The sequence below is a fragment of the Rhizorhabdus wittichii genome (assembly GCF_017607425.1).
GTDB lineage: Bacteria > Pseudomonadota > Alphaproteobacteria > Sphingomonadales > Sphingomonadaceae > Rhizorhabdus > Rhizorhabdus wittichii.
This window is the reverse complement of the sequence record NZ_CP059319.1, coordinates 108,143-165,813: the sequence shown is the minus strand read 5'-3', so window position 1 is coordinate 165,813 and position 57,671 is coordinate 108,143. Positions and strand designations below refer to the sequence as shown.

The window sequence follows — 57,671 nt, the reverse complement described above, 5'->3', positions numbered from 1 at the left end:
GCCCCGCCTTGTGGAACAGGCGGACGGCGCGCGCCGCGACCAGCGGGGTCTGTTCGGCCGGCTTGGCGAGCACCGCGTTGCCCGCCGCCAGCGCCGCCGCGATCTGGCCGGTGAAGATGGCGAGCGGGAAGTTCCACGGGCTGATGCAGGCGAAGACGCCGCGCCCGGCCAGTTCGAGCTGGTTGGTCTCCCCCACCGGCCCCGGCAACACCGCCGGCGCGCCGAACTGCCGCTCGGCCAGGTCCGCATAATAGCGGCAGAAGTCGACCGCCTCGCGGACCTCGGCGACGCCGTCGTTGAGCGTCTTGCCCGCCTCCAGCGAGAGCAGCGCGATCAGCGGGTCCATCTCCGCCTCCAGCGCGTCGCCCATCGCCCGCAGCACGGCGGCGCGACCGGCGCCGCCCAGCCGGTTCCAGCCGGGCTGCGCGGCGCGCGCGGCCGCGATCGCGCGGTCGATGTCGGCGGGGGTCGCGGTCGACGCATAGCCGATCACCCGGCCGCGATCGGCGGGGCTGGTCACCGGATCGGAGGCGGCGGCAATCAGCCGGCCCCGGATGATCGCGCCCGAGGTCTCGCGCTCGCCCGCGGTCAGCACGGCCGTCTTCGCCGCCAGCCCCCGCGCCTCGACCAGCGAATAGTCGCGGCCGGGCGGGTTGCGGCGCGACGGGCCGTAGATGTCGGCCGGCAGCGCGATCCGCGCGTGGCGCCGGGGATGCGCCTCGACCGCCGCGATCGGATCGGCGACCACCAGCTCGGCGGGCACCCGCTCGTCGAGCAGCGCGTGGACGAAGCTGGTGTTGGCGCCGTTCTCCAGCAGGCGGCGGACCAGATAGGGGAGCAGCTCCTCATGCCCGCCGACCGGCGCATAGGCGCGCAGGCGCAGCTCGCCGTACCGCTTCCCGGCGGCGGCGTAGAGCGCCTCGCCCATGCCGTGGAGGCGCTGATGCTCGATCGTCACGCCCGCGCCGTCGGCCATGCCGCGCACCGCCGCCAGGGTGTGGGCGTTGTGGCTGGCGAACTGCGGATAGAGCGCCGGGCTCGCGTCGATCAGCGCCTTGGCGCAGACCAGATAGGAGAGGTCGGTCGCCGCCTTGGTGGTGAAGACCGAATAGTCGGGCCGGCCCGCGACCTGCGCCTTCTTGATCTCGCTGTCCCAATAGGCGCCCTTGACGAGCCGGACCATGATCCGCCGCCCGCTGCCCTCTGCCAGCGCCCGCAGCGCGCCGATCACCGCCAGGCCGCGCTTCTGATAGGCCTGGACGACGACGCCGAGGCCCTTCCACTCGCCCAGCTCGGGCTCCTTCACCAACCGCTCGATCATCTTCAGCGAGATGACGAGCCGGTCGGCCTCCTCGGCGTCGATCGCGAAGTTGAGGTCGTGGCGCGCGGCGATCAGCGCGAGCCGCCTGACGCGCGGATAGAGCTCCTCCCAGACGCGCGCCTCCTGCACCGCCTCATAGCGGGGGGACAGCGCCGACAGCTTGACCGAGACGCCATGGCCGAGTTCGGGGCCGGCGCCATCCGCCGCCTTGCCGACCGCCTCGATCGCATCGGCATAGATCTTCTCGTAGCGCGCGGCGTCGGCGGCGGTGCGGGCCCCCTCGCCCAGCATGTCGAACGAGCAGAGATAGCCTTCGCGCCTGGCGCGGGCGAGCGCGTCGCCGATGGTGCGGCCGAGCACGAACTGCTCGCCCATCATCTTGACCGCGGCGCCGACCGCCTGGCGGATCACCGGCTCGCCGAGCCGGGCGGTGATGCGCTTGAGGAAGCCGCCCAGGTCGTTCTTCGCCTCCTCGTCGACGTCGACGAGCCGGCCGGTCAGCATCAGCCCCCAGGTCGAGGCGTTGACGAACAGGCTGTCCGACTGGCCGAGATGGCTGGCCCAGTCGGCCGATCCGATCTTCTCGGCGATCAGCCGGTCGCGGGTGTCGGCGTCGGGGGTGCGCAGCAGCGCCTCGGCCAGGCACATCAGCGCCAGCCCCTCGCGCGTGCCAAGCGAGAATTGCTGGAGGAAGCTCTCGACCACGCCCTGCTTCTTCGTCGCGCCGCGCGCGCCCTCGACCAGCGCGGTCGCCTCGGCGACGACGTCGGCGCGGTCCCGCGGGCCGAGCGGCTGGCGCTCGAGCAGGGTGCGCACCACCTCGCCCTCATCGGCATATTTGCCGGCGTCGATCATGTCCCAATTCGAAAGCAGGCTGGCCATCACATCCTCCGGCGATCGGCGATGATTCCCGATACATCTCCATGATATTGCCAATCTTGCCGAAGGTGCTTCATATTATGATGGCACACTCCGAATGGATAACCGGATTATGGCGGCCGAACCGAAGCATGTTCCGATCGACGAGACCGACCGCCGCCTGCTGAGGGCGTTGCAGGAGGACGGCCGAATCACCAACCAGGCGCTGGCGCAGCGCTGCGGCCTGTCGCCGGCGGCCTGCTTCGACCGGGTGAAGCGGCTGCGCGAGCGCGGCGTGATCACCGGCTATACCGCGCTGCTCGACCCCGAGAAGCTCGATCAGGCATTGATGATCTTCATCGAGGTGTTGCTCGACCGCACCACCGACGACGTGTTCAGCGCCTTTTCCGACCATGTCCGCCGCGTACCGCAGGTGATGGAATGCCATATGGTGGCGGGCGGCTTCGACTATCTGCTCAAGGTCCGCGTGTCGGACATGTCGGCCTATCGCAGCTTCCTGGGCGACATCCTGACGGCGATGCCGGGGGTGCGCGAGACGCGCACCTATGCGGTGCTGGAAGAGGTCAAGCTGACCACCCGACTGGCGGTGTGAGGCCCCCATCCGCCGCCGCCGCAGACGGGGTGGCCCAGCGCCGGAACCAGCCCGCCGATTCGCCCGGCATCATTTCGGATTCGTAATCTTATTCGCAGTGCAGCGCGGAATTCCGCCACTATCCTGACATTGTTGAAAGTATGAACCCAGGTTGAACCGACCGCCACAGAACGGTAATGAATGGGGCATAACAGCACAGGCGAGGGGCACGAAAAAGTGGCGATGACGGTGTCATCGACCAGTCTTTCTGGTGCGCCGCACAAACCGAATGTCCATCGCCCGGTGCGAAAAAGGGGACCTACAATGCGGAACTTCAATCTCGGCTGCGCCGCGGGCGCAATCGCTGTCGCCATCGTCGCGAGCGCTCCGGCCCTCGCCCAGGAAACCACCTCGTCGATCCAGGGCAACGTCACCGCGAACGGCGCGCCCGTCGCCGGTGCGACCGTCACCATCACCCATGTGCCGTCGGGCACCCGGTCGACGCTGACCACCGACGGCTCGGGCAGCTTCAACGCCAACGGCCTGCGCATCGGCGGCCCCTTCACCGTCGTCGTCAACGCGCCGGGCTATCCGACCTCGCAGGTCACCGACATCCACACCGTGATCGGCCAGCCCTATTCGCTGCCGATCGAGCTCGCCGAACAGGGCGGGCAGGAGATCATCGTCACCGCGAGCAGCATCAAGAACGCCCGCACCGTCTCGCAGGGGCCGGCGACGGTCCTCACCACCAGCGACATCGCGCAGGTCGCCACGATCAACCGCGACATCCGCGACCTGATGCGCCGCGACCCGTTCGCCCGGCTCGACGACACCCCCTCGGGCGGCCGCGCGGTCTCCTTCGCGGGCCAGAACGCCCGCTTCAACCGCTTCACCGTCGACGGCGTGCCGATCACCGACAATTTCGGCCTCAACCCGGACGGCCTTCCCAGCCGCCGCTCGCCGATCCCGCTCGACGCGGTCGGCCAGTTCCAGACCAAGGTCGCGCCCTATGACGTCCGCGAGGGCAATTTCCAGGGCGGCGTGATCAACATCGTGCTCCGGTCGGGCACCAACGACTTCCAGGGCACCGGCTTCTACGCCTATTCGTCGGACGAGCTGAGCGGCAAGAAGACCAAGAAGGGGCCCGGCGTCCCGACCGGCAAGGTCACCCTGCCGAACTTCACCTACAAGAATTACGGCGCCGAGCTGTCGGGCCCGATCATCAAGGACAAGCTGTTCTTCATGGTCGCCGGCGAGAGCATCCGCGCGCCGCGCCCGATCTCGGAGGGCCCCGGCGACAACAATGCCGGCACCGCGATCCCCAACCTGACCCAGGCGATGGTCGACAACGTCGTCGACATCGCCAAGAGCCGCTACAATTACGACGCGGGCGAGGTGCTCAACACCAACGGCGACAAGGACGACCGCCTGGTCGCCAAGCTCGACGCCAACCTGTCGGAAACGCAGCGCCTCTCGCTGACCTACGCCTATGCGAAGGATCAGATCTACCTGACGAACAACGTCAACACCGGCACCTCGGCCCCCGGCCTCGGCCTCTCGTCGAACGCCTATGTCCAGGGCAACAAGCTGCACACCGGCGTGCTCCAGCTCAACTCCGACTGGTCGGACGACTTCTCGACCGAGGCGCGCGGCTTCTACAAGAAATATGTCCGCCTGCAGGACCCGCTGATGGGCCGCGGCTTCGCCCAGTTCCGGGTCTGCACCGCGCCGACCTCCGACCGCGGCTCGGGCACGCCGACCAGCAACACCGAGGCGACGAGCTGCCCGTCGGGCGTGCCGATCGTGTCGATCGGCCCGGACAATTCGCGCCAGACCAACGCGCTCAACACGGAGACCTTCGGCGGCTCGTTCCAGGCGCGCCTGACCCGGGGCGACCATGACATCCGCGCCTTCACCGAATATTCGCATGTGAAGGTGTTCAACGCCTTCCTGCAGAACACGGCCGGCAACTATTATTTCGACTCGATCGCCGACTTCCAGGCCGGCAACGCGCAGAGCCTGCAATATCAGAACGCGATCCCGTCGCTCGATCCCGACGACGCGGCCGCCAAGTTCAGCTACCAGACCTACACCTTCGGCCTCCAGGACACCTGGCGTCCCGATCCGACCTTCACCCTGTCCTACGGCCTGCGCTACGACCTGTACGGCGGCGAGAGCCGGCCGGCGTTCAACCCGAACTTCCTGAACCGCTACGGCTTCAACAACATCTCCTACCTCAACGGCCGCGGCCTGCTGCAGCCGCGCCTCGGCTTCGACTGGAAGCCCACCTCGCGCCTCGCGGTGCGCGGCGGCGGCGGCATCTTCGGCGGCGGCGCGCCCGACGTCTATGTGTCGAACAGCTTCTCGAACACCGGCATCCTGACCAACACCCAGACGATCCGGATGAACAACGACGGCAGCTTCAACGTGCCGGGGCTGACCGGCGCCGGGGCGGCCACGGTCGGCGGCGCGGCGCTGGTCGGCGTCGACGGCACCGTGATCCGCGACGCGGTGAACCAGTATATCGCCAACGGCTCGATCATCGCGGCCTCGACCACCAACGCGCTGGATCCGAACTTCAAGATCCCGTCGCAGTGGCGCGCCACCATGTCGTTCGACTATCGCGCGAACCTCGGCTTCCTCGGCGACGACTGGCAGTTCGGCCTCGACCTGCTCTACTCGAAGGTCCGCAACCAGGTGTTCTTCACCGACATCCGCTCGGTGCCGATCGCCGGATCGCTGACCCCCGACGGCCGCCAGCGCTATACCGGCCTGCTCGGCTTCAACGACAGCAATGCCGACTATTTCCTGACCAACACCAAGAAGGGCCGCAGCTACATCGCCGTCGCCCGCCTGGACAAGGCGTGGGATTTCGGCCTGTCGGCCGGCATCCGCTTCACCTATCAGGACATCAAGGACCAGGCGCCGGCGACCTCGTCGACCGCGTCGTCCAACTATGGCAACGGCGCCTTCCTGGACGCCAACGGCGCCGCCTACGGCATCTCGAACGACCAGGTGAAGTACAACATCAAGTACAACCTGTCGTTCGAGCGTGAGTTCTTCGGCGACAACAAGACGACGATCTCGCTGTTCGGCGAGACCCGCATCGGCCGTCCGTACAGCTACACCATGTTCGACCCGTCGTCGGGCCGCAGCCCGGTGTTCGGCACGGTCGGCAGCGGTTCGCGCTACCTGCTCTACGTGCCGAAGATCGGCGGCGATCCGCTGGTCTCCTACGACTCGGACGCCACCCAGGCGGCGTTCGAGAACTTCGTCCGGACCTCGGGCCTGGAGAAGTATCAGGGCAAGATCGCGCCGCGCAACAAGTTCAACTCCAAGTGGTTCACCCGTTTCGACCTGCACCTGTCGCAGGAAGTGCCGACGGGCCTGGGCGACTCGAAGGTGACCTTCTTCGCGGACATCGAGAACTTCACCAACCTGATCAACAAGAAGTGGGGCCAGATCCGCGAATACGCCTTCCCCTACACCTCCGCGCCGATTCGCGTCGCCTGCCTCACCACGGCCGGCAACGCCAATGGCAAGGGGACCAAGGCGACCAACTCGTCGCAGACCTGCGCCCAGTATCAATATTCGCAGTTCACCCAGCCGACCGACACGATCTATTCGAGCCAGTCGCTCTATGCGATCCGCGTCGGCGTGCGCTTCTCCTTCTGATCCGAAGGACCGCACCGGAAAATGGGGGCTCCGCCACGGCGGGGCCCCTTTTTCGTTCCGGAACCCCCTGTTCCGGGTTGTTTCGGGACTGGCCAGCCGCCCCGATTTGCGCCACCTAGGCGGCGATGGGTCTGGTAAGGTCGTTCGCTGCATTCTGTCTGTCGCTGATCGGCGCCACCGCCGCCCATGCGGCATCGCCGATCACCCTGTGCGAGGGGGTGTGGCTCGACGCCACGCGCGGCCGGCCGGTGCCGGTGCGGATACGCATGCCCGCCGGGCGCGAGAAGGTCGGCGTCATCCTGTTCAGCCACGGCCTCGGCGGCTCGCTCGACGCGGGGACGATCTGGGCGCATGCCTGGGCGGAGGGCGGCTTCGCGGTCGTCAACATCCAGCATGAGGGCAGCGACAGCGCGATCTTCGGCAAGCCGGGCTTCAAGTCGGCGCTCAACGGCGAGCAGCTCGCCGCCCGCGCGCGCGACATCCAGTTCGTGATCGGCGAGCTCGGCCGGCGCCTGCTCGAAGGGCCGTGCGACCTCCAGCGGATCGACCTCAACCGGATCGGCGTCGCCGGCCACAGCTTCGGCGCCCAGACCATCCAGGCGATCGCGGGGCAGAGCTTCCCGGTCAAGATCGAGCCGCCGCTGAGCGATCCCAGGGTGCGGGCGGCGGTCGGCCTCAGCCCCTCGCCCCCGCTCACCGGATCGCCCGAGAGCGCCTTCGCGACGATCCGCATCCCGTTCCTGTCGATCACCGGCACCGCCGACGCGGTGCCCTTCGTCACGCCGATCACCGCGCTCCAGCGGCAGCAGCCCTTCCGGCTGATGCCGCCGGGCGAGAAATATCTGCTGGTGCTGAAGGACGGCACCCACGAGATGTTCGCGGGCCAGCTGTTCCGCACCACGCTGAACGGCGAGCCGACCCCGCACATCCGCAACACGGTGATCGCGACGACGCTGGCCTTCTGGTACGCGACGCTCGGCCATGACAAGCGGGCGCTGCAATGGCTGCAGAGCCCGACCGGCCTGCGCGCCGGCCTGCCACCCGGCGACGTCTTCGAGAGCAAATAGGGATCGCGCGCGCCATGGCCCGAGCGGATCAGACCGACATCGCCCTGCGGATCGTCATCGAGCGGCCGGTGATCGGCGTGCTCCACAGCCTGCAAGGCAAGGACGACCTTCCGCTGGACCCGAAAAGCTCGCTCGGCGGCGAAGCCCTGGTCTTCGACGTCCCGATCCGCGTGGCCCCCGGCCCCAAATTCTTCGGGGAGCAGGTGCGCCGCGAAGGTCCGGTCCGGCGGTTCGTCTATATCCGGGTGGGCCAGCTGGCCGGCGATCCGGCGTCTCCCTGGTCGCGCAGGATCAAGATCGACATCCACGACATCGGGGATGCGCTGCTGGATCGTGCGATGCAGGGCGATGCCGTGATCGAAACGACGATCGACGGAACCGGCGCGGACGGTACGCCGGCCTGCGCCACGGTGCGGCCCATGGCCCGGCGCATCGCTCCGCGCTGAGACGGGGGCATTCCCTGGAACGTCGCGCCTTGAATATGACCCGCTCCGCCTGAGGAGCCACCGAGCTTGGCGAAGTGGCGTCTCGAAGGCCCTTCGAGACGGGCTTCGACTTCGCTCAGCCCTCCTCAGGGTGAGCGGATAGGGCGGCCGCGATGCTCTAGGAATCACTCAATGGAAATCGCGCGACTTCGGCAGGATGCGGACGTTGCGCGGGTGGCTGCCGCGCGGGACATGGTCGCGGGGTGGCTGGGGATGCTCGAACACGTCGGCGGGCAGCAACTCGATCGTCGCGCGGTGATCCTCCGACAGCCGGTCGAGCTCGGCGGTGCGGTCGTCGACGATCGCGCCCATCAGGTGGACGACGCCTTCGGGGCTCTTCTGGATCTCGCCCTCCACCACCATCAGCCGCGACGCCATCACCTGCCGGCGCTGCACCTCGAAGGTCCGCGCCCAGAGCAGGACGTTGGTGATCCCGGTCTCGTCCTCCAGGGTGATGAAGATCGCCTTGCCCTCGCCCGGCCGCTGGCGGACCAGCACCACCCCCGCCACCTTGGCGCGGCGGCCATTCTTCGCCTGGGCGACCTCGGCGCAGCTCAGCACGCCCTCGCGGCGGAAGACGTCGCGCAGGAACTGCATCGGATGGCCTTTGAGCGACAGCCGGGTCATCTGGTAATCGGCGGCGACATGCTCGGACAGCGGCATCGCCGGCAGCATCGCATCGGGCTCCTCGCCCAGTTCGCGCGCCTTGGCCGCGGCGAACAGCGGCAGCTCGCCGTCGGGGGTGCGCCGCGCCTCCCACAGGGCCGCGCGCCGGTCGAGCCCGAGCGAGCGGAAGGCGTCGGTGTCGGCGAGCAGGCGCAGCGCGCGGCGCGGCAGCTTCGCCCGGCGGGCGAGTTCCTCGATGCTGGCGAAGGTCCCCTGTCCCCGCGCCTCGGCGATCGCCTCGGCCCAGGCCTCGCGAAAGCCCTCGACCTGGCGCAGCCCGATCCGCAGCGCGAGTCGGCCGGGCGACCCTTCGAGGCTGTTGTCCCAGCCGCTGCGATTGACGTCGGCCGCGCGCACCTCGACCCCATGCTCGCGCGCGTCGCGGACGATCTGCGCCGGGGCGTAGAAGCCCATCGGCTGCGAATTGAGCAGCGCGCAGGCGAACACCGCCGGATAGCGGCACTTGATGTAGGAAGAGGCGTAGACGAGCAGCGCGAAGGACTGGGCATGGCTTTCGGGAAAGCCGTAGCTGCCGAAACCCTTGATCTGGGCGAAGCAGCGCTCGGCGAAGTCGCGCGGATAGCCGCGCGCGACCATCCCCTCGACCATCTTGCCCTCGAACTCCGGCATGGTGCCGACATGGCGGAAGGTCGCCATCGCGCGGCGGAGCTGGTTGGCCTCGCCATCGGTGAATTTGGCGGCGACGATCGCCAGCTTCATCGCCTGTTCCTGGAACAGCGGGACGCCGAGGGTCTTGCTCAGCACGTCTTCGAGCTCGGGCGCGCCATCCGGTCCTTTCGGGCCCGGATAGTCGATGACGAGCCTCCCCTCGCGCTCCTCCTTGCGGCGCTTGAGATAGGGATGGACCATGCCGCCCTGGATCGGCCCCGGCCGGACGATCGCGACCTGCACGACCAGATCGTAGAGCGTTCGCGGCCGCAGCCGCGGCAGCATGTTGATCTGGGCGCGGCTCTCGACCTGGAAGACGCCGATGCTGTCGCCCTTGCACAGCATGTCATAGATGTCCTCCTGCTCCTTCGGGATCGTCGCGAGCGCATATTCCTTGCCGGTATGCGCCTGGATCAGCGCGAACGCCTTGCGGATGCAGGTGAGCATGCCGAGCGCCAGCACGTCGACCTTCATCAGCCCGAGCGCGTCGATGTCGTCCTTGTCCCATTCGATGAAGGTGCGATCGTCCATCGCGGCGTTGTGGATCGGCACCGTCTCGTCGAGCCGATCCTCGGTCAGCACGAAGCCGCCGACATGCTGCGACAGATGGCGCGGGAAGGTCAGCAGCTGCTCGACGAGCATGTTGAGCCGGGCGATCTCGACATTGCCGGGGTCGAAGCCGGTCTCGTGGAAGCGCTTGTTCTCCATCGTCGCGGCATAGCTGCCCCAGATGGTCGAGGTCAGTTTCGCCGCGACGTCCTCGCTGAGGCCCAGAACCTTGGCGATCTCGCGCACCGCGCTGCGCGGGCGATAGTGGATGACGGTGGCGGCGATGCCGGCCCGGTGGCGGCCATAGCGCGCATAGACATGCTGCATCACCTCCTCGCGCCGCTCATGCTCGAAATCGACGTCGATGTCGGGCGGCTCGTTGCGGTCCTCGGAGATGAAGCGCGAGAAGAGCAGCTTGTTCCGGACCGGATCGACCTCGGTGATGCCGAGGACGTAGCAGATCACCGAATTGGCCGCCGACCCCCGCCCCTGACAGAGGATCTTCTCGCCGCGCGCGAAGGCGACCACGTCATGGACGGTCAGGAAATAATAGGCATAGCGCGCGTCGCGGACGAGCTTCAACTCGGTCTCGACCAGGTCGAGCACCTTTTGCTCGGGGTTCGGGCCGTAGCGCCAGGCGATGCCCTTCTCGACCAGATGCTCGAGCCAGCCCTGCGGGGTCCAGCCTTCGGGAACGGGCTCGTGCGGATATTCATATTGCAACTGCTTCAGGTCGAAATCGATCCGATCGAGCAGCGCGACGCCTGCGGCGACGGCCTGTGGATGATCAGCGAACAGCCGCGCCATCTCATGACCGGGCTTGAGGTGCCGTTCGCCATTGGCGGCCAGCCGCGTCCCCGCCTCGTCGAGCGTGAGGCCGAGGCGGATGCAGGTGACGACATCGTGGAGCGGCCGCTGGCCGGGCGTGGCGTAGAGCGCGTCGTTGGTGGCGAGGAGCGGGACGCCGACCTCCTTCGCCAGGCGCGCATAAGTGGCGATCCTTCGCCTGTCGCGCCCCGAATAAGGCATCGACAAGCCCAGCCAGACCCGATCCGGCGCGGCGCGATCGAGGATGGAGAGCACCCTCCTCAACCCGTCATCCCAGCCCCTCGACTGCCTGCAAGGCAGGCGCTCGGGATGGACTTCGGCCTTCGGCCGAAGGCTGGGATCCATGTCTGTCGTCTCGCGAGATGCCGCCGGGGACGGATCGTCCTCCACCCGAACGCCATCGACCGTGGCGAGAGACATGGGCCCCAGCCTTCGCTGGGGCGACGGTGGAAAGATTTCCTCCCTTCTCTCTTCGTCATTCCCGCGAAAGCGGGAATCCACGGTCACGGAGCGCTCCGGCTCCAGCGAACCGCCGTCCATGGATTCCCGCTTTCGCGAGAATGACGAGGGAGAGGACGAGGCATCCCATGTCGGATGCGGCCGCGCGCCTTCCTCGCCCAGCACCAGCCCCTCGCCGCCCGGAATCACGATCAGCAGCAGGTCGTCGAGATGGCCGAGCAGGTCGTCGAGGAAGAGGATGCAGTCGCCCTTGATCGCGCGGCGGTTGCCGGTGGTCAGCAGCCGGGTCAGCCGGCCCCAGCCGCGGCGCGTCGCGGGATAGGCGACGATGTCGGGCGTCCCATCGACGAACACCAGCCGCGCGCCCGTCGCCAGCTTGAAGGCGAAGTCGGGAAGCCCCGCCTTCCTGGCCTCCTCGCGCGCCTTGCGGACCGCGTCCCACGCCCGCACCACCCCGGCGACGCTGTTGCGGTCGGCGATGCCGATGCCGGCATGGCCCGCCGCCCTCGCCGCCGCGACCATGTCCGCCGCAGCGGAGGCGCCGCGCAGGAAGCTGTAGTTGGTCGCCGCGACCATCTCGGCGAAGGGGAAGGCCTCGGCGCTCATGCGAACAGGCCGTGGATGTACCAGGCGGGCTGCTCCGCCTCGCGTCCGTAGAGGCCCAGCCGGAACAGCCAGAAGCGCCGGCCCTTGCCGTCCTCGACCCGGTAATAGTCGCGGCTGAGGCCGGCATTGTCGGCGCGCCGCCACCACAGCGCGCCGATCCGCTCGGGGCCCTCGGCCAGCGTCACCTCGTGCAGCTCGCGGCGCCAGCGGAAGCGGCTCGGCGGGCCGTCGGGAACGCCCGCCATCACCTCGATCGGCTGGGGCGGATCGAACAAATGGGTCGGGCGCAGCGGCGGCTCGCCGGGTTCGGGGTCGGGCCAGCCGCCCGCCGGGCCGCCCTCGATCGCGGGAAAGACGAACGCCGCCTGCTCGGGGACATGGCTGTCGCGCGGAGCCAGCCGCCGCACCCGGTGGCGGCCCAGCCGGGTCGACAGCCGGTCGAGCAGCTGCGCCAGTTCCCCTTGCGCCAGCGCGCCGCCTTCGAGCGGGAGCTGGAGCGGGGCAAGCGGCTCGAACATCGGCACCGACAGGCGCACCAGATCGAAGCCGAAGCCGGGATCGACCGGATCGGCGAGCACCGCCAGCCGCTCGTCGAACAGCCGCATGACGACCCTGGCATCGCGCACCGGCAGCCCGGTCTCGATCCGCAGCGCGCGGACCAGCCCGTCGGTGCGGAAGAGCTGCGCCTCGAACCGGCGACCGCCGCGATGCGCCGCCTCCATCCGCGACGCCGCCCGCTCGACCAGCTCGCCGATCGCGGCCAGCGCGCCCTCGGTGCGGCCGATCGGCTCGGCGAAGCGCCGTTCGAGCATCAGCGCCGGTTCGGGCCGGCGCGGGGTGATGCGGACGTCGCGCCCGCCCGCGATCCGGCGCAGCCGGTCGGGCGCCGCCTCGCCGAACCGCGCCGCGAGCAGCCGCGACGGCCGCGCCTCCAGATCGCCGAGCCGCCGGAACCCCGCCCGGCGCAGCCCGACCGTCTCCTCCCCGTCGAGACCGAGCGCCTCGACGGGCAAGGCCCCAAGCGTCGTTCCGGCGACGGGCTCTGGACGATAGCGCGCCAGCGCATGGGCGGCGTCGGGCGTGTCGGCCAGCGCGCTCAGCACCTCCAGCCCGAGCCGGCCGAACCGGGCCGCGAGGTCGTCGCGCAGCGCCGCCTCGCCGCCGAACAGATGCGCGCAACCGCTGATGTCGAGCAGCAGCCCGTCGGGCGGATCGAGCGCGACCATCGGGGTATAACGGTCGCAGCCGTCGGCGATCCGTTCGAGGAAGCGGGCGTCGGCCGGGGGATCATGATCGGCGACGCCGAGATCGGGCAGGCGCGCGCGGGCGTCGGCGAGACTGAGGCCCGGGACCATGCCCAGCGCCAGCGCCGCGCGGTCGACCGCGGCGAGGCATATCGCCCCCTTGCGCTTCTCGACCAGCGCGAAGGGCGCGTCAGGCGGACAGCCGTTCCGGCGGCGCGCCGCCCGCGCCAGCCGGTCGGCCGGCAGGAAGGGGAAGAACAGCGCCAGATAGCGGCGCCTGTTCGAAGCTGTGCTCGTCACGGTTCCACTCCAGCCATGCGCTCAGGCCATCCAGCCCCCCGCGATGGCGCAGCAATTCGATTCCGATCGCCGGATGGCCCGGCGCCCCCGCCTCCAGCGCCGCCGACGCGCGCGAGCGCACCCGCCAGCGGCTATAGGCGGCGCTCGGCCCCGGTTCCGCCTCGGCGCGGAGCAGCAGCACCGTCACCCCCGATTTCTCCGCCGCGACCGCGAGCCGGCGGCTGGCCGTCAGGTCGAGGCCGCGCGCCGCCTTCCACGGCTCGATCAGCAGCGCGCCGACCTGCGGGCAGCGGACCGCGTCGCCCGCCGCGCGCAGCAGCGCCGGCTCGTCGGGCGCGACGACCTCGATCAGCCGCGCCGGATCGAAGCCGAGATCGGCGAGCCCCGGCCCGTAGAGCGTCCCCGCCGCCTTCACCGCGCCCTCCTGCCGCAGCCAGAGCAAAGGCGCGGACCCGGTCTCTCCCTCCGCTCCGGCGGCGCGCATCGCCAGCATCAGCGCGGCCCCGGCCAGCGCCGCGCGATCGTCGGCCTCGGCCGCGAACAGCTCGTGCAGGCGCCCTTTCGGCAGGCCGCCGCCGAGCTGCGCGTCGAGCTCCGCCGCGCCCAGGGCGAACAGCGCGCCTGCGGCGGGCCTCGGCCCTTCGATCGCGCCGACGCGCGCGCGAAGAGCGGCCAGGATGGACGGCGACTCACGCATGTTCTATTTTTGTTCTTATACTCTCCCCGCCGGGGGGCGAGTCAAGGGGAGGCGGTCAGCCGTTGGGAACCAGCGCGTTGAACAACAGCAGCGAGTCGGCGACGGCCAGCGACAACAGGACGGCCTTGGCGGCGAAGATGTTGAGGATCTGCATCATGTCTCTTCCGAAGAGGGGATGCGATCCCGATAGGAGGCCTTTCTTTCCCGGCGTTGTCAGCGGCGACAATCGCCTTTCAGCCCTGCAACAATAGGGTGCGAATGCCTTGCATCCGCATCCCGCGTCAGCCGTCGAAGGCGGTCAGGATCGGGCACGGCCCCTCCTGCGTCGAGGCGCAGGCGCCCGCCATGCGGCGCAGCGCCTCGCGCGCCTGTTGCAGCTTCGCGATCTCGGCGTCGATCGCCTCGATCCGCGCCGTGGCCAGCTCGCGAGCGCGCTGCCGGTCCTGCCCCGCGTCGAGCGCGAGCAGCTCAGCGATCTCGCCTAGGGTGAAGCCCGCCGCCTGGGCCGAACGGATGAAGCGCAGCCGGCGGACGTCCTCCGCGCCATAGCGGCGGATGCCGCCCGCCATGCCCGACCCGTGCGGTCGCCGCGGCTCCGCCAGCAGGCCGCGCCGCTGATAATAGCGGATCGTCTCGACCCCGACGCCGCCGGCACCCGCCAGTCCCGAAATCGTCAGTCCCGCAGCCATCGGCATAACCTCTTGCAACCGTACCATGGTACAGCCCCTAGATAGGGCGCATCGCTGTTGGTTCAACCGAAGGAATGCCCATGGATACCGCCGCTCGGCCCACCGCCATCCTCTATCGCATGGTGATGTCGGACCATGTCTGCCCCTATGGGCTGAAGGCGCTGCACCTGCTGCGGAGCCGGGGCTATGCGGTCGACGACCGCTGGCTGCGGACGCGCGAGGAGACCGACGCGTTCAAGGCCGAGCATGACGTCAAGACGACGCCGCAGGTCTTCATCGACGGCCGGCGGATCGGCGGCCATGACGACCTGCGCCGCCATCTCGGCCTGAAGGTCGCCGAGCCCGGCGCGACCAGCTATCGCCCGGTCGCCGTGCTGTTCGCGATGACCGCGCTGATGGCGCTGGCGGCGAGCATGGCGGCGTTCGGATCGCCCTTCACCATGCAGGCGGGGCAATGGTTCATCGCCTTCAGCATGTGCGCGCTCGCGCTGCTCAAGCTCCAGGACGTCGATCGCTTCGCGACGATGTTCCTCAACTACGACCTGCTGGCGCGCCGCTGGGTGCCCTATGGCACCATCTACCCCTATGCGGAGGGCCTGGCCGGCGTGCTGATGGCGGCGGGCGTGCTGACCTGGCTGTCGGCGCCGATCGCGCTGTTCATCGGCGGCATCGGCGCGGTGTCGGTATTCAAGGCGGTCTATGTCGACAAGCGGTCGATCAAATGCGCCTGCGTCGGCGGATCGTCGAACGTGCCGCTCGGCTTCGTGTCGATGCTCGAAAACGTCATGATGGTGGCGATGGCGGCGTGGATGCTTGCGATGTGACGATCAGGCGGGCGGCGCGCGGCCACAGCATGTTGAGCGCGAGCCCGCCGATCACCAGCGCGGCGGCGGCGATCTTCCAGGCGGGCAGCGCCTCGCCGAGGACGAGGGCGGAGGTCGCCATGCCGACGACCGGCACCAGCATCGCCGTCGGCGTGATCGCCGCCGCCGGATGGCGCGCGAGCAGCCAGCCCCAGGCGGCATAGCCGAACATGGTGTTGCCGACCGACTGCCACAGCACCGCCGCCCAGGCGGTCGGCCCGGCATGGGTGATCGCGCCGGCGATCGCCGGCCAGCCCTCCGCCAGCAGCGCGAGGAGGAACAGCGGCGGCACCGCGAACAGGCTGGCCCAGACGACGAAGCCGAGCATGTCGGTCGCCCCGCTCGCCTTGGCGACATGGTTGCCGATGCCCCAGCACAAGGCCGCGACCAGCGTCAGGGCGAGGCCGAACAGCGTCGCGCTGGCGTCGCCATGCTCGATGATGAGCACGATCCCCAGCACCGACAGCGACAGCGCCACGATCTGGAACGGCCGCAACGCCTCGCCCGAGAACAGCATCGCCAGGACGATGGTGAAGAAGACATGGCTCTGCACCACCAGCGACGCCAGCCCCGGCGAGATGAAGCCGTCCATCGCGATGTAGAGCAGCCCGAACTGCCCGACGCCGATCAGCACGCCATAGGCGGCCAGCGACCGCCACGACACCGCCGGGCGGCGGATGAAGAAGGCGGCCGGCACCAGCGCGAAGAAGAAGCGCAGCGCGGCGAACAGCAGCGGCGGCAGTTCGTCGAGCGCGACCCGGATGACGGTGAAATTGGTCCCCCAGACGAGCACGACGCCCAGCGCCAGCAGCAGGTGGGACAAGGGGACGCGATGATGGCCGGCATCGTTCATGGCGCGAGGCCTATCGACAGGATCGCCGTCTGACCATCCGGACAATCGGCTTTTATTGTCACCCTCTCGACGTCGAACGCCCAGGAGCCCATTAAGGGGAGACAGGGCGAAATGGGTTCCAAACCGGGGGTTTCTTCACAACATGTACGGCTTCTTCGCCTTGCTCGTGCACGGCCTGATCTATTCCGTCGTCATGGGCGCCGTTTTTCGGACGAGGCACAGCACCGGGCTCGGCGTCTTCTTCTGCCTGCTCGGCACGATGCACTTCCTCGAGACCTATCTGGCGGCGACCTTCTTCATCGAACTGCCCTTCGGCCTGATCTCCCCCGGCTCGACCGTGATGTTCACGGGCAAGCTCGCCTTCTTCCTGCTGCTCTACATCAAGGAGGATGCCGAGGTGATGCGGCAGCCGATCTACGGCCTGCTCGCCGGCAACGTCCTGATGATCGCGCTGGGCCTGATCCTGCGCCTCTACGGCCAGACCGCGAACCTGCCGGGCTATAATCCCGATTTCAACTTCGTCGACCAGATGGGCCTGCTCATGGTCGTCGGCTCGCTATTGCTGTTCATCGACCTGATCGCCCTCGTCATCATCTATGAGCGGCTCGGCCGGTCGATCGCGAGAACGGTTCCGATCCGGATGTTCATCAGCCTGGCGCTGGTCCTGAGCTTCGACCAGTTCTTCTTCTACCTCGGGCTCCATTTCCTCGCGGGGGTGCCGCCCTCCGCCTTCTACGGGGGATGGATCGCCAAGACCGCCGCGGCCGCCTTCTTCAGCCTGGTGATGACCGTCTATCTGCGCTTCTTCGAACGGCAGCCGCTACCCGCGCGGGCGCGCAGCGCGGTCGACGTGTTCGATCGGCTGACCTACCGGCATCGCTACGAAAGGCTGGTGGAGCGGGTCGGCAGGGATGCGCTGACCGGGCTTCTCGATCGCGGGCAGCTCGATGCGAAGGGAACCGCGATGCTGCAGGCGGCCTCCCGTTCGAACGCGTCGCTCAGCCTGATGATGATCGACATCGACCATTTCAAGTCGGTCAACGACAGCCACGGCCATGTCGTCGGCGACGGCGTGATCCGCACGATCGCCGAGACGATCGCCGCCGCGAAGGGCGAGGGCGCCGAGCTGTTCCGCTATGGCGGCGAGGAATTCGCCCTGCTGTGCCCGCTGACGCTCCCGGACGCCGTAGCGTCGGCCGAGCGGATCCGGGCGGCGGTGGCCGACAGCCGCCATCCGGAACTGGAACGGGCGATGACGGTCAGCATCGGCATCGCCGCCTTCCCGGCACATGCCAGGAGCTTCTGGCAACTGATCGAGAAGGCCGACGCCGCCCTCTATCAGGCGAAGGCGGCCGGCCGGAACAGGATCAGTCCCGCGCTTCCTTCCTGAGCAGGGCGCGCTTGCGTTCGACGCCCCAGCGATAGCCGCGATCCGAGCCGTCGCTGTGGACGACGCGGTGGCAGGGGATGGCGACCGCGATCTTGTTGGCGGCGCAGGCGGCAGCGACGGCGCGCGCCGCGCGCGGCTCCCCGATGGCGCGGGCGACGCCGGCATAGCTCAGCGTCTCGCCGGCCGGGATCGCCTGCAACGCCTGCCAGACGCGGCGCTGGAAGGCGGTGCCGCGGATGTCGAGCGGCAACGACAGTCCGCGCTCGGGCTCCTCGACCAGCGCCACCACGGCGGCGATCGTCGACTGGAAATCCTCGTCGGCCTCGATCGCCCGCGCATTGGGGAAGCGGCGGCCGAGATCGGCGACCAGCTCGGCATCGTCGTCGCCCAGCATGATCGAGCAGACGCCCCGCTCGCTCGCCGCCGCGAGCACCCGGCCGAGCGAGCTGTCGCCGATCCCGTAGCGGATGCCGGCCGCCGCCCCGCCCTTGCGATAGGCGCCGGGCAGCATGCCGAGCGCGCCGTCGGCCGCCGCGTAGAAGCGTCCGCTCGACCCGAAGCCGGCGTCGTAGAGCGCCTCGGTGACCTGCGCGCCCTTGCCCAGCGCCTCGCGCACCTTCCGCGCGCGATGGGCGTCGGCATAGCCCTTGGGCGTCAGGCCGGTGATCGCCTTGAACAGGCGATGGAAATGATGCGGGCTGAGCCGCGCGCCGTCGGCCAGTTCGCCCAGCGACAGCGGCTCCTCGGCCGCCTCGATCCGCCGGCAGGCCGCCGCGACGATCGCCGCCTGGCGCTCGGCGAGCGGCGGCTCGGTCGGGCGGCAGCGCTTGCACGGCCGGAACCCCGCCGCCTCCGCCGCCGCCGGATCGGCATGGAAGGCGACGTTGCGCGGATTGGGGGTGCGCGCCGGGCAGCTCGGCCGGCAATAGACGCCGGTCGTCGCCACCGAATAGACGAAGCTGCCGTCGGCCCCGGCATCGCGGGTGACCAGCTTCATCCAGCGCGGATCGTTGACGGTGGTGTCCATCAGCATCTCATGACCTTTCCCACATCATATGGTGGGATAATCATGGCGATGCCAGCGCGACGGCGCTTCCCGCCCCTTGCTTTCGTATCGGCTGTTCAGGCCGCGGCGCGCCGCTCGGCCTCATTCTCGGCAGCGGCGCGTTCGCAGTCCGGGCAGGGCCCGGCATGCGGATAGGCGGCGTCGGCCTCGTGCCAATGGCCGACCTGCGCCTCGAAGATGTCGATGCCCTCGCCATAGCCGAGGCCGCGCAGCACGTCGTTGGTCAGCAGGTCGATCGCGCGATGGGCGGCATGGCCGCGCATCGTCGCGACGATCTCGCGGGCGCGATCGGCGAACTCCTGGGCGGTCATCAGGGGCGCGGGCTTGGTCATGGCCGCGCCCCTAGCCCCGAAAACCGGCTATTTCAAGGCCGCGCGGCGGGCTCCGCGGTCGGTTGGGCCGCCGGTTGGGCGGCCGGGTTCTCGCCCGGCGGCGTCCCCGCATCGTCGCGGCAGAAGCCCTCGCCCTGCTGGATCATCAGGCAGTTGCTCTTGCCCGCCAGCCATTTGAGGCCGGTCTGGTCGCCGGTCGCGGCGCGGACGCTTTCGGGGCGGCCGTTGCGCGTGAAGCGGATCATGTCGCCGTCGGCGACGCCCTCATAGCTCTTGGTGCCGTCGAGCAGGGTCACGCTCAGCATGTAATGCCCGCGGTCGCCGGTCGGCTGGATGTCGAGGACCAGCCCCTCGACCCCGATCCACTTGCCGATCCAGCCATCGGTCGGCAGGCCGGAACTCGCCGCGTTGTCGGCGGCATCGATATCGTCGACCGCGTCGGCGGCGGCATTGTCGGCGACCATGGCGTTTTCGATGGGCTTGGCGTCCTCGCCGCGCGCACATGCCACCATCAGCAGCATCGCGGCCATGCCGGCACCGGTGCGGATCTTCATCGAACGTCTCCTCCTCGCCACGGAAATGCCCGTCGCATCAAGGATATCCGGCCGGTCGGGTCAACCCGAAAAGCTCCCCCGCCCCTGTCGCTGCGATCATGGAGGCGGCGCATGCGGCATTGCGGTATCGGCCCATCGCTCCTAGAGAGCGGCCAACAGCCGACTCGCCAGCATGGGAAATGGATATGGCCGAGACCATCGCCATCGCATCCGATCATGCCGCTTTCGACATGAAAGCCGCCCTCACCGAATGGCTGCGCGCCGAAGGCCATGAGGTCCTCGACCTCGGCCCCGACAGCGCCGCCTCCGTCGACTATCCGGACTATGGCTATCGCCTGGCCGAGGCGATCGCCGCGGGCGAGGCCGCGCGCGGGATCGCGCTGTGCGGGTCGGGGATCGGCATCTCGATCTCGGTCAACCGCCACCCCGCCGCCCGCTGCGCGCTGGTGAACGAGGTGCTGTCGGCCCGGCTGTGCCGCGAGCATAACGACGCCAACGTCATCGCGCTCGGCGCCCGGCTGATCGGCATCGAACAGGCCAAGGCCTGCGTCTCCGCCTTCCTCTCGACCGGCTTCGCGGGCGACCGCCACCAGCGCCGCGTCGACAAGCTATCCCACCCTCGCTTCCACAAGGAGCACGCATGAGCAGCAACCCCGCCGCCACCCTGTCCGACGTCCAGCCCGACGGCTTCTTCACGCGCGGCCTCGCCGATGCCGATCCGGCGGTGTTCGGCGGCCTGACCGAGGAAATCGCGCGCGAGAAGAAGCAGATCGAGCTGATCGCTTCGGAGAACATCGTCTCCAAGGCGGTGCTCGAGGCGCAGGGCTCGGTCTTCACCAACAAATATGCCGAGGGCTATCCGGGCAAGCGCTATTATCAGGGCTGCCACCCGTCCGACGTCGTCGAGCAGCTCGCGATCGACCGCGCCAAGCAGCTCTTCAACTGCGGCTTCGCCAACGTCCAGCCGCATTCGGGCGCGCAGGCGAACGGCGCGGTCATGCTGGCGCTGACCCAGCCCGGCGACACGATCATGGGCCTCAGCCTCGACGCCGGCGGCCACCTGACCCATGGCGCCAAGGCGGCGCTGTCGGGCAAGTGGTACAAGGCCGTCCAGTACGGCGTGCGCCCCGACGACCATCGCATCGACTTCGACCAGGTCGAGGCGCTGGCGCGCGAGCATAAGCCCAAGCTGATCATCACCGGCGGCTCGGCCTATCCGCGCCACATCGACTTCGCCCGCTTCCGCGCGATCGCGGACGAGGTCGGCGCGCTGTTCATGGTCGACATGGCGCACTTCGCCGGCCTCGTCGCGGGCGGCGTCCATCCGACCCCGTTCGGCCATGCCCATGTCGTCACCACGACGACCCACAAGACGCTGCGCGGCCCGCGCGGCGGCATGATCATGACCGACGACGAGGCGATCGCGAAGAAGATCAACTCGGCGGTGTTCCCCGGCCTCCAGGGCGGCCCGCTGATGCACGTCGTCGCCGCCAAGGCTGTCGCCTTCGGCGAGGCGCTGCGGCCCGAGTTCAAGGCCTATGCCGCCGCCGTGGTCGAGAACGCCAAGGTGCTGGCCGCCCGCCTGAAGGAGCGCGGCGCCGACCTCGTCTCGGGCGGCACCGACACCCATCTGGCGCTGGTCGACCTGCGTCCGATCGGCGTCACCGGCCGCGATGCCGACGAAGCGCTCGAGCGCGCCGGCATCACCTGCAACAAGAACGGCGTGCCGAACGATCCGCTGCCGCCGGTCAAGACCTCGGGCATCCGCGTCGGCTCGCCGGCCGGCACGACCCGCGGCTTCGGACCCGCGGAATTCCGCGAGATCGCCGACATGATCGCCGACGTGCTCGACGGCCTCGCCAAGAACGGCCCGGAAGGCAACGGCCAGACCGAGGCGCACGTCAAGGCGCGCGTCGAGGCGCTCTGCGACCGTTTCCCGATCTACCCGGAATTGTAAGCCGGATGCGCTGCCCCTTCTGCGCTCATGACGACAGCCAGGTGAAGGACAGCCGCCCCACCGACGACGGGGCGGCGATCCGGCGGCGGCGGCAATGCGAAGGGTGCGGCGCGCGCTTCACCACCTTCGAGCGGATCCAGCTCCGCGAGATGACGGTGGTGAAGAGCGACGGCCGGCGCGAGGTGTTCGACCGCTCGAAGCTCGAACGGTCGATCAGCGTCGCCTGCCGCAAGCGGCCGGTCGATCCCGCGCGGATCGAGCGGCTCGCGACCGCGATCCAGCGCCAGATCGAGACGAGCGGCGACAGCGAGATCCCCGCCGCCTCGGTCGGCGGCATGGTGATGGACGGGCTCAAGGCGCTCGACAGCGTCGCCTATATCCGCTTCGCGAGCGTCTATAAGGATTTCCGCGAAGCCAAGGACTTCGAGGATTTCGCCGGTGCCGTGAGCGAAGCCGGGCGGGACGGTTGACGACCGATATCCCCCGTCAGGATGAGCGGGCAGCGAGCGGGATCGCTCCGCCCCCCGTCATCGTCCTCGTGCGTCCGCAGCTCGGCGAGAATATCGGCAAGGCGGCGCGGGCGATGCTCAATTTCGGGCTGACCGAGATGCGGCTGGTCACCCCGCGCGACGGCTGGCCCAACCCGCAGGCCGGCCCGGCCGCCTCCGGCGCCGACATCGTCCTCGAAGGCGCCCGCGTGTTCGACAGCGTGGCGGAAGCGACCGCCGATTGCGCGCATGTCTACGCCACCACCGTCCGCAAGCGCGGCGTGACCAAGCCGGTGATGACGCCGGAGGAGGCCGCGCGCGGCATCCATGGAGAGCCCGGCCGCTCCGCCATCCTGTTCGGCCCCGAACGGTCCGGGCTGGAGACCGACGACGTCGCGGTCGCGCGGACGATCGTGACGGTTCCCATCAACCCGGAGTTCGGCAGCCTCAACCTCGCCCAGGCGGTGATCCTGGTCGCCTATGAATGGTCGAAGGGAATAGCGCTCGCCTCGCCGCCCGCGGTCGACCTCGACCCGCCGGCGCCACAGGTCGAGCTCGAGGGACTGATCGGTCATCTCGACCGGCTGCTCGCCGAATCGGGTTATTATTTTCCGCCCGATCGGGTGCCGGCGACGCGCCGGACGCTGCGCAGCCTGCTGACCAAGCCCGCCTGGAACGCGCAGGAAGTGCGGACGCTGCGAGGCGTCCTGAGCACGCTGGAGAAACCCCGGAGCCGGTAAAAGCGCTACGGACCGGGCACTTTCGTGACCATTACTATGGCTGGCACATTGTAAACTTGGTGTAAACCGCAAAATTCTGCGGAATCTTGTATTTAGCGCAAATTTATCGTACAGAAGCGACATGCGTACTGTGTCGGGGGACATTGAGTGATGCGTGTCAGGCTGCTTGCGCTGCTGACAGCTCTGTTTGGCTGCGTAACCGGGGGGGAGCTTCAGGCGACCAACCTGCTCGTCAACGGTGACTTCGAAATGGTCACCATGACCAATGGCAATGCACTGCATTCGACGATCTTCGGGCACGGGCTCGACAATGCCGCTGTCGGCCCGACGTTGAAGAACCTGCCGACCGTCACCGGCTGGACGACGCGCGGCTATAACTTCGTCTTCGTCGACAATCCCAGCTATAACGGGGGCTCTCCCGTCACGCAGACCGGGGCCGACGATTTCGGTAGCGGCGCCTGCCTGTACGGCAATTGCGATCCCGGCGCCCGGCTGTCGCTGTGGGGGCCGGACATCGGGACCAACAACGGCCTGACGAACAGCCCGACCGGCGGCAATTTCGTCGGCGCCGACGGCGCTTACGGCAATGCCCCGATCGAGCAGACCATATCGGGCCTCGAGGTCGGCAAGGTCTACAAGCTGACCTTCTGGTGGGCGGCCGCCCAGCAGACCACCTATGACGGCGCCACCCAGGACAGGTGGCAGGTCTGCTTCGGCGTGTGCGACTATTCGATCAGCCCCGATGCGCCGATCTTCCTCGATTATCGCGACGGGCATTCGACCTACAACCTCGCCCCCGGCGACCAGCTGCTGAGCACCGGGACGGTGAACAATGCGAGCCATGGCTTCGTGCCCTGGCAGTTCGAGACGATGTATTTCACCGCCAACGACACCACGCAGAAGCTGTCGTTGCTCGCCTATGGCCTGCCGACCGGGCAGCCGCCCTTCGCGCTGATCGACGGCCTGAACCTCGAGGCGATACCGGAACCGTCGACCTGGGCGATGATGCTGATCGGGTTCGGTCTGGTCGGCGGCATCATGCGCAGCAACCGGCGCTCGCCGGTCTGCCGCGAGGTGATCAGGGCCCAGATCGTCTGACGGTGGCGCCGGCCGCGACCGGGCCGGTGCGCTGCGGGCTGTGCAGCGCGCCCGTCGATCCCGATGGCTCCCGCTGCGGCGAATGCGGCCTGGCCTGGACGGGTCCCACGCCTCCCGCGCATGACGATCCCCGCTTCGCGGCGCTGGCCGCCTGCCGCCGCCTGCCCTTTCGAAACGGCCATGTCGACGTCGAGGGGCTGGCACTGGGCTTCGAGACGTTCCGTTCGCTGGCGAGCCGCTTCGACCGGACGGCGACGCTCGGGCCGCTGGCGAGGCGCCTGCTGGGCCACGTTCCGGTGCGCTTGTTGCGATCGACCGTCACCCTCGCGGATTTCGGAAAGGTCCGCTCGGCATCGGCCGACGTGGCGCTCGGCTGCATCGCCCGCGCGGCCGACCTGCCCGCGCTGGTCGAACTGGCCGCGAACCACGGCGCGGGCTTCGCCGCGATCGCGGTGATGGTCGACGGCGGCGACGACGATGCCGACAGGGTGCGGGCCGCGCTGGCGGCGATACCCGGCCTGCCCCGCCTGGCGATCGACGCGGCCCCTCTTGCCGGCGATTTCGGCGCCCAGCGGAACCGGGTGCAACGACTCGCCGGCACCCGCTGGGTCCTCCACCTCGACACCGACGAGGCCCCCGACCCGCGGCTCGCCGCCAATCTCGCCGCGATCGTCGCCGATGCCGATCGCCATGGAGACAAGGTGGTCGGCTTCGCCCGGCTGAACCTGGTCGATGCCCGGCCGTCGGCCTTCTACCCCGATACCCAGTACCGGCTGGTGCGGTCCGACGTCCGCTTCCACCGCAAGGTCCATGAGAGCCCCCTCCCCGGCCTCGACTGGCGCACCGTCCATCGCTCGCTCGGCGGCGGGCTGATCCACCGGCTGTCGCGCGAGCGGGTGCGCGCCCGCTCGATCCAATATGAGGCGATGGCCGAGGGCGCCGGCCACCCGCAGGACGAGCGCCTGCTGCTCGACGACTGGCCCGGCATCCCGGCCGACCTCATCGGCGCGCGGGAGCCCGGATAGCGGGCGCGCAGACCGCATAGCCGCCGTCGCGGTAGAGCGTGCGCGCGCCGCCGCAATCGCCGATATCCTCGGGCAGGACGACATAAGGGATATCGTTGGCGGCGGCATAGGCCAGGAACTGGCCGGCGTCGCGCAACCCCTCCACCGCCGCATATCGGGCCGACCAGCGCGGATAGAAGGCCGGTTCCCACATCACCACCGCCCCCTGCTTCCAGTCGACCCAGACGGGACGCAGGGCCTCGAGCTGGAAATCGTCGAACAGGTCGCGATGCGGCTTGTCGACCGGCACCAGGAAAGGGCCGGCGAGCGCGCTTCGGCGAACCCAGCCGGTCATCCGCTCGAATGGCGCCTCCACCGCGGAGCGCTGCGCCGCGCCGTCGATCCGCCATTTGACGAGGGTGGCGACGTTGAACAGCGCGAGTCCCGCGACCAGGGCCAGGGCGAGCGAGCGCCACCCGCGCAGCACGCACCCGCCGAGCGCGACGAGCAGCACCAGCCGCAGCAGGACGGTCGGCGACCAGGTCGCGGCGGCGGAGAATTGCACGACGAGGGTCAGGACGACGAGCGCGCCATAGCCGATCGCCAGCAGCGGCGCCGACAGGCCGGTCGCGCGGCGGCGGCCCAGCAGAATCGCGGCGAGCAGGAGATCGACCGCCAGGAGCTGGAACACCTGCCGGTCGGGATGGACCAGCTCGGCGAGGACAAGGCAGGCGGCGAGGCGTTGCCAGAGCTGCGGTTCGTCGTCGGCGAGCGTCCTGATCGCCGCCAGGATCACCAGCCCGAAGCCGACGAACTGGACGAAGCCGACCGATCGGATCGCGTTGAGGTTGAACAGCAGCTTGCTGTCGACCAGATAAGGGCCCGCCGCGCCGATGACGAACAGCAGCGCCCAGCCCGCCAGCACCAGCATCCAGAAGCGCGGCGCACGCGACAGCAGCGCCGCCAGCCCATAAGCGACGAGGATCAGGGCGAATTCGAGCAGCTCGGTGCCCGGCGCGGCGTCGATCAGCGAATGATCGGGGAAATAGAGCCGCAGATAGCCGGCATAGTCGAAGGGCGGCGCTCCCCTCGTCTCCAGCAGGGTCGACACCACCCAGACGATCACGGGCGACGCCGTGGCGAGGAAGATCAGCAGCGCCCCGCCGACCGCCGCCGGGCGGATCGGCGCGATCGGCGCGAGCCGGGCGAGGACGGCGGGAACCGGCCAGCCGCGGACCGAGGTCAGCACCGGCAGCGCGATCGCCGCGAGCAGCCACAGCCCGACGAAGAAGTTGAGGCAGAAGGTCAAGCCGCAGAGCAGGCCGGCAAGGCCGAGGCGCCGGTGCTGGACGGCGACCAGCGCGCCGAGCAGCGGCCCCCAGCTCAGTTCCGAATGGGTGAAATAGCCGATGAACAGGCCATGGCCGCCGATCACCGAGAGCTGCGCCAGCCAGGGCGTCGCCGCGACCACCGCCAGTGCCGCGCCCAACGCCCAGCGGCCGGATAGTCCATTCAGCCGGAAGAAGCCGAGCAGCGCCGCGAACGCCACCAGCCGGCCGAGCACGAGACCCGCCAGGAAGACGGCCCGGACATTGGCCTCGGTGCTGACCAGCCGCACCGCCGGCCAGGCGAGCGAGACGAATTTATCGAGCGACCGGTAGACCGGATCGTCGCGGAACTGCAGGAGGCTCGCATAGTCGAGCACATAGGGAATGTGGAAGACGTTGTTGTTGACGCCGAAGCGGAAGCCGGTCGCGGCCATCGACACCGCCGTCGCGCCGATCACGAGCGCGCAGAACAGCGCGCGGTCGATCCAGACCCCCGGCCCGGCGTCCTTATCCATGCAGCACCACGACATGCACGAAGCGGGCGGCGATCATCACCGCGATGATGCCGGCCAGCGCGATCCGGCTCCCGCGGTCCTTGAACGAATAGACGATCGGATCGTCATGCATCTCCCCGCGCGAGGTCTTCACCCACATCCGCCCGAGCCAGTAGATCAGCCCGAAGGCGGCGAGCCAGAGAAGCTCGGGGCTCGCATAGCGGCCGGCGGTCTCGGGCGAACTGATGAACAGGCCGAAGATCACCACCGAGCTGAGCGCGCTGCCGGCCCCGAGCGGCCACAGCACCGCCAGGTCGGTGGTGCGATAATCGCGGCCGCGCAGCCCGGCCCGGCCGCTGCCCTGCGCCACCAGCAATTCGGTGCAGCGCTTGATCAGGGCGAGGCTGAGGAACACGAACACCGAGAAAGCGAGCAGCCAGGAACTCAGCCGGACGTCGATCGCGACCGCGCCCGCCATGATCCGCCAGCTGTAGAGCAGCGACAGGGTGAGCACGTCGATCAGCACATATTGCTTGAGCGTCCAGCTATAGGCGCTGGTCAGCGCGAGATAGGACAGCAGCATCAGGACGAACGCCCAGGACACCGCCGTCGCGACCAGCACGCCGGCGACGAGGCCCGCGATCGCGAGCGCCACGCCGTGGAGCAGCGGCAGCCGTCCGCTCGCGAAGGGCCGCTCGCTCTTGCGCGGGTGGGCGCGGTCGTTCTCCAGGTCGACAATGTCGTTGAGGACATAGCTGGCCGAGGCGACCAGGCTGAAGGCGACGAAGGCCAGCAGCACGTCGATCGTCTTGCCGATATCGAGGAAGGAGAAGGCGGTCAGCAGCGGCACGAACAGCAGCGCGTTCTTGGTCCATTGATGCACCCGCAGCGCGCGCAGCCAGAGGCCGAGACGTCCCTCGCCCGACCGGAATTCGCGCTCGATCGGCACGGCGGCGCGGAGCCTGCGCAGTTCGCCGGCCGGCACGTCGACCGCGATCGCGGCGGCCGATCCCGCCCATACCTGCATGTCGGGGCCGCCATTGCCGACATAGGCGAAGCGGTCGCCGATCGCGGCGCGGATCGCCGCCAGCTTCGCGCGCCCCTTCATGTTCTCGCCGTCCGCCGTCGAGATCAGCAGGTCGAACAGGCCGAGATGGCGCTGGACCTGCTCGGCGATGCTGCCGTGCGCGGCGGTCGCGAGGATGATCCTGCGCCCCTGCGCCTTCTGCTCGCGCAGCCAGGCGAGCAGCGGCTGGTTGTACGGCAGGGCCGCGCCGTCGACGGTGACGTGGCGCGCGACGGCGCGCTTGAAGTCCGCCCGGCCGCCGAACAGCCACAGGATCAGCCTGAACAGGTTCAGCGGCGATCGCCTGAGGAGGAGGACGATCGACTCGACCAGCGTGTCGGCCGGCGTCAGCGTGCCGTCGAGGTCGACGACCAGCGGCAGCGCGTCCCCGTCAGCCATCACGATGGCCGCACCCGTCGGCCGTTCCGGACCTGATCATATCCCCCCGATCGACGATCGCCGCCAATCACCCTTCGATCGCCCGATTTGGCCGGGATTGCAAGGTTCGCGACGACCGCGCGGACCCGCGCCGCCAAATTGAAATCACCCCCCTTTCCTGCCATAGGGAAGGCGAGATGCTGACATTGTTCGAGAGCCTTCCCCTGCTCGGCAGGGTGGTGGTCAGCCAGATCATCTGGCTCTTCCTGTTCACCGCCCTGTTCGTTCCGCTCGAACGGCTGGCCGGCGTCCATCGCCAACCGACCCGGCGGCCGCAGATGCTCGTCGATATCGGCTATTTCTTCCTGTCGGGCCTGATCCCCGTCTTCATTCTGTCGATGCCGCTGGGGGCGATCACCGCGCTGTCCCGTCAGGCGCTGCCGGAAAGCTACCACCTCTGGATCACAGGCCTGCCGGTCGCGGTCCAGGTCGGGCTCGCGATCCTGATCGGCGAGTTCGGCTTCTACTGGGGCCACCGGATCATGCACCAGGTGCCCTGGCTGTGGCGCTTCCACGCCATCCACCACGAGCCGGTGCGGATGGACTGGCTGGTCAACACCCGCGCCCATCCGGTCGACCTCGTCTTCACCCGCATGTTCGGCCTCAGCCTGGTCTACATCGCCGGGCTCGGCACGCCCGGATCGGGATCGGGCAGCATCATCCCCCTCGTCGTCCTGTTCGTCGGGACCTTCTGGGGATTCTTCATCCATTCCAACCTGAACGTCCGGCTGGGCTTGCTCGAGCATGTCCTGTCGTCGCCGCGCTTCCATCATTGGCACCATTCGCGGGTCGACCATGTCAACCGGAACTATGCGTCGACGCTGCCGCTCTACGACCGGCTGTTCGGCACCCATCATCTTCCCAGGCAATGGCCGCCGAGCTACGGCATCGCGCCGGAAAACCGGCCGGAGGTGCTGATCGCCGCGCAATATGGCGAGGCGGACGAAGCGCCGCCCGCTCCCGTCAGGGACGCGGCGCCCGCTCAGGAAGGATCGCGGGCGTCGAACACGTCGAATTCGTGCGCGATCGATCCCTCGACCAGCATGTCGTAGAGCCGATAGGCCAGCTTCGGCGGAAAGCCGCGATCATTGGCGACCTTGACGGCATGGGCGACGACCTCGGCCTTGCGCACCTCGTCGCGGACGGTGTCGCGGGCGGGCTTGATGCGCGCCGCCGCCTCGATATAGCGCATCCGCTCGGCCAGCAGGCTGACGATCAGCGTGTCGAGGCCGTCGATCGCGGCGCGGACCTGCGCCATGTCGGTGCATTCGGCGGCGGGGACGGCTTTGCTTGCGGTGATGTCGGTCATGCGGGCGGCCTTAGCCGAGGGACGCGGGCTTGACTATCCGCCTCTTCGCGGCCATAGGCGCGCCTTCGCAATCGGCCCCGCACCCCGGTGAAGCGGTGGCCCTGCCGGCCTTTTGAGGTCCGGCAGCGCGAAATACCGGGATCGACCCCGCCCCGCTCCGGCGACGGCGGGCAACGTTGTAGCGATTGAAGGAAGACATCATGTCGAAGCGCACCAGCGCCAAGTACAAGCTCGACCGCCGCATGGGCGAGAACATCTGGGGTCGCCCGAAGAGCCCGGTCAACAAGCGTGAATATGGCCCCGGCCAGCACGGCCAGCGCCGCAAGGGCAAGATGTCCGACTACGGCATCCAGCTCAAGGCGAAGCAGAAGCTCAAGGGCTATTACGGCGACGTCACCGAGAAGCAGTTCAAGCGGAACTACACCGAAGCGTCGCGGATGAAGGGCGACACCTCGCAGAACCTGATCGGCCTGCTCGAGCGCCGTCTCGACGCGGTCGTCTACCGCGCCAAGTTCGCGCCGACGATCTTCGCCGCGCGCCAGCTCGTCAGCCACGGCCACATCCGCGTCAACGGCGTGAAGTGCAACATCGCGTCGCGTCAGGTGAAGCCGGGCGACGAGATCTCGCTGGGCTCGAAGGCGCAGGAAATGGCGCTGGTGCTCGAGGCGCAGGGCCTGTCGGAGCGCGACGTCCCCGAATATATCGCCCAGGACGGCGGCGCGAAGGTCACCTTCGTCCGCGTGCCGACCCTCGACGAAGTCCCCTATCCGGTGAAGATGGAACCGAACCTGGTCGTCGAGTTCTACTCGCGCTGATCGGTTTCCCCCGACGGGAACGAGCGAAGGGCGGCCCCACGGCCGCCCTTTTCTTTTGGGGGTCGCCAATCCTCCCATGGTCATCCCGGCACAGGCCGCGATGACGGGGACAAACGCCCCGCGCTACGCCCCGATCAGGTAGCGGCTCCGCCGCTGGCCGGCGATCAGCTGGACGAGCGCGCACATGCCGATCGACAGCGCCGTCACCACGACGATCTTCGCGAGCAGATAGCCGATCCTCGCAGCGAGCGTGTTCCCGACCAGCGCGAGCAGCGCGGCGTCGCCATAGGCCAGCCGCAGCAGGTTGATCGCATAGCCGTGCAGGAAATAGATCGGGAAGGCGAGGACGGCGATCTTCCTGAGGGCATCGCCGAACAGCACGCCTTCGCCCTGATCGTCGAAGAACCGTATCAGCAGGATGACCAGGCACACCTTCTGTATCCACAGCAGGTGAACGTCGAAGCGGCTCCAGAAGAAATAGGCCGTCGATATGGTCGTGACCAGGAAGAGGCAGACCAGCGTCGGGAGGCGTCCGACCCGATAGCCGTTCCCCACATAATAATTACTGAAGCACATGCCGATCAGGTAGGACGGCAGGATGAATATCGCCTTCCCGAGGGTCGAATAGACGCCATAGAGGCTGTCCCGGCCAAGCAGGATCGCGGCGACGGCCGACAGCGGAATAGCCCAGGCGTAGAGGTTCCTGCGGTCGACGAACCGGAAGCATGCCGACAGCAGGATGAACAGGCTGATCGCCGGAATATACCAGAGATAGGCGATATGCTTGCCCGTGATCAGGAAGACCGCCACCTCCGCGGTCAGCGGCATCTCATAGACCCAGGGCCAGACGTCGGCCCGCCTGTGGACGAAGAAGATGACGAACAGGATGGGCGCGGAGACGACCAGATAGGCGCTCCATATCCGGGTGATCCGCTTCGTGACATAATGGCTGATCGGCTGGTCGGACTGGCGGGTGATATAGTTGAACATGAAGCCGGATATGAACACCAGCATCACGGTGCTGCTCCGGAAGAACAGCGGCATCAGGCCTGTCTCGGCCTCGGTCCACGGTATGTCGGGCCAGCAATGCGTGGCGACGATCAGCAGGATGCCCGCCGCGCGCGCCAGGTCGATCGACAACAGATAGCGCCGTCCGTCCGGCCGCTCCGCCGCATGCCCGAAGGCATGTCCCCCCAGATCGAGTTTCATTCACCCCCCTCATGCCCGCGCGGCGCGCGCCTGCGCACCCGCGAGCACAGGACGATCGCCGCCATCAGCCCCGGCGACGATCGTCCTGCTTGCCCCTGCGGAAATCGATACGCGACTATCGGCCGTCAGGAAATAGCCGCGAAGAGATCCGGCCCGCGCCGGCTTTCAGGGGGCGTAGGCGCGGAGAAGAAAATCGACGGCGGTGTCGGCGGTGGCCGCGATCCGCGCGGCGTCGACCCGGTCGATCCGCCCCAGCAGCACCTGCTGATGATCGCCCTGCAGGCACAGGGCCAGCAGCAGCTTCGCCACCTTCCGGGGATCGTCCGGCCGCAGCTTGCCGCGCGCCATGCCGAGCTCGATGAAATCACCCAGCAGCCGGATCATCGTGTTCGGCCCACGCTGGTAGAACATCTCGCCGATCTCCGGCACGCGCCCCGCCTCCGCCACGATCAGGCGATGGAGCGCGATGGCCTCGGGGCTCGTCACCTTTTCGAGGAAATGGCGGCAGAAGCTGCGGAGCGTCGTTTCGAGGTCCGCCTCCGGAACCAGCACCGAGATGATCCGCTCCCGGAAATGGGCGGTCGCGCGGTCGAGCACCGCCTCGAACAGCGCTTCCTTGGACGGGAAATAGCTCCACAGCGTCGCCTTGGAGCCGCCGATCGTCGCCGCGATCCCCGACATCGTCGTCGCCGCATAGCCATGCTGCAGGAAATAGGCATGCGCGACGCCGATGATCGCTTCGCGGCGATCGAGCCGCTTCGTCTCGCGGCGGCCGGGCCTGGTCCTCTCGCAGGTCATCTCAATGCCGTACTATATGGTACGGTTTTACATTGACAAGAGGTAAAGCCCGTCGCACATCGGCCGACGATACCAGATAGTACGGTCTCCAATGCCCCTGAGTCGCGCGCCTTTCCTTCGCCCTGCCGCCGTGGTCGGCCTTCCGATCGCGCTGGCCGCCTGCGCATCGATACCCGATCTCGGCGCCCGGCCGGAGCTGCGCACGCCCGCGAGCGTCGCCGCCGGCCAGAGCCTGGGCGGGCGGACCGACGCCGACTGGCCCGCCGACGGCTGGTGGCAGGCCTATGGCGACCCGCAGCTCGCCGGGCTGATCGAGGAAGGGCTGCGCGAATCCCCCGACGCCGCCGCTGCCGCCGCGCGCTTCCGCCAGGCGCGGGGCATGGCGCAGGCGGCCGGCGCGCCGCTGCTGCCCTCGGTCGGCGCCGGCGCCAGCGCGGGCCTGGAGAAGCAGAGCTACAATGTCGGCATCCCCGCGCAGTTCGTGCCCAAGGGATGGCAGGACGTCGGGCAGGCCTCGATCGACCTGTCGTTCGACCTCGACCTGTGGGGCCGCAACCGCGCGGCGCTCGCCGCCGCCACCTCCGAGGCCGAGGCGGCACGGATCGAGCAGGACCAGGCGCGGCTCATGCTCGCGACCGGGATCGCCTCGGCCTATGCCGACCTCGCCCGGCTTCATGCCGAGCGCGACGTGCTGGCGGCGGCGGTCGAGCTGCGCGCCGCCACGCGCAAGCTGGTCGGCGACCGGGTCCGCAACGGCCTCGACACGCGCGCCGAGCTGAAGCAGGCCGACGCGGCGGTGCCGGCAGCCCGTGCCGACCTCGCCGCCGCCGACGAGGCGATCGCGCTGGTCCGCAACCAGATCGCCGCGCTGGTCGGCGCCGGGCCCGATCGCGGCCTGGGCATCGCCCGGCCCGCGCTCGCGGCGCTCCACCCGCCGGGCCTGCCGGCGCAGGTGACCACCGAGCTGATCGGCCGCCGCCCCGACATCGCCGCCGCGCGGGCGCAGGCCGAGGCCGCCGCGAGCCGGATCAAGGTCGCGCGGGCCGACTTCTTCCCCGCCATCCGGCTCGGCGCGCTGGTCGGTGTCCGCTCGCTCGGCCTCGACCAGCTGACCGACAGCGGATCGACCTATGGCAACGTCACCCCGGCGGTCAGCCTGCCGATCTTTCGCGGCGGGGCGCTGAGCGGCCAGTATCGCGGCGCGCGCGGCCGCTATGACGAGGCGGTGGCGCTCTACAACCGGGCGGTGATCACCGCCTATCGCGAGGTCGCCGACGCGGTGACCAGCCAGCGCGCCGCCACCGACCGGCTCGCCCAGTCGCGCCAGGCGCTGGCCGATTCCGAAGAGGCCTATGCGATCGCCCGCAAACGCTATGAAGGCGGCCTGTCCACCTATCTCAACGTGCTGAGCTCCGAAGAGAAGCTGCTGCAGGCGCGCCGCGCGGTCGCCGATCTCGATGCCCGGATGTTCGCGCTGGACGTCGCCCTCGTCCGCGCCCTCGGCGGCGGTTTCACCGCCGCGTCCCCTGCCCTCGCCAAGGACGATTCCCATGGCTGACGCCGATCCCCCGAAGACCAGCGCCGATCCCGTCGAGGACAGCGAGAGCGAGGCCCGCCGCGAAGCCCGCCTCCGGGCGCGCAAGACCTGGCTGATCCGCTTCGCGATCGGGCTGGCGGTCGTCGCCCTGCTGTTCGGCGCCTGGTACCTGCTGATCGGACGCAACCATGTCAGCACCGACAACGCCTATGTGAATGCGGAGGTGGCGCAGGTCACGCCGCTGATCTCGGCCCAGGCGGTCGAGGTGCGGGTCAGCGACACCCAGGCGGTGAAGCGCGGCGACATCCTCGTCCGCCTCGACGACAGCAACATGCGGATCGCGCTCGCCCAGGCGGAGGCCGATCTGGCGCGGGCCCGGCGGATGTTCCGCCAGGGGACCGCCACCAGCGCCGCGCTGGCGGCGCAGGTCAGCGCGCGCGAGGCCGACATCGCCACCGCCCAGTCGGATTACGACAAGGCGCGCATCGACCTCGACCGCCGCCTCGCGCTCCAGCCATCGGGCGCGGTGTCGGGCGACGAGCTGACCGCCGCGCGCAACGCCTTCAACGCCGCCCGCGGCAAGCTCGCCCAGGCCCGCGCCAACCAGGGCGCCGCCGCCGGCGAACTGGCCGCGAACCAGGCGCTGGTCGCCGGATCGACGGTCGAGACCGACCCGATGGTGCTCGCCGCCAAGGCCAAGCTCGCCGCCGCCCAACTCGACTTCGAGCGCGCCGTGATCCGCGCGCCGATCGACGGCGTCGTCACGCGCCGCCAGGTCCAGGTCGGCCAGCGGGTGACGCAAGGGTCCCCGATCATGATGATCGTCCCGGTGTCGCAGGTCTATGTCGATGCCAATTTCAAGGAACGGCAGCTCCGCCGGGTGAAGCCCGGCCAGTCGGCCAAGGTCACCGCCGACCTCTATGGCGGCGGCGTCGTCTACCACGGCAAGGTGGTCGGCTTCTCGGGCGGCACCGGATCGGCCTTCGCGCTGATCCCGGCACAGAACGCCACCGGCAACTGGATCAAGGTGGTCCAGCGCCTGCCGGTCCGCATCGAGCTCGATCCAAGCCAGCTGACCGAGCATCCGCTGCGCGTCGGCCTGTCGATGGAAGTCGATATCGACGTCTCCGGCGACTGACGGCGATGGCCGAGCCCGCCTTCCACGAACTCGTCACCGGCCGGCGGCGCTTCGTCGCGGGGATCGCGCTGGCGTCGGTCAACCTGATGGTCGTGCTCGACATGACCATCGCCAACGTCTCGGTCCCGCATATCTCCGGCAATCTCGGCATCTCGCCGAACCAGGGCACCTGGGTGATCACCTCCTATGCGGTGGCGGAGGCGATCTGCGTGCCGCTGACCGGCTGGCTGGCGCAGCGCTTCGGATCGGTCCGGGTCTTCATCCTCAGCATCCTCGGCTTCGGCCTGTTCTCGGTGCTGTGCGGCCTGTCGACGACGCTCGGCATGCTGGTCGCCTGCCGCATCGGCCAGGGCCTGTCCGGCGGGCCGCTGATCCCGCTCACCCAGACGCTGCTGATGCGCATCTTCCCACCCGACAAGCGCGCCCGCGCGATGGGGATGTGGGCGATGACGACGCTGGTCGGCCCGGCGCTGGGACCGATCCTGGGCGGCTGGATCAGCGACAATTGGAACTGGCACTGGATCTTCTTCATCAACGTGCCGGTGGTGCTGTTCAGCGCCGGCGTGAGCTATTCCTTCCTCCGCGTCATCGAGACGCCGATGGAGAAGCTGCCGATCGACCGCATCGGCCTGGCGCTGATGATCCTGTGGATCGGCGCGCTCCAGATCATGCTCGACATCGGCCGCGAGCATGACTGGTTCGCCGACACGACCGTGCTGGGGCTCGCGCTGTTCGCCGCGATCATGTTCGTCGTCTTCGTGATCTGGGAGCTGACCGAGGAGCATCCGATCGTCGACCTGCGCGTCTTCCGCCATCGCGGCTTCACGATCAGCGCGCTGACCATCGCCTTCGGCTTCGGCACCTATTTCGCCGGCATCGTCGTGATCCCGCAATGGATGCAGATCACGCTGGGCTTCACCGCCACCTGGGCGGGCATCGCGACCGCCTTCACCGGCATGGCGGGGCTGTTCGTCGGACGGCTGGCGCCGATCCTGATCACCAGGATCGACCCGCGCATCGTCCTGTCCGGCGCGCTGCTCTGGGCGGGCGGCGCCACGCTGCTGCGCACCAACTGGACGAGCGGCTCCGACTTCTGGACGCTCGGCCTGCCGCAGTTCATCATGGGCCTGGGCATGCCCTTCTTCTTCGTGACGGCGACGTCGATGTCGCTGAGCGCGGTGCCGCCCAAGGAGCTCGCCTCGGCGGCGGGGCTCCAGAACTTCCTGCGGATCATGGGGGTCGCGGTATCGACCTCGGTGGTCATGACCTATTGGAACGACCAGGCGCGCGTCGCCGGGAGCGAGCTGGCCGGCCGGCTCAATCCCGACGGCCCGGGCGGCACGATCGCCGGCTTCTCGGTCGAGCAATCGCGCGCGCTGATGGCGCAGCTCGTCGACCGCGAGGCGCTGACCATCGCGACCGACAAGATATTCCTGATCGCCGGGCTGCTGATGTGGCTGATCGCCGCCTTCGTCTGGCTGGCGCCGAAGCCCAAGCGCATGGCCGATCCGATGGCCGGCGGGCACTGACCGCCGGCCATCGGCCCGGACATCAGGACGCCGCCGCCGTCCCGGGCAGCGGATCGAGCCCGTGCTCGAGCGCGTCCTCGACCGTCTCCAGCCAGACGAACTCCAGCTTCTCGCGCGCATTGGCGGGGATGTCGTCATAGTCGCGGCGGTTGCGCGCCGGCAGCATGACGCGGGTGACCCCGGCGCCGGCCGCCGCGACCACCTTCTCCTTGATCCCGCCGACCGGCAGCACCAGCCCGCGCAGCGAGATCTCGCCCGTCATCGCGGTGTCGCTGCGCACCGTCCGGCCGGTCAGCAGCGAGGTCAGCGCCAGGTACATGGCGACGCCCGCGCTCGGCCCGTCCTTGGGCGTGGCGCCGGCGGGCACATGGACATGGATGTCGCTGCGCTCGAACGAGGCCGTGTCGATGCCCAGCGTCGCCGCGCGGCTCTTGACCAGGCTGAGCGCGGCCTGCGCGCTCTCCTTCATCACGTCGCCAAGCTGGCCGGTCAGGATCAGCCGCCCGTTGCCGGGCATCTTCGTCGCCTCGATGAACAATATGCTGCCGCCCACCGGGGTCCAGGCGAGCCCGGTCGACACGCCCGGCACGCTGGTGCGCTGCACCGTCTCGTCCTCGAAGATGCGGCCGCCGAGCACCTCGGTCACGTCCGCCTCGCCGATCGCGACATGCGTCGCGCTGCCCTCCGCGATGCGGACCGCCGCGTGGCGGATCACCTTGCCGATCTCGCGCTCGAGGTTCCGGACGCCGGCCTCACGCGTGTAGTAGCTGATGATCGCCTTGAGCGCGGCGTCGTCGATCTCGACCTGCACCTCGGACACGCCGTTCGCCCCGAGCTGGCGGCCGACCAGGTAGCGGCGGGCGATGTGGAGCTTCTCCTCCTCGGTATAGCCGGGGAGCGAGATCACCTCCATGCGGTCGCGCAGCGGCCCGGGGATGGTGTCGAGCATGTTCGCCGTGGCGATGAACAGGACTCGGCTGAGGTCGAACGGCACGCCGAGATAATTGTCGCGGAACGTCCCGTTCTGCTCGGGATCGAGCACCTCCAGCATCGCCGCCGACGGATCGCCCTGGATGCCGCGGCCGAGCTTGTCGATCTCGTCGAGCATCATCACGCAGTCGCGGGTGCCCGCCTTGCGGATCGCCTGGATGATGTTGCCCGGCAGCGCGCCGATATAGGTGCGCCGGTGGCCGCGTATCTCCGCCTCGTCATGGACGCCGCCCAGGCTGACGCGGACGAACTCGCGCCCCATCGCCTTGGCGATCGACTGGCCGAGCGAGGTCTTGCCGACGCCCGGGGGGCCGGCGAAGCACAGGATCGGCGCCTTGCCCTCGGGCGCGAGCTTGCGGACCGCGAGATATTCGATGATCCGCGTCTTGATCTTCTCCAGCCCATAATGGTCGGCGTCGAGCTGGGCCCGCGCCTGGGCGATGTCGATCTCCTTATGCTCGGGCAGCATCCACGGCAGCTCGGTCAGCCAGTCGAGATAGGTGCGGATGATGCCGTGCTCGGCCGCGCCGTCGGGCATGCGCTCCAGCCGGCGCAGCTCCTTGGTCGCCTGCTTCTCGACCTCCTCGGGCATGCCGGCCTTGGCGATCGCCTCCCTGAGCTCGGCGATCTCGGCCGAATTGCCGTCGTCCTCGCCGAGCTGGCGCTGGATCTCGGCCATCTGCTCGCGCAGCAGATGCTCGCGCTGGCGGGTGCCCAGCTTCTCCTGCACGCCCTTGCCGATCTCGGCCGACAGGCGCAGCACCTCCAGCCGCTGGGCGAGCAGCGCCATCACCTTGTCGAGGCGCGGCTGGAGCGCGATCGTCTCCAATATGCCCTGCTTGTCGTCGGCGCCGATGTCGAGATAGGCGGCGGTCAGGTCGGCGAGCGCGCCCGGCGCCGCGATCGTGCGGATCGCGTCGGCCAGGCCCTGCGGCGCCTGCGGCAGCAGGCTCACCGTCTCCAGCGCCTGGTTGCGCAGGTTGATGAAGCGCGCCTCGACCTCGGTGCCCTCGGGCGCGGGCTCCTCGATCCGCTCGATCCGGGCGACCAGGAACGGCCAGCCGTCGAGGAATTCGACGACACGGAAGCGCGACTCGCCCTGGACGATCAGATGATGGGTCTCGTCGGGCCCGGTGATGTAGCGCAGCACATTGGCGATCGTGCCGGTGCGGTGCATGTCGAGCGGGCCGGGCTCCTTCGCCTCGGCGTCGCGCTGGGTGAGGACGCCGACCGGCCGGCTCTCGCGCACCGCCGCCTGCGCGGCGTTGATCGAGACGGGGCGGCCGATGGCGAGCGGCATCACCACCTCGGGGAACATCACGAAGTTGCGCACCGGCACGATGATCATCGCGTCGGCGGGCAGTTCGGGCAGGTGGGGGCCCGTCGCCGCAGGCGCCTCGCCGGTGTCGATCGTCTTGCTGTCGGCCAGGTCGGTCATCGCCGCGGCCCTCCATTCACCTTGTTCAACGTCACGAGCAGGCATCCGTTGACGCCCGCGCGGCGAACCGAATCATAGCGCCCCGCCGGCAATGGCAGGCGCCGTTCGAAATGCCCCTGCGGCAATTCGAGCCGATGGATCCTCGCGGTCCGCAGCTCGGGCGGCAGGATGCGATAGCCGCGCACGACCAGCACGCCGTCCTCGATGAACGCCTCGGTCTGGTCGAGATCGACCCCCGGCAGCGCGACGAGGACGAGCAGTTCATGCTCGGTCTCCAGCATGTCGGCGGGCGGTTCCCAGGCGGGGGTGCCGCCGCTCGCGCGCGACGGGGCGAAGGCCCGCTGGTGCAGGCGCTGCACCCGGTCGATCAGGTCGACGGCCTCGGCCCACATCCAGTCCCGTGATCGGCCAGAATTCATGTGACGTCCTCTCTCGGCGGCCGGGGATGGCGCCGTCGGGCGCCGGCCGCTTCCCTTTATAAGGAAAGCCGAAGGCCCGATTTCAAGCGGTGCCCGAAACGAGCCCGGCCTCCCGACCTTCCCGACGCCGGGCGGCGGCCGAAGTTCCCGCCGGCGCGACGATCGCATCGGCAAAAGCGCACCCGTGTGATGCAATGCCGGGCGAACTGACGCGTATATGGGTTTAGACGGGACGGAAGATGGACAGGAGACCGTGATGGCCGACGCAATCGCCGACACGACCGCAGGGACGGTCCGTGGCATCAGCGAGGGAGGCGTCCGCCGTTTCCTGGGCATCCCCTATGCCGCCGTCCCGGTCCGCGCGCGCCGCTTCGCGCCCGAACCGGCCGAGCCGTGGAGGTGCGACGCCACCCGCCCCGGCCCCCAACGCCCCAGCGGGTGAAGGACTTCCCCGGCCTCGACGTCGCGCCCCTGATCGGCACCGGCTGGGTCCATGGCGACGAATATCTCTCCGCCAATGTCTGGGCGCCCGATGGCGGCGGCGGCGGGCGGCCGGTGATGGTCTGGATCCACGGCGGCGGCTTCGTGATCGGCAGCAAGGACGCCGCGGTCAGCGACGGCAGCGCCTTCGCCCGCGACGGCATCGTCTGCTTCGCGATCAACTATCGCCTCGGCGTCGACGGCTTCCTGCCGATCCCCGGCGTGCCGACCAACCTCGGCCTGCGCGACATCATCGCGGCGCTGCGCTGGGTGCGCGCCAACGCCGCGGCGTTCGGCGGCGATCCCGACGCCATCACCGTCTTCGGCGAGTCGGCGGGCGCGATGGCGATCGCGAACCTGATCGCCTCGCCGCTGGCCGAGGGGCTGTTCCGCCGCGCGATCATCCAGAGCGGCCACGCCGGCATGACCCGCGAGGTCGCGGTGATGCAGCGGCTCGTCAAGAAGCTTGCCAAGCTGCTGCGGATCAGCCCCGACAAGGCGGGGTTCGAAAGCGTCCCGCTCGACGCGCTGCTCGACGCGGTCGAAACGGTGTCGCAGCGAACCGCCAAGATCGACCTGCGCGACTCCGGCGGCCGCGAGCCGATGTTCGGGATCGGCCGCTTCACACCCGTCCATGGCGACGACGTGCTGCCGCTCCAGCCGCTCGACGCGCTGCGGCAGGGCGCGGGGGCCGGGGTCGAGGTGCTGATCGGCACCAATGCGGAGGAGATGAACCTCTACCTCGTCCCCACCGGCGTCCGCGACAAGATCGGCGGCCTGCTCGCCACCTTCCTGCTCAGCCGCTCGCAGCCGCAGGCGCGCAAGGTGCTCAAGGCCTATGGGCTGGGCCAGCGCGACATGCCGGCGGGCCAGGCGCTGACCGACGCGATGAACGACCTCGTCTTCCGCTGGCCGGCGCGCCGCTTCGCCGAGGAGCATCGGGGGCGCACCCATATGTACCAGTTCGACTGGCGCTCGCCCGCCTTCCGGGGCGAGCTTGGCGCCTGTCACGGGCTCGAACTGCCCTTCGTCTTCGACACGCTGGCGGCGACGACGGGGCCGCAGGGCATGGTGGGCGGGAATCCGCCGCAGGAGCTGGCCGATCACACCCATCGCATCTGGGCCGGCTTCGCGCGCGACGGCGGCCTGCCCTGGGCGCCGTTCGATCGCGACAAGCGGCTCGTCTATTCGCTGGTCGACGGGCTGGCGCGGCCCGAGCCGGTGATGCCCGCGCAGGCCTTCCTGCCCTGAGCAGGACAGACCTTTCTGAAAGGTTAGCTATCTGATAGGTCGCTCTCCACGACTCAGTGCAGGGAGACCATCGGATGACCGCGCCATTCACCACCCACGACCGCAAGCCGTTGCCGCCGGGCTTCCTCGACGATGTCCGCGCGGTGATCGGCGATCGGCTCGGCACCGGCGAGGCGATCCGCCTGCAACACGGATCGAGCGAGACCCATTTCGATCCGGTGCTGCCCGACGCGGTGGCGTTCGTCCGGTCGACCGAGGAGGTGGCGGCGCTCGTCAGGCTCTGCGTCGCCGCCGAGGTGCCGGTCGTCGCCTTCGGCGCGGGCACCTCGCTCGAGGGCAACGTCACCCCCGTCCGGGGCGGCCTGACCATCGACCTGTCGGAGATGGACGCGATCCTCGCGGTCAACCCGGAGGACCTCGACTGCACCGTCCAGGCCGGGGTGCGGCGCGAGCAGCTCAACGAATATCTGCGCGACCAGGGCCTGTTCTTCCCGATCGATCCCGGCGCCAACGCCACGATCGGCGGCATGGCCTCGACCCGCGCCTCGGGCACCAACGCCGTCCGCTACGGCACGATGCGCGAGGCGGTGCTGTCGCTGCGGGTGGTGACGCCCGACGGCCGGATCGTCCGCACCGCCCGGCGCGCGCGCAAGTCGGCGGCTGGCTACGACCTCACCCGGCTGATGATCGGCGCGGAAGGGACGCTCGGCATCATCACCGAGATCACCCTGCGCCTGCACGGCATCCCAGAGGCGATCTCCGCGGCGGTCTGCGGGTTCGATACGTTGCAGGGCGCGGTCGACACCGTCGTCCAGTCGATCCAGATCGGCGTGCCCGTCGCCCGGATCGAGATCCTGGACGCGGCGCAGATGAAGGCGTGCAACGCCTATTCGAAGCTCGACTATGCCGAGCAGCCGACGCTGCTGTTCGAGTTCCACGGATCGGAGCGCCATGTGCAGGAACAGGTCGAGACGGTGCGCGAGATCGCCGGCCACAATGGCGGCGGCGAGTTCCTCTGGTCGCATCGGCCCGAGGAGCGCAGCCGGCTGTGGAAGGCGCGGCACGAGGCCTATTACGCCGCGATGAGCCAGCGCCCCGGCGCGGTCGGCTGGACCACCGACGTCTGCGTGCCGATCAGCCGCCTCGCCGAATGCATCGTCGAGACCCAGGCCGACCTGGCGCGCTCCGCCATCCCGGCGACGATCGTCGGCCATGTCGGCGACGGCAATTTCCACGTCGTCTTCGCGGTCGACCCGGCCGCCCCGCACGAGATGGCGGAGGTCGAGGCGCTCAACGAACGGATCGTCGCCCGCGCGCTGGCGATGGACGGCACCTGCACCGGCGAGCATGGCATCGGCCTGGGCAAGCAGCGCTTCCTGCTCGACGAGCTGGGCGACGCGGTCGACCTGATGCGGCTGGTCAAGCAGGCGATCGACCCGAAGGGCCTGTTCAACCCCGGCAAGATATTCCAGCTATGACCTTTACCGTCATCCCGGCGGAGGCCGGGATCTCGGCAGAAAGGAGACGACGTTGAGGCAGGAGACGCCCGAGATGCCGGCCTCCGCCGGCATGACGCCGGAGCGGGAATCGCCCGCACATCCGGGCGGATCGCTGGTCCAGCAGGCGGTGCAGGCCGTCCGCGACCATATCCGCGACAACGGGCTGCGGGTCGGCGACACGCTGCCCGGCGAAGGCCATTTCGCCGATCTTCTGGGGGTCAGCCGCGCGGTGATGCGCGAGGCGTTCGGCGCGCTCGCCGCGCTGCGGCTGATCGACGTCGCCAACGGACGGCGCGCCCGCGTCGGCGCGATCGACGGAACGGTGATCGCCGCCTCGCTCGACCATGCGGTCGCCACCGCGCAGGTGTCGATCATCGAGATCTGGGACGTCCGCCAGACGATGGAGGTCCGCACCGCCGAGCTCGCCGCCGCGAACCGGACCGAGGAGGAAGCCGCGCTGATCCTCGCGCTCGCCGAGGCGATCGCCGAGGCTGGCGGCGACATGCCCCGGGTGATTGCCGCCGACATCGCGCTGCACGAGGCGATCGCGCGGGCCAGCCACAATCCGCTGTTCCTGCAGATCATCCGCTCCTTTGCGCCGATGATGACGCAGGCCGTCCCCGCCGCCTGGCGGACGCGGACCACCGAGGGCGAGCGATCGGACATGATCGACCGCCACCGCATGCTGGCCCGCGCGATCGCCGATCGCGATCCGGAAACGGCCCGCCGGATGATGACCCGCCATTTCGACCGGACGATCGGCGACATGCTCCGCGCCGGCCGCGCCGCCCCTCAGGCGCGATAGGCGAGCGCCACCGCGCCGAGCGGCCCGGCCATCGCGCCCAGCCCCGGCGGAACCACGATGTCCGCCAGCTCGGCAGCGCCGATCCCGGCGAGATAGCCGCCGAGCAGCTCTGCGGCGCGCGCGCGGAGGCGATCGAACAGCCATCCACGCGCCTGGAAGACGCCGCCGCCGATCAGGATGCGCTGCGGCGACAGGGTCAGCATCAGCGCCGCGACCGCCTCCGCCATCTCCCCGGCCACCTCGTCCCACAGCGGATCGCCGTCGCCGACCCGGTCGCCCGGCCGGCCGGCACGCGCGGCGATGGCGGGCCCCGACACCAGCCCTTCGAGGCAATCGCCATGGAAAGGGCAGATGCCGGCGAAGGCGTCGCCCGGCGCGCGGCGGACGCGGAGATGGCCCAGCTCGGGATGGATCAGGCCATGGACCGGCTCGCCGTCGACCAGCACGCCGCCGCCGACCCCGGTCCCCGACCGTCAGGTAGCCAGCACTCATCCCCCTGCCCCCGCGCCCCAGCGATGCTCGGCGAGCGCGGCCCCGGCGACATCGGTGTCGAAGCCGATCGGCACCCCGAACCGCGCCGCGAAGCGACCGACCAGGTCGACCTGCCGCCAGCCCGGCTTGGGGGTGGAGGTGATATGGCCGTAATCGGGCCGGGCGCGATCGAGCCCGACCGGCCCGAAGCTGGCGATGCCGATCGCCGCGACCCGGCCATGCTCGGCCTGCCAGGCGGACAGCCGATCCTCGATCGCGGCCAGCGTCGCGTCGGGCGTCGTGGTCGGGATACGCTCCATCGCCAGCACCTCGCGCCCGCGCGCGACCAGGGCGATCGCCTTGGTGCCACCCAGTTCGATGCCGGCCACGAGCCCGTCCTCGTCGATGTTCGTCACGCCGTCCGCTCCTCCGTCCGCCTGCAATGGATATCAGCCCGGAATCGGTTCCAAACCGATTTCTTCCATCGTCCATAGATATTTTTGCATGCGGGCAGGCCGCCTTCGCACTTGCAATATATGTAACCGATCGGTACTTACCGGTGATACGTACCGTTCTGTTACATTTTGCCTACACAGGGACACGCAACATGTACCTCTCCGAACTCAAGGGGGATCCGGCCCACCTGCCCGAGCCCGAGCAGCAGCAGCCGGCGCGGGCCCCTCGCTTCACCCGCAAGCGCGCCGCCTATGCCGCGCTGCCCGTCGCCGGGCTGATCCTGTTCGGCGCCTACGGCCTGGTCGGGCACGACAAGGCCCAGGCCGATACCCAGCCGCTGCCGACCGTGACGGTCAGCCAGCCGATCGAGCGATCGATCGTCGAATGGGACGATTATGTCGGCCGGTTCGAAGCGAGCCAGGCGGTCGAGATCCGGCCGCGCGTCTCGGGCGCGCTGACCGGCATCCATTTCAAGGACGGCCAGATCGTCCGCAAGGGCCAGCTCCTCTTCACCATCGATCCGCGCCCCTTCGCGGCGGCGCTGGCCGAGGCGCGCGCCCGCGCGGCGAGCGCGGCGACGGCGCTGTCGCTGGCGCATGCCGACCTCGCCCGCGCCAACCGGCTGATCGCCGACCAGGCGGTGAGCGCGGAGGAGGTCGACTCGCTGCGCGCCCGCGTCCAGTCGGCCGAGGCCGCGCTGGCGGCGGCCCGCGCGCAGGTCCAGGCCCGCCGCCTCGACGTCGAGTTCACCCAGGTCCGCGCGCCGATCTCCGGCCGCGTCTCCGACCGGCGGGTCGACATCGGCAACCTCGTCTCGGGCGACGCGGCGGCGAGCGCCACCGTGCTGACCACGGTCAACGCGCTCGACCCGATCTATTTCAGCTTCGACGGATCGGAATCGCTCTACCTCAAGCAGCGGCGCCAGAAGGATGCCAGCGACCGGGTCGAGATCCGGTTGCAGGACGAGCCCGACTATCGCTGGAAGGGCAAGGTCGACTTCACCGACAATGCGCTCGACGACGGATCGGGGACGATCCGGGGCCGCGCGGTGATCGACAATCCCGGCTATTTCCTGACACCGGGCATGTTCGGCAACATGCGGCTGGCGGCCGGCGGCGCGCGCAAGGCGCTGCTCGTCCCCGACGCCGCGGTGGTCAGCGACCAGGCCCGCAAGGTCGTCTATGTCGTCACCGGCAAGGACGGCAGCGTCGAGGCCCGTCCGGTCGACGCCGGCCCGCTGATCAACGGCCTGCGGGTGATCCGCTCGGGACTGAAGCCGAAGGACCGGGTCGTGATCTCCGGCGTGCAGTTCGCCGCGAGCGCGCCCAAGGTCCAGACCATCGCCGGCCGGATCGAGGCCACCGCCGTCGCGGCGGCCCCGGCCGTCCCGGCGCCGATATCGTCACAGGCGACGCTGGCGGCAGCGCGCTGAACCAACCGACAACCGCCCGCGCGGCGGCCTGACGCCCTTCCCGCGAGGAAGGGCGAGCGGCCCCGCTCGCGCCGGCGCCACAGGGGAACGGGGCCATGCGCCTGAGCCATATCTTCATCAAGCGGCCGATCTTCGCCGGCGTCATCGCCGTGGTGATCACGATCGTCGGCGCGCTCGCCTTCTTCGGCCTGCCGATCTCGCAATATCCGGACGTCGTGCCGCCCACCGTCACGGTCAGCGCGACCTATCCGGGCGCCTCGGCAGAGACGATCGCCGACACCGTCGCCTCCCCGCTGGAGCAGGAGATCAACGGCGTCGACGACATGCTCTACATGTCGAGCCAGGCGACCAGCGACGGCCGGCTGACGATCACCGTCACCTTTAAGCTCGGCACCGACCTCGACGAGGCGCAGGTGCTGGTCCAGAACCGGGTCGCGCTGGCCGAGCCGCGCCTGCCCGAGGACGTCCGGCGTCAGGGCGTGGTGACGCGCAAGACCTCGCCCGACTTCATCCTCGTCGCCAACCTGATCTCGCCCGACAACTCGCTCGATCGCGGCTATATCTCCAACTATGCGCTGACCCAGATGCGCGACCGGCTCGCCCGGCTCGACGGCGTCGGCGAGGTGCGGCTGTTCGGCGCGCGCGACTATGCGATGCGCATCTGGATCGATCCGGGCCGCGCCGCCGCGCGCAACATGACCGCCGGCGAGATCGTCGCCGCGCTGCGCGCCCAGAACGTGCAGGTCGCGGCCGGCGCGATCGGCAAGCCGCCGGAGGCGACCGGCGCCTATGAACTGAACGTCGAGACGCAGGGCCGCCTCTCCACCCCGCAGCAGTTCGCCGACATCGTCATCAAGTCCGACGCGGAGGGCCACCTGACCCGGCTGAAGGACGTCGCGCGGGTTGAACTGGGCGCCGAGGATTACGGCATCAACATGTATCTGAGCGGCCAGCCGTCGCTCGGCATCGCGGTGTTCCAGCGGCCGGGGTCGAACGCGCTCGCCACCGCCGACGCGGTCCTCGCCGAGCTCAAGCTGATGTCGGAGAAGTTCCCGCGCGGGCTCGACTATCGGGTGATCTACAACCCCACCAACTTCATCCGCGAGTCGGTCAACGCCGTGCAGCACACCCTGCTCGAGGCGGTGGTGCTGGTCGTCATCGTCATCCTCGTCTTCCTGCAGAGCTGGCGCGCGGCGATCATCCCGGTGATCGCGATCCCGGTGTCGCTGATCGGCACCTTCGCGGTGCTCGCGGCGATGGGCTATTCGCTCAACAACCTGTCGCTGTTCGGCCTGGTCCTGGCGATCGGCATCGTCGTCGACGACGCGATCGTCGTCGTGGAGAATGTCGAACGCAACCTGGAGCACGGGCTGAGCCCGATGCAGGCGTCGTTCCGGTCGATGGACGAGGTCTCGACCGCGCTGGTCGCGATCGTGCTGGTGCTGTGCGCGGTGTTCGTGCCGACGATGTTCCTGACCGGGCTGACCGGCGAATTCTATCGCCAGTTCGCGGTCACCATCGCCTCGGCGACGATCATCTCGCTGATCCTGTCGCTCACCCTGTCGCCGGCGCTCGCCGCCCGGCTGCTCAGGCCGAAGGCCGATCACCTGCCCGCCGGTGGCTGGCGGCGGATGGCGGCGGTCGGCGCGCAGCGCTTCAACGCCGGCTTCGATCGGCTGAGCAATTTCTACGCGGCGAGCACGCGCAAGCTGCTCGCTCGGCCGAAGCGGGTGCTGTTCTCCTATGCCGGGTTGCTGGCGCTGACCGCCGCGCTGTTCGGCGCGACCCCGGTCGGCTTCATCCCGTCGCAGGACCAGGGCTATCTGATGACCGCGATCTTCACCCCGCCCGGCACCTCGCTCGCGTCGACCGACGCGACGATGCAGGCGGTCGCCAGGAAGATGCTGAAGGTTCCGGGCGTCAAGGGCGCGGTGATGCTGGCCGGCTATCATGGGCCGAGCGGCACCACCGCCTCCAACGCGGCGGTCGCCTTCCTCGTCTTCGACAGCTTCAAGGAGCGCGCGAAGAAGGGCCTGACCGAGGAGAATATCCTCGCCGAGGCGAACAAGGCGGCGCACGGCTTCGACCAGGCGCATATCTATGTGCTGAAGCCGCCGCTGATCCGCGGCATCGGCACCGGCGGCGGCTTCAAGATGATCCTGCAGGACCGCTCCGGCCAGGGGCTGGAGAAGCTCAACCAGGCCGCCTGGGCGATGATCGCCGAGGCGAACAAGGACCCCAGCCTGAAGATGGTCTACACCAACTTCGAATATGGCGTGCCGCGCCTCTACGCCGATGTCGACCGCGCCAAGGCCGACATGATGGGCGTGCCGCCGAGCCGGGTGTTCGAGGCGCTGCAGGTCTATCTGGGGTCGGCCTATGTCAACGACTTCAACCTGCTCGGCCGCACCTATCGCGTGACCGTGCAGGCCGACCTGCCGTTCCGCGACGACGCGAGCGACATCCAGCAGCTCAAGACCCGGTCCGACCGGGGCGGGATGGTGCCGCTGGGCGCGGTCGCGACGGTCGAGGACCGCAACGGCGCCTATCGCGTCGTCCGCTACAACCTCTATCCGTCGATCGAGGTCGAGGGCGACGTCGCGCCGGGCCACAGCAGCGGCCAGGCGCTGGCGGCGATGGAGGCGCTGGCGAGCAAGCTGCCGGCGGGCGTCGGCACCGAATGGACCGAGGTCGCCTATCAGCAGAAGCTGGCCGGCAGCGCCGCGATGATCGTCTTCGCCGCGGCGGTGCTGTTCGTCTTCCTGGTGCTGGCGGCGCAGTTCGAAAGCCTGATGCTGCCGCTCGCGATCATCCTGATCGTGCCGATGACCCTGCTCGCGGCGATGACCGGCGTGAACCTGCGCGGGATGGACAACAACATCCTGACGCAGATCGGCCTGGTCGTGCTGATCGGCCTCGCCGCCAAGAACGCGATCCTGATCGTCGAGTTCGCCAAGCAGGCCGAGGAGGAAGGGCTGTCGCCGGTCGAGGCGGCGGTGCGCGCGGCGAAGGATCGGCTGCGGCCGATCCTGATGACCAGCTTCGCCTTCATCCTCGGCGTGGTGCCGCTGGTGATCGCGACCGGGCCGGGCGCCGAGCTGCGCCAGGCGCTCGGCACGGCGGTCTTCTCCGGCATGCTGGGCGTGACCTTCTTCGGGCTCGTCTTCACGCCGACCTTCTACGTCGCCACCCGCAGCCTCGCCGACCGCTTCGCGAAGCGGTTCGGCCGGGGCGCGAACGGCCGGGACGACGACGGCGCCGCCGCCGTCCCCGCCGAATGAGGGAGGAAAACATGCTGAGGAAACTCCTGCTCGCGGGTTCCGCGCTGCTGACCGTCGCCGCCGCCGGACCGGACTATGTCCGCCCGGCGGCCCCGGCCGGCGCTGACGGCCCCTTCATCAAGGCCCCGGCCGCCCCCGTCACCCCGGCCGAGCCCGACCAGGCCTGGTGGCGGCTCTACCAGGACCCGGTGCTCGACCGGCTGATCGCCGATGCCTTCGCGGCGAACACCGACCTGCGCATCGCCGTCGCCAATCTCGACAAGGCGCGCGCGCTGCTGCGCGAAAGCCGGGCGGGCCGCCTGCCGCAGACCGACGTCTCCGCCGGGGCGAACTATGGCCGCCTGCCCGCGACCCAACGCCCGGCCGGCGCGGAGCGCGAGGACTGGTCGTTCGACGCCGGGCTGTCGGTCTCCTACGAGGTCGACCTGTTCGGCCGGGTCGGGCGCTCGATCGAGGCCGCGCGCGGCGACGCGCAGGCGGCCGAGGCGGCGCGCGACGCGGTCAAGGTGGCGATCGCCGCCGAGACGGCGCGCGCCTATGCCGACGCCTCCTCGGCGGTCGAGCGGCTGGCGGTCGCCGAACGCACGCTCGGACTGCTCGACCAGGTCGTCGGCCTGACCGCCAAGCGTTTCGAGGCTGGCCGCACCTCGAAGCTCGACCTGTCGCGCGCCTCGGCGCTGCGCGAGCAGCAGCGGGCGACGCTCTCGCCGCTGCGCGCCCAGCGCGACGCGGCGCTGTTCCGGCTGGCGACGCTGACCGGCCGGACGCCTGCCGATCTGCCGCCCGAGGTGGGCACCCGCGCGCTGACGCTGCGGCTCGACCGACCGATCCCGGTCGGCGACGGGCGCGGCCTGCTGGCGCGGCGCCCCGACATCCGCGAGGCGGAGCGCAAGCTGGCGGCCGAGACCGCGCGGATCGGCGTCGCCACCGCCGATCTCTATCCGCGCATCGCGCTCGGCGGCTCGATCGGATCGACCGGCCCCTCGCTCGGCGACATGTTCGGCGGCGGTCCGCTGCGCTGGCTGCTCGGCCCGCTGCTGAGCTGGAACTTCCCCAACCAGGAGGCCGGCCGCGCGAAGATCGCCCAGGCCAAGGCGTCGACCCGCGCGGCGCTCGCCGGCTTCGACGGGACGGTGCTGCGCGCGCTGGAAGAGACCGAGACCGCGCTGTCGGCCTATGGCCATGAGCTGGAGCGCCGCGAGGCGCTGCGCGAGGCGGCGGCGCAGGCGCAGACCGCCGCCACGATCAGCCGCGCCCAGCTCCGCGAGGGGCGCGTCGACTTCCTGACCGTGCTCGACGCCGAGCGGACCTCGGCCAGCGCCGACGCCGACCTGGCCGAATCCGACGCGCGCGTGACCAACGCCCAGGTCGACCTGTTCCGCGCGCTCGGCGGCGGCTGGCAGGCCGGGGACGGCAAGATGGCGGCGCGCTGAGCACTTCATCCGCAATTTTGCGGAGGGTGCAAAAAGCCGGGCCGATGATCTAACGTCGCGCCATCGAGAGGCTGGCGGGCGGCACCATGCGCATAGCGACGATCACCAACTGGGCCTATGGCGTCACCCTGCTGCTGACCTTCGGGTCGGGCGCGGCCTTCATGGCGTCGGTCCAGGCCGACGGCGACGAACGGATCGCGGTCGAGCGCCGTTCCGACTATATCCGCATCGCCGACGACATCGAGCTGATCGTCGAGCGGATGACCGACCAGGCCCGGCTCTACGCCATGCGCGGCGAAGCCGAGCACAAGACCGCCTGGCTGCGTGACCGCGACGATGTCGGCGTGGTCGACCGCACCGTCGGCCGGCTCGACGCGCTCGGCATCCCCCGGCACGAATATGCCGAGCTGCTGACGGCGGACCGCGACCTCGACCGGATCGAGGCGATCGAGCGGCGCGCGATCGCCGCCGTCGACCAAGGCGACCGGGCGGAGGCGCAGCGGCTGCTCTACGGGCCCGACTATCTGGCGCTAGACGCCGGCATCGACCGGTCGCTGGGCGCGTTCAAGCAGGCGCTGAAGGGGCGCGCCGAACGCGATCTCCAGCGCGCCCGCGAGCGCGCCGACCGATGGGACGACATCGCCCGGCTGCTGCTGGGGCTCACCGGCCTGCTGTTCCTGGCCGTGCTCTACTTCATCCTGTCGCGGCGCGTGGCGCGCCCGCTCGCGCATATGAGCGACGTCGTCGTCCGCATGGCCGACCGCGATTACGACGCCGACCTGCCCGACGACCGCCGCCATGACGAGATCGGCGAGGTCACCCGCGCGCTGCGCCTGTTCCGGCGCAACAGCATCGAGCGCGAGCGGCTCGAGCAGGAGCGCGACGAGGACCGCCGGATCAAGGACCTGATCGCGCGGATGATGCACCGGATGCAGGGCTGCGACGTCGAGGCCGAGCTGGCCGACGTGGTGGTCTGCTACGCGCCGCAGATCTTCCCCGACCTCGCCGGCCACATCTTCGTCTATGACCATGGGCGCGGCCGGCTGGCGACGATCGGCCGCTGGCAGGACCCGAAGCTGAGCATCGCCGATTTCGCTCCCTCCTTCTGCTGGGGCCTGCGTCGCGGCCATTCGCATCGCAGCAACGCGAAGGGAGAGGACATCTGCTGCCAGCATATCGGCGACATCGACGGGCAGGATTGCCTGTGCGTGCCGCTGATGGCGCAGGGCGGCACGGTGGGGATGCTCTATTTCGAAGGGCAGGACGGCGACGGCCGCTATGCCGAGCGGGCGATCTACCTCGACCTCATGTCCGAGAATATCGGCCTCGCCCTCGCCAACATCCAGCTCCGGGCGACGCTCGGCGCGCTGGCGACGCGCGATCCGCTGACCGGCCTCTCCAACCGCCGCCATCTCGACGAGGTGTTCAATGCCGAGCGCGCGCTGGCCGAGAGCCAGCACGCGCCGCTCGGCTGCCTGCTGGTCGACATCGACCATTTCAAGCGCTTCAACGACGAATTCGGCCATGATGCGGGCGACCTCGTCATGCAGCATGTCGCCCAGGTGCTGAAGGGCCATGCCCGCGAACGCGACCTCGCCTGCCGCTATGGCGGCGAGGAATTCGTCCTGCTGATGCCCACCCGCGACAGCGCCGCCGCCGCCGAGCGGGCCGAGGAGATCCGCCAGACGATCCGCAAGGTCTCGCTCGCCTATCGCGGACGCCCGCTGCCGCCGGTGACGGTGTCGATCGGCGTCGCCGCCTATCCGACGGAGGCCGACGCCGCGAGCCTGATCAGCGTCGCCGACGGCGCGCTGCTCGCCGCCAAGGAGAACGGGCGCGACCGGGTGGTGATCGCCGGCCGCACCCCGCCGGGGCCGAAGCACCGGGTCCGGGCCGCCTCCTGACCGTCCCCGCCGGCACGGCTTGCCAGGTGTATTAGTCGACTATATGACCCTCGCATTCCATCCGAAGGATGCTCCATGAAGAAGCTGCTTGCCGCCGTCGCCCTGGCCGCACTTTCCGTTCCCCTCTCCGCCGCCGCGACCACGGCCGAGCCGGTGCCGCTCGGCATCCTCTCCGACGCCGCGACCCCGCTCGCCTATCGGCTCGACCTCACCATCGTGCCCGATCGCGAGCGCTTCTCCGGCCATGCCGAGATCGACGCGACGCTCAAGGCCGAGACCCGGTCGCTCTTCCTCCACGGCCGTTCGCTGAAGGTCGCGCGCGTCGTCGCCAGGGTCGGCGGCCGGACGGTCGCGGCGCGCTATGGCGAGGTCGACGGATCGGGCGTCGCGCGGCTCGACTTCGCGAGCCCGCTGCCCGCCGGCAAGGTGACGCTGGTCTTCGACTATGACGCCGCGTTCGGCGACGGCGCCTCGGGCCTCTACCGGGTCAAGGTCGCCGACCAATGGTATGCCTGGACCCAATTCGAATCGATCGACGCGCGCGCCGCCTTCCCCGGCTTCGACCAGCCCGGCTACAAGACGCCCTTCACCGTCTCGCTGACCACCAGGCCGGGCGAGGTCGCGATCGGCAACAGCCGCGAGGTCCGCACGACGAAGGCCGGCGACCTCGTCCGCCACGAATTCGAGGCGACGAAGCCGCTGCCCACCTATCTGGTCGCCTTCGCCGTCGGCCCGTTCGCCACCGCGACCGGTTCCGTCTCGCCGACCGCAGAGCGCAAGGAGCCGCTGCCGATCGGCATCGTCGGCACCCAGCCCTACAAGGACAAGCTCGGCTACGCGCTGGAGAACACCGGGCCGATCGTGACGCTGCTGGAGAAATATTTCGGCACCGCCTTCCCCTTCCCCAAGCTCGACCAGATCGGCTCCCCGGTGATGCCGGGCGCGATGGAGAATGCCGGCGCCGACATCTATGGCGACACCATCCTGCTGCTCGACCGCGGCGCCTCGACCGACCAGAAGAAGACCTTCGGCATGGTCGTCGCGCACGAGCTGTCGCACCAGTGGTTCGGCGATCTCGTCACCCCGGCCTGGTGGGACGACCTGTGGCTCAACGAGAGCTTCGCCAACTGGATGGGCTATCGCATCGGCAATGAATGGCGCCCCGACCTGAAGATCGGCGCGGGCGCGATCGACGAGGCGTTCGGGGCGATGAACGTCGACGCGCTGAAGGCGGGCCGGCCGATCCACCAGCCGATCAAGACCAACGGCGAGATCGACAGCGCCTTCGACCAGGTCACCTATGGCAAGGGCGGCCAGGTGGTGGCGATGATCGCCGCCTATCTGGGCGACGAGAAATTCCGCGACGGCGTCCGCCTCCACCTCAACCGCTACGCCTATGGCAATGCGACGACCGATCAGTTCTTCGGATCGCTCGCCGACGCGTCGCACGATCCGCGCGTGCTCGAATCGCTGAGGAGCTTCGTCGACCAGCAGGGCGTTCCCGTGGTCCGCGTCGAGCGGACCGCCACCGGCCTGTCGGTCGCCCAGAAGCGCTATGCGCTGCTCGGCACCCAATTGCCGCAGCAGAGCTGGATCATCCCGCTGTGCGTCCGGGTCGGCGAGAGCCGCGACTGCACCCTGCTCGACAAGCCGTCGGGTACCGTGCCGATCACCGCGAAGGGCGCGATCGTCCCCAATGCCGGCGGCACCGGCTATTATCGCTTCTCGCTGCCCGAGGCCGAGTGGAAGACTCTGATCGCCGAGGCGGCGAGCCTGCCGCCCGGCGAGGCGCTGGCGCTGACCGACAGCCTGTGGGCAGGCTTCCGCGCCGGCGAGGTGGCGCCCGCGCTGCTGCTCGACGCCGCGCGGGCGATGGCGGCCAACGACTATTCGGTGGCGGCGGTCGACGGCGGCCTGCGGCTGGCGGGCCTGCGCCAGCGGGGGATGATCGCGGGCGGCGCGATCGGCGGCTATCGCGCCTTCATGGCCGACATCTACCGGCCGAAGCTCGCCGCGATCGGCTTCGATCCGCGCACCGGCCTCTATGCCGACGACGACGGCGACCGGCAGAAGCTGCGCGCCGACCTCGTCTCCCTCGTCGCGGGCGAGGCCGGGGACAAGGCGCTGATCGCGACGCTCGCCACTGCCGCGAAGGCGTGGCTCGGCGGCGACAAGGCAGCGCTCGACCAGGCCTTCTTCGGCGCCGGGCTGGGCGCCTATCTGGCGGACGGCGGCGACGCCGCGGTCGCGGCGCTGTTCGAGAAGGCGGTGACGAGCGACGACACGCTGTTCCGCGACAGCGCGATCGGCGCGCTCGCGAGCACCGACAGCGCCTCGGCGGGCCGCTGGCTGCTCGACCATCTCGGCGACAAGCGGCTGCGCAGCGGCGACCGCACCGCGCTGATCCAGTATCTGGCGCTCGAGCCCGCGACCCGCGACATGGCCTATCAGTGGATGATCGGCCATTATGCCGAGCTGGTGAAGAACGCCGGCATCTTCGTCGCGTCGCAGCTCCCCTCGGTTCCGGTCCGCTATTGCTCGGCCGAGAAGGCGGCGGCGGTCGAAGCGGCGCTGCGGCCCGAGATCGTCCGCTACCAGCGCGGCGCGCTGGCGCTCGACCGCACCGTCGAGCAGATCAACAGCTGCGGCGTGCTGGAAGCGAAGCGCGGCGGCGAGATAGCGGCGATGTTCGCAGGCAAGTGACGCCTCACGCCCTGCCGTCATTCCCGCGAAAGCGGGAATCCATGGACGGCGGCCCGCAGGAGATCGAGTGTTCCGTAACCGTGGATTCCCGCTTTCGCGGGAATGACGGAAAAATGGGCAAATAGACAGGTCGAAACTGGAAATAGCCTAGCTGAACACCACCGTCGTCGCGCCGTTCATCAGGACGCGGTCCTCAAGGACCGCGCGGACCGCGCTGGCGAGGACGCGGCGCTCGATGTCGCGGCCCTTGCGGACGAGGTCGTCGGGCGTGTCGCGATGGCTGACCCGTTCGGTGTCCTGTTCGATGATCGGCCCCTCGTCGAGGTCGGCCGTCACGAGATGGGCGGTCGCGCCGATCAGCTTGACCCCGCGCGCATGCGCCTGGTGATAGGGCTTGGCGCCCTTGAAGCCGGGCAGGAAGCTGTGGTGGATGTTGATGCAGCGCCCGGCCAGGAAGGCGGCAAGGTCGTCCGACAATATCTGCATGTAGCGCGCGAGCACGACCAGCTCGGCGCCGGTCGCCTCGACGATCGCCTTGATGCTCGCCTCCTGCGCGGCCTTGCTGTCGCGGCCGACCGGCAGGAAATGGAACGGGATGTCGCCGAAGTCGAGATGCGCATAGGTCTCGCGCGGATGGTTCGAGACGATGCCGACCGGCTCCATCGCCAGCTCGCCGATCTTCCAGCGGTAGAGCAGGTCGGCGAGGCAATGGTCGAACTTGCTGGCGAGCAGCAGCACCTTCTTGCGCTCGGCCGAGGCGCGAAAGCGATGGTCGAGGCCGTGATCGGCGGCGACCGGCGCGAAGCCCGCCGCGAGCTGCCCGATCGTGGCGCCGCCGACCAGCGCGAATTCCACCCGCATGAAGAAGCGGCCGGTCAGCAGGTCGTCGAACTGCTGCGCCTCCAGGATGTTGGCGCCGTGCCGTGCCAGCGAGGTCGACACGGCGGCGACGATCCCGGGATGATCGACACAGGACAGGGTGAGGATATGGGTCTCGGCCACGACAGCTCCCTTGCGCGGCCAGTGCGCCGCGCCAGCCGCTTGGCCGCCGCCGCCCGGTCGGTCAAGCCCCTGCCGGCGGCGCGATCGCCTCGATCGTCAGCGCCCGGACGGTGGGCCATGCCGCCCGGTCGTCCTGCAACGACAGCCAGGCGGCGCTGAGCGTCGGGAAGCCCAGCGTGCCGGCCAGTCCCCCCATGCGATGGCCGATCGGCCGCGCATCCGCGCCGCCGTCGATCTGGGCGACCGCCTCGGCCAGGTTGGCGTGCAGCCGGCCGATCATCGAAGCGGCGCCGTCCGGCCCCAGCAAAGCGGCGAGCTGGCCGCCTTCCGCCGCCGTTTCGGACGGCGTTTCGTCGCCGAGCCAGCGACGCGCGGCCGCGACCAGCGTGCGCCCCTCGAACGGCTTGGCGATCCAGCCGTCGAAACCGCGATCGGTGAAATAGCGTTCGCCTTCGGCCGGATGGAGGCTGGTGAAAGCCAGGATCGGGCAGTCCACCTTCCGCCCCCGGAGCGCCGCGACGACCTCCCGGCCGTCGTCCCCGCCGAGCTGGATGTCCATCAGGACCAGGTCGTAGCGCCGCGCGGCGAGCCGGCCGAGCGCCCCGGCGCGGTCGGCCGCATGATCGACGGCGGCCGACAATGGCCGCAGCAGCGCCGTCACGATCGCATGATAGGCCGGCTCGTCGTCGACCAGGAGAAGCCCGTAATTTTCCCGCATACTCGCCAAGCCCAAAAAATTATAATAACCAACGATCATCCTGCGTTCCATCGGCCTTTCGGGCGGGCCGGAGAGCGAGGGGAAGCGGGGCCGTTCCGGCCGGCTGCATGTCGGGGAGGAGGCGTGACGATCGGAAGGATATTGATCGCGGACGATCATCCGCTGATCCGCGAAGGCATTCAGCTTTCCATCCGGGCGCGGCATCCGGGCCATGTCGTCGACGTCGCCGGCTCGATCGCCGAGGCCGAGGCGCTGATCCAGCGCAACGGCGCCTACAAGCTCCTGCTGCTCGACTATGAGCTGCCCGACGCCAACGGCTTCGGGGGCTTCTTCCGTCTCCAGCACCTGCTCGGCCGTACCCCGATCGCGATCATCTCCGCGCATGACAGCGAACAGATGGTGGCGACGACGCAGGCGGTGGGCGCGTCCGGCTTCCTGTCGAAGCGCCAGCCGCTCGACGCCACCATCGCCGGCATCGAGATCATCCTGGGCGGCGGCCGGGTCTTCCCCGCCTCCGCGGGGCCCGACACCCATATCGACATGCTGCGCAAGCGGCTCGACAGCCTTTCGGGCGCCCAGCGGCGCGTCCTCCTGGCGCTGGCGGGCGGCGACCTCAACAAGCAGATCGCCGCCGATCTCGGCGTTTCGGAAGCGACCATCAAGGCGCATCTGTCGGCG

At 69.5% G+C, this 57,671-nt stretch carries 45 protein-coding genes and 1 pseudogene (2 of these 46 running past the window's edge); 27 read left to right on the top strand and 19 right to left on the bottom strand.

All coding sequences use genetic code 11. The annotated features are described in order from the left end of the window. Positions 1–2,203, bottom strand: the 5' portion of a protein-coding gene (putA, locus tag HRJ34_RS00840) for a bifunctional proline dehydrogenase/L-glutamate gamma-semialdehyde dehydrogenase PutA (RefSeq protein WP_208633095.1). It extends 896 nt beyond the left edge of the window; 2,203 of the gene's 3,099 nt are visible here — the first part of the coding sequence; the start codon lies at positions 2,201–2,203; the stop codon falls past the left edge of the window. A gap of 109 nt (positions 2,204–2,312) precedes the next feature. On the opposite strand from putA, the gene HRJ34_RS00835 reads away from it, so the two are divergent. From HRJ34_RS00835 to HRJ34_RS00820, 4 genes are all read left to right on the top strand, one after another. After that, positions 2,313–2,792 (top strand): Lrp/AsnC ligand binding domain-containing protein, encoded by a 480-nt coding sequence (locus tag HRJ34_RS00835; RefSeq protein ID WP_029549135.1) that lies wholly within the window; start codon positions 2,313–2,315, stop codon positions 2,790–2,792. Positions 2,793–3,095: 303 nt separating this feature from the next. Next, on the top strand, positions 3,096–6,446 hold the full coding sequence (locus HRJ34_RS00830; protein WP_011951960.1) for a TonB-dependent receptor: 3,351 nt from the start codon (positions 3,096–3,098) through the stop codon (positions 6,444–6,446). A 125-nt stretch (positions 6,447–6,571) separates the two neighbouring features. Next, positions 6,572–7,513 carry an alpha/beta hydrolase family protein gene (locus tag HRJ34_RS00825; RefSeq protein WP_011951961.1) on the top strand — a complete coding sequence of 314 codons (942 nt, stop codon included), beginning with the start codon at positions 6,572–6,574 and terminating at the stop codon, positions 7,511–7,513. 14 nt (positions 7,514–7,527) lie between these two features. Further along, complete coding sequence (locus HRJ34_RS00820; protein WP_029995168.1) at positions 7,528–7,959, top strand: DUF5990 family protein; 432 nt, start codon at positions 7,528–7,530, stop codon at positions 7,957–7,959. Positions 7,960–8,127: 168 nt separating this feature from the next. Here HRJ34_RS00820 and HRJ34_RS00815 read toward each other — a convergent pair whose 3' ends face one another. The 4 genes from HRJ34_RS00815 to HRJ34_RS00800 all read right to left on the bottom strand — a co-directional run bounded on the left by HRJ34_RS00815 (position 8,128) and on the right by HRJ34_RS00800 (position 14,705). Beyond that, positions 8,128–11,775, bottom strand: coding sequence for an error-prone DNA polymerase (locus HRJ34_RS00815; protein WP_208633094.1), 3,648 nt, complete (start codon positions 11,773–11,775; stop codon positions 8,128–8,130). Then, positions 11,772–13,319, bottom strand: a complete 1,548-nt coding sequence (locus tag HRJ34_RS00810; RefSeq protein WP_208633093.1) for a Y-family DNA polymerase — start codon at positions 13,317–13,319, stop codon at positions 11,772–11,774. The genes HRJ34_RS00815 and HRJ34_RS00810 overlap by 4 nt, the downstream gene beginning before the upstream one ends. Next, positions 13,210–14,016 carry an ImuA family protein gene (locus HRJ34_RS00805; RefSeq protein WP_011951965.1) on the bottom strand — a complete coding sequence of 269 codons (807 nt, stop codon included), beginning with the start codon at positions 14,014–14,016 and terminating at the stop codon, positions 13,210–13,212. The genes HRJ34_RS00810 and HRJ34_RS00805 overlap by 110 nt, the downstream gene beginning before the upstream one ends. Positions 14,017–14,297: 281 nt before the next feature. Further along, entirely contained in the window at positions 14,298–14,705 is a 408-nt protein-coding gene (locus tag HRJ34_RS00800) for a MerR family DNA-binding protein (protein ID WP_029995468.1), read from the bottom strand. An 80-nt stretch (positions 14,706–14,785) separates the two neighbouring features. On the opposite strand from HRJ34_RS00800, the gene HRJ34_RS00795 reads away from it, so the two are divergent. Next, positions 14,786–15,529, top strand: a complete 744-nt coding sequence (locus tag HRJ34_RS00795) for a MauE/DoxX family redox-associated membrane protein (protein WP_030091954.1) — start codon at positions 14,786–14,788, stop codon at positions 15,527–15,529. Here the strand turns inward: HRJ34_RS00795 and HRJ34_RS00790 are convergent. Next, positions 15,489–16,421, bottom strand: a complete 933-nt coding sequence (locus HRJ34_RS00790) for an EamA family transporter (protein WP_208633092.1) — start codon at positions 16,419–16,421, stop codon at positions 15,489–15,491. The genes HRJ34_RS00795 and HRJ34_RS00790 overlap by 41 nt on opposite strands. 142 nt (positions 16,422–16,563) lie before the next feature. Between HRJ34_RS00790 and HRJ34_RS00785 the strand changes: the two genes are divergently transcribed. Beyond that, complete coding sequence (locus tag HRJ34_RS00785; protein ID WP_029995470.1) at positions 16,564–17,811, top strand: GGDEF domain-containing protein; 1,248 nt, start codon at positions 16,564–16,566, stop codon at positions 17,809–17,811. On the opposite strand, the gene ada is transcribed toward HRJ34_RS00785, so the two are convergent. From ada to HRJ34_RS00770, 3 genes are all read right to left on the bottom strand, one after another. Continuing rightward, positions 17,789–18,838 carry a bifunctional DNA-binding transcriptional regulator/O6-methylguanine-DNA methyltransferase Ada gene (gene ada, locus HRJ34_RS00780; protein ID WP_041379568.1) on the bottom strand — a complete coding sequence of 350 codons (1,050 nt, stop codon included), beginning with the start codon at positions 18,836–18,838 and terminating at the stop codon, positions 17,789–17,791. The two genes, HRJ34_RS00785 and ada, sit on opposite strands and share 23 nt — an antisense overlap. Positions 18,839–18,933: 95 nt before the next feature. Beyond that, a complete protein-coding gene (locus HRJ34_RS00775; protein WP_011951972.1) occupies positions 18,934–19,209 on the bottom strand; it encodes a hypothetical protein in 276 nt (91 codons plus the stop codon). A 32-nt stretch (positions 19,210–19,241) separates the two neighbouring features. Beyond that, positions 19,242–19,763: a hypothetical protein gene (locus HRJ34_RS00770; protein WP_011951973.1), complete on the bottom strand. Its 522-nt coding sequence runs from the start codon at positions 19,761–19,763 to the stop codon at positions 19,242–19,244. 185 nt (positions 19,764–19,948) lie between these two features. Here HRJ34_RS00770 and rpiB point away from each other — a divergent pair, with 185 nt between their 5' ends. The 6 genes from rpiB to HRJ34_RS00740 all read left to right on the top strand — a co-directional run bounded on the left by rpiB (position 19,949) and on the right by HRJ34_RS00740 (position 25,071). Then, positions 19,949–20,407 (top strand): ribose 5-phosphate isomerase B, encoded by a 459-nt coding sequence (rpiB, locus tag HRJ34_RS00765; RefSeq protein ID WP_011951974.1) that lies wholly within the window; start codon positions 19,949–19,951, stop codon positions 20,405–20,407. Then, on the top strand, positions 20,404–21,720 hold the full coding sequence (gene glyA, locus HRJ34_RS00760; RefSeq protein ID WP_011951975.1) for a serine hydroxymethyltransferase: 1,317 nt from the start codon (positions 20,404–20,406) through the stop codon (positions 21,718–21,720). The genes rpiB and glyA overlap by 4 nt, the downstream gene beginning before the upstream one ends. Positions 21,721–21,725: 5 nt before the next feature. Then, positions 21,726–22,190 carry a transcriptional regulator NrdR gene (nrdR, locus tag HRJ34_RS00755; protein ID WP_011951976.1) on the top strand — a complete coding sequence of 155 codons (465 nt, stop codon included), beginning with the start codon at positions 21,726–21,728 and terminating at the stop codon, positions 22,188–22,190. After that, the gene (locus HRJ34_RS00750; protein ID WP_208633091.1) at positions 22,187–22,948 is read left to right on the top strand and encodes an RNA methyltransferase; all 762 of its coding nucleotides are present in this window, start codon (positions 22,187–22,189) and stop codon (positions 22,946–22,948) included. Before nrdR ends, HRJ34_RS00750 begins: the two co-directional genes overlap by 4 nt. Before the next feature lie 150 nt (positions 22,949–23,098). Beyond that, a complete protein-coding gene (locus HRJ34_RS29105) occupies positions 23,099–24,046 on the top strand; it encodes a PEPxxWA-CTERM sorting domain-containing protein (protein WP_011951978.1) in 948 nt (315 codons plus the stop codon). A gap of 2 nt (positions 24,047–24,048) precedes the next feature. Then, on the top strand, positions 24,049–25,071 hold the full coding sequence (locus HRJ34_RS00740) for a glycosyltransferase family protein (RefSeq protein WP_208633090.1): 1,023 nt from the start codon (positions 24,049–24,051) through the stop codon (positions 25,069–25,071). On the opposite strand, the gene HRJ34_RS00735 is transcribed toward HRJ34_RS00740, so the two are convergent. Together HRJ34_RS00735 and HRJ34_RS00730 are read right to left on the bottom strand one after the other, a co-directional pair. Continuing rightward, on the bottom strand, positions 25,046–26,893 hold the full coding sequence (locus tag HRJ34_RS00735; protein WP_208633089.1) for a hypothetical protein: 1,848 nt from the start codon (positions 26,891–26,893) through the stop codon (positions 25,046–25,048). The two genes, HRJ34_RS00740 and HRJ34_RS00735, sit on opposite strands and share 26 nt — an antisense overlap. Beyond that, entirely contained in the window at positions 26,886–28,337 is a 1,452-nt protein-coding gene (locus tag HRJ34_RS00730) for a UbiA family prenyltransferase (RefSeq protein ID WP_208633088.1), read from the bottom strand. Before HRJ34_RS00730 ends, HRJ34_RS00735 begins: the two co-directional genes overlap by 8 nt. Before the next feature lie 176 nt (positions 28,338–28,513). On the opposite strand from HRJ34_RS00730, the gene HRJ34_RS00725 reads away from it, so the two are divergent. After that, positions 28,514–29,428, top strand: a complete 915-nt coding sequence (locus HRJ34_RS00725) for a sterol desaturase family protein (protein ID WP_030091960.1) — start codon at positions 28,514–28,516, stop codon at positions 29,426–29,428. On the opposite strand, the gene HRJ34_RS00720 is transcribed toward HRJ34_RS00725, so the two are convergent. Then, positions 29,359–29,685 carry a chorismate mutase gene (locus HRJ34_RS00720; RefSeq protein ID WP_011951983.1) on the bottom strand — a complete coding sequence of 109 codons (327 nt, stop codon included), beginning with the start codon at positions 29,683–29,685 and terminating at the stop codon, positions 29,359–29,361. The two genes, HRJ34_RS00725 and HRJ34_RS00720, sit on opposite strands and share 70 nt — an antisense overlap. A gap of 200 nt (positions 29,686–29,885) precedes the next feature. Between HRJ34_RS00720 and rpsD the strand changes: the two genes are divergently transcribed. Then, on the top strand, positions 29,886–30,500 hold the full coding sequence (gene rpsD / locus HRJ34_RS00715; RefSeq protein ID WP_011951984.1) for a 30S ribosomal protein S4: 615 nt from the start codon (positions 29,886–29,888) through the stop codon (positions 30,498–30,500). A 123-nt stretch (positions 30,501–30,623) separates the two neighbouring features. Here the strand turns inward: rpsD and HRJ34_RS00710 are convergent, their stop codons facing one another. Next, complete coding sequence (locus HRJ34_RS00710; protein ID WP_011951985.1) at positions 30,624–31,709, bottom strand: acyltransferase family protein; 1,086 nt, start codon at positions 31,707–31,709, stop codon at positions 30,624–30,626. 165 nt (positions 31,710–31,874) lie between these two features. After that, entirely contained in the window at positions 31,875–32,507 is a 633-nt protein-coding gene (locus HRJ34_RS00705; RefSeq protein WP_011951986.1) for a TetR/AcrR family transcriptional regulator, read from the bottom strand. A 91-nt stretch (positions 32,508–32,598) separates the two neighbouring features. Here HRJ34_RS00705 and HRJ34_RS00700 point away from each other — a divergent pair, with 91 nt between their 5' ends. From HRJ34_RS00700 to HRJ34_RS00690, 3 genes are read left to right on the top strand one after another with little or no spacing between them, the layout of a single operon-like run. Beyond that, positions 32,599–34,065: an efflux transporter outer membrane subunit gene (locus HRJ34_RS00700; protein WP_208633087.1), complete on the top strand. Its 1,467-nt coding sequence runs from the start codon at positions 32,599–32,601 to the stop codon at positions 34,063–34,065. Then, entirely contained in the window at positions 34,058–35,182 is a 1,125-nt protein-coding gene (locus HRJ34_RS00695; RefSeq protein WP_016745496.1) for an HlyD family secretion protein, read from the top strand. The genes HRJ34_RS00700 and HRJ34_RS00695 overlap by 8 nt, the downstream gene beginning before the upstream one ends. Positions 35,183–35,187: 5 nt before the next feature. Continuing rightward, positions 35,188–36,711 (top strand): DHA2 family efflux MFS transporter permease subunit, encoded by a 1,524-nt coding sequence (locus tag HRJ34_RS00690; protein WP_208633086.1) that lies wholly within the window; start codon positions 35,188–35,190, stop codon positions 36,709–36,711. A gap of 22 nt (positions 36,712–36,733) precedes the next feature. On the opposite strand, the gene lon is transcribed toward HRJ34_RS00690, so the two are convergent. Both lon and HRJ34_RS00680 read right to left on the bottom strand, forming a co-directional pair. Continuing rightward, positions 36,734–39,139, bottom strand: coding sequence for an endopeptidase La (gene lon, locus HRJ34_RS00685; RefSeq protein WP_208633085.1), 2,406 nt, complete (start codon positions 39,137–39,139; stop codon positions 36,734–36,736). Beyond that, the gene (locus tag HRJ34_RS00680; protein WP_029993632.1) at positions 39,136–39,558 is read right to left on the bottom strand and encodes an Hsp20/alpha crystallin family protein; all 423 of its coding nucleotides are present in this window, start codon (positions 39,556–39,558) and stop codon (positions 39,136–39,138) included. The genes lon and HRJ34_RS00680 overlap by 4 nt, the downstream gene beginning before the upstream one ends. Positions 39,559–39,814: 256 nt before the next feature. Here HRJ34_RS00680 and HRJ34_RS29400 point away from each other — a divergent pair, with 256 nt between their 5' ends. The 4 genes from HRJ34_RS29400 to HRJ34_RS00665 all read left to right on the top strand — a co-directional run bounded on the left by HRJ34_RS29400 (position 39,815) and on the right by HRJ34_RS00665 (position 43,593). Continuing rightward, the gene (locus HRJ34_RS29400) at positions 39,815–40,000 is read left to right on the top strand and encodes a carboxylesterase family protein (RefSeq protein ID WP_264319415.1); all 186 of its coding nucleotides are present in this window, start codon (positions 39,815–39,817) and stop codon (positions 39,998–40,000) included. Beyond that, positions 39,997–41,289, top strand: a complete 1,293-nt coding sequence (locus HRJ34_RS00675; protein WP_264319414.1) for a carboxylesterase/lipase family protein — start codon at positions 39,997–39,999, stop codon at positions 41,287–41,289. The genes HRJ34_RS29400 and HRJ34_RS00675 overlap by 4 nt, the downstream gene beginning before the upstream one ends. Before the next feature lie 74 nt (positions 41,290–41,363). Beyond that, complete coding sequence (locus HRJ34_RS00670; protein ID WP_208633084.1) at positions 41,364–42,767, top strand: FAD-binding oxidoreductase; 1,404 nt, start codon at positions 41,364–41,366, stop codon at positions 42,765–42,767. A gap of 73 nt (positions 42,768–42,840) precedes the next feature. Next, entirely contained in the window at positions 42,841–43,593 is a 753-nt protein-coding gene (locus HRJ34_RS00665; protein WP_226948993.1) for a FadR/GntR family transcriptional regulator, read from the top strand. Here the strand turns inward: HRJ34_RS00665 and HRJ34_RS00660 are convergent. Continuing rightward, a pseudogene (locus HRJ34_RS00660) lies at positions 43,581–44,393 on the bottom strand (ROK family protein). The gene HRJ34_RS00665 and the pseudogene HRJ34_RS00660 sit on opposite strands and share 13 nt — an antisense overlap. A gap of 278 nt (positions 44,394–44,671) precedes the next feature. On the opposite strand from HRJ34_RS00660, the gene HRJ34_RS00655 reads away from it, so the two are divergent. The 5 genes from HRJ34_RS00655 (at position 44,672) to HRJ34_RS00635 (ending at position 55,273) form a co-directional block, all read left to right on the top strand. Next, positions 44,672–45,952, top strand: a complete 1,281-nt coding sequence (locus tag HRJ34_RS00655) for an efflux RND transporter periplasmic adaptor subunit (RefSeq protein ID WP_016745489.1) — start codon at positions 44,672–44,674, stop codon at positions 45,950–45,952. A 95-nt stretch (positions 45,953–46,047) separates the two neighbouring features. Further along, entirely contained in the window at positions 46,048–49,233 is a 3,186-nt protein-coding gene (locus HRJ34_RS00650) for an efflux RND transporter permease subunit (RefSeq protein ID WP_208633082.1), read from the top strand. 11 nt (positions 49,234–49,244) lie between these two features. Beyond that, entirely contained in the window at positions 49,245–50,666 is a 1,422-nt protein-coding gene (locus tag HRJ34_RS00645; protein WP_208633081.1) for an efflux transporter outer membrane subunit, read from the top strand. Positions 50,667–50,752: 86 nt separating this feature from the next. Beyond that, positions 50,753–52,570, top strand: a complete 1,818-nt coding sequence (locus HRJ34_RS00640; protein WP_208633080.1) for a sensor domain-containing diguanylate cyclase — start codon at positions 50,753–50,755, stop codon at positions 52,568–52,570. A 75-nt stretch (positions 52,571–52,645) separates the two neighbouring features. Continuing rightward, positions 52,646–55,273 (top strand): M1 family metallopeptidase, encoded by a 2,628-nt coding sequence (locus HRJ34_RS00635; protein ID WP_208633079.1) that lies wholly within the window; start codon positions 52,646–52,648, stop codon positions 55,271–55,273. Between the two features lie 147 nt (positions 55,274–55,420). Here HRJ34_RS00635 and purU read toward each other — a convergent pair whose 3' ends face one another. Further along, on the bottom strand, positions 55,421–56,275 hold the full coding sequence (gene purU / locus HRJ34_RS00630) for a formyltetrahydrofolate deformylase (RefSeq protein WP_208633078.1): 855 nt from the start codon (positions 56,273–56,275) through the stop codon (positions 55,421–55,423). Between the two features lie 61 nt (positions 56,276–56,336). Further along, the gene (locus tag HRJ34_RS00625; protein WP_226948992.1) at positions 56,337–56,993 is read right to left on the bottom strand and encodes a response regulator; all 657 of its coding nucleotides are present in this window, start codon (positions 56,991–56,993) and stop codon (positions 56,337–56,339) included. Positions 56,994–57,116: 123 nt separating this feature from the next. On the opposite strand from HRJ34_RS00625, the gene HRJ34_RS00620 reads away from it, so the two are divergent. Beyond that, positions 57,117–57,671 carry the 5' portion of a response regulator transcription factor gene (locus tag HRJ34_RS00620; protein WP_208633076.1) on the top strand. The gene runs 75 nt beyond the window's last position, so the window shows 555 of its 630 coding nt (coding positions 1–555); its start codon is at positions 57,117–57,119; its stop codon lies off the right edge, out of view.

What these genes read in the sequence shown, in the direction of transcription:
- HRJ34_RS00835 (WP_029549135.1), top strand. Translation starts at nt 2,313, where the DNA reads ATGGCGGCCGAACCGAAGCATGTTCCGATCGACGAGACCGACCGCCGC.
- HRJ34_RS00830 (WP_011951960.1), top strand. Translation starts at nt 3,096, where the DNA reads ATGCGGAACTTCAATCTCGGCTGCGCCGCGGGCGCAATCGCTGTCGCC.
- HRJ34_RS00825 (WP_011951961.1), top strand. Translation starts at nt 6,572, where the DNA reads ATGGGTCTGGTAAGGTCGTTCGCTGCATTCTGTCTGTCGCTGATCGGC.
- HRJ34_RS00820 (WP_029995168.1), top strand. Translation starts at nt 7,528, where the DNA reads ATGGCCCGAGCGGATCAGACCGACATCGCCCTGCGGATCGTCATCGAG.
- HRJ34_RS00815 (WP_208633094.1), bottom strand. Translation starts at nt 11,775, where the DNA reads ATGAGCGCCGAGGCCTTCCCCTTCGCCGAGATGGTCGCGGCGACCAAC.
- HRJ34_RS00805 (WP_011951965.1), bottom strand. Translation starts at nt 14,016, where the DNA reads ATGCGTGAGTCGCCGTCCATCCTGGCCGCTCTTCGCGCGCGCGTCGGC.
- HRJ34_RS00800 (WP_029995468.1), bottom strand. Translation starts at nt 14,705, where the DNA reads ATGGCTGCGGGACTGACGATTTCGGGACTGGCGGGTGCCGGCGGCGTC.
- HRJ34_RS00795 (WP_030091954.1), top strand. Translation starts at nt 14,786, where the DNA reads ATGGATACCGCCGCTCGGCCCACCGCCATCCTCTATCGCATGGTGATG.
- HRJ34_RS00790 (WP_208633092.1), bottom strand. Translation starts at nt 16,421, where the DNA reads ATGAACGATGCCGGCCATCATCGCGTCCCCTTGTCCCACCTGCTGCTG.
- HRJ34_RS00785 (WP_029995470.1), top strand. Translation starts at nt 16,564, where the DNA reads ATGTACGGCTTCTTCGCCTTGCTCGTGCACGGCCTGATCTATTCCGTC.
- ada (WP_041379568.1), bottom strand. Translation starts at nt 18,838, where the DNA reads ATGGACACCACCGTCAACGATCCGCGCTGGATGAAGCTGGTCACCCGC.
- HRJ34_RS00775 (WP_011951972.1), bottom strand. Translation starts at nt 19,209, where the DNA reads ATGACCAAGCCCGCGCCCCTGATGACCGCCCAGGAGTTCGCCGATCGC.
- HRJ34_RS00770 (WP_011951973.1), bottom strand. Translation starts at nt 19,763, where the DNA reads ATGAAGATCCGCACCGGTGCCGGCATGGCCGCGATGCTGCTGATGGTG.
- rpiB (WP_011951974.1), top strand. Translation starts at nt 19,949, where the DNA reads ATGGCCGAGACCATCGCCATCGCATCCGATCATGCCGCTTTCGACATG.
- glyA (WP_011951975.1), top strand. Translation starts at nt 20,404, where the DNA reads ATGAGCAGCAACCCCGCCGCCACCCTGTCCGACGTCCAGCCCGACGGC.
- nrdR (WP_011951976.1), top strand. Translation starts at nt 21,726, where the DNA reads ATGCGCTGCCCCTTCTGCGCTCATGACGACAGCCAGGTGAAGGACAGC.
- HRJ34_RS29105 (WP_011951978.1), top strand. Translation starts at nt 23,099, where the DNA reads ATGCGTGTCAGGCTGCTTGCGCTGCTGACAGCTCTGTTTGGCTGCGTA.
- HRJ34_RS00735 (WP_208633089.1), bottom strand. Translation starts at nt 26,893, where the DNA reads ATGGATAAGGACGCCGGGCCGGGGGTCTGGATCGACCGCGCGCTGTTC.
- HRJ34_RS00730 (WP_208633088.1), bottom strand. Translation starts at nt 28,337, where the DNA reads ATGGCTGACGGGGACGCGCTGCCGCTGGTCGTCGACCTCGACGGCACG.
- HRJ34_RS00725 (WP_030091960.1), top strand. Translation starts at nt 28,514, where the DNA reads ATGCTGACATTGTTCGAGAGCCTTCCCCTGCTCGGCAGGGTGGTGGTC.
- HRJ34_RS00720 (WP_011951983.1), bottom strand. Translation starts at nt 29,685, where the DNA reads ATGACCGACATCACCGCAAGCAAAGCCGTCCCCGCCGCCGAATGCACC.
- rpsD (WP_011951984.1), top strand. Translation starts at nt 29,886, where the DNA reads ATGTCGAAGCGCACCAGCGCCAAGTACAAGCTCGACCGCCGCATGGGC.
- HRJ34_RS00710 (WP_011951985.1), bottom strand. Translation starts at nt 31,709, where the DNA reads ATGAAACTCGATCTGGGGGGACATGCCTTCGGGCATGCGGCGGAGCGG.
- HRJ34_RS00705 (WP_011951986.1), bottom strand. Translation starts at nt 32,507, where the DNA reads ATGACCTGCGAGAGGACCAGGCCCGGCCGCCGCGAGACGAAGCGGCTC.
- HRJ34_RS00700 (WP_208633087.1), top strand. Translation starts at nt 32,599, where the DNA reads ATGCCCCTGAGTCGCGCGCCTTTCCTTCGCCCTGCCGCCGTGGTCGGC.
- HRJ34_RS00695 (WP_016745496.1), top strand. Translation starts at nt 34,058, where the DNA reads ATGGCTGACGCCGATCCCCCGAAGACCAGCGCCGATCCCGTCGAGGAC.
- HRJ34_RS00690 (WP_208633086.1), top strand. Translation starts at nt 35,188, where the DNA reads ATGGCCGAGCCCGCCTTCCACGAACTCGTCACCGGCCGGCGGCGCTTC.
- lon (WP_208633085.1), bottom strand. Translation starts at nt 39,139, where the DNA reads ATGACCGACCTGGCCGACAGCAAGACGATCGACACCGGCGAGGCGCCT.
- HRJ34_RS00680 (WP_029993632.1), bottom strand. Translation starts at nt 39,558, where the DNA reads ATGAATTCTGGCCGATCACGGGACTGGATGTGGGCCGAGGCCGTCGAC.
- HRJ34_RS29400 (WP_264319415.1), top strand. Translation starts at nt 39,815, where the DNA reads ATGGCCGACGCAATCGCCGACACGACCGCAGGGACGGTCCGTGGCATC.
- HRJ34_RS00670 (WP_208633084.1), top strand. Translation starts at nt 41,364, where the DNA reads ATGACCGCGCCATTCACCACCCACGACCGCAAGCCGTTGCCGCCGGGC.
- HRJ34_RS00665 (WP_226948993.1), top strand. Translation starts at nt 42,841, where the DNA reads ATGCCGGCCTCCGCCGGCATGACGCCGGAGCGGGAATCGCCCGCACAT.
- HRJ34_RS00655 (WP_016745489.1), top strand. Translation starts at nt 44,672, where the DNA reads ATGTACCTCTCCGAACTCAAGGGGGATCCGGCCCACCTGCCCGAGCCC.
- HRJ34_RS00650 (WP_208633082.1), top strand. Translation starts at nt 46,048, where the DNA reads ATGCGCCTGAGCCATATCTTCATCAAGCGGCCGATCTTCGCCGGCGTC.
- HRJ34_RS00645 (WP_208633081.1), top strand. Translation starts at nt 49,245, where the DNA reads ATGCTGAGGAAACTCCTGCTCGCGGGTTCCGCGCTGCTGACCGTCGCC.
- HRJ34_RS00640 (WP_208633080.1), top strand. Translation starts at nt 50,753, where the DNA reads ATGCGCATAGCGACGATCACCAACTGGGCCTATGGCGTCACCCTGCTG.
- HRJ34_RS00635 (WP_208633079.1), top strand. Translation starts at nt 52,646, where the DNA reads ATGAAGAAGCTGCTTGCCGCCGTCGCCCTGGCCGCACTTTCCGTTCCC.
- HRJ34_RS00625 (WP_226948992.1), bottom strand. Translation starts at nt 56,993, where the DNA reads ATGCGGGAAAATTACGGGCTTCTCCTGGTCGACGACGAGCCGGCCTAT.